Origin of the sequence: Croceicoccus gelatinilyticus, from assembly GCF_018398395.1 — a bacterium.
GTDB classification, from domain to species: Bacteria; Pseudomonadota; Alphaproteobacteria; order Sphingomonadales; family Sphingomonadaceae; genus Croceicoccus; species Croceicoccus gelatinilyticus.
The window spans coordinates 1-54,078 of record NZ_JAHCBF010000010.1 but is presented as its reverse complement, the minus strand read 5'-3'; the positions used below and the strand labels follow the sequence as shown (position 1 = coordinate 54,078).

Sequence of the window (54,078 nt, the reverse complement as noted above, 5' to 3'; positions counted from 1 at the left end):
CCTCAATATGCCGATTATCGTTTCATCGCAGCGCCGCATCAGTGACGACATCATGATCCTACTTGGCAGCCTCGATCTCATCGACCTGCTTTACGGACATCGCGACCACTGGCGCACGCCGCTGAAGGTCGACGACATGGACGATGATCTTTCTGTCCGCGGGCAGGAAATCCGGCAGCACCTGCGCGTTGTGGGTGCCAGGAGGCATCTCATCATCGACGATACCCCGGTCCTTGCCGGCCAGACCCACCTGGACATCGATCCGGCGCTGGGAATTGCCTTCGACGACAGGGCGCGCGGCCTCGCGCTTATGAACAAGGCCGCCTGAATCATTTGCCGCTTTCGCACGGCCATCCTACAATTTGAATTTGCAGATTTTGCGAGAACAGGGAGCAGACGTTATGCAGAGCGTGGAAGAAATGGTGCTGAGCGAACTCGAGACGCTCGGTTGCCCGGTCGCTGTGCGCGACCTCGATACCGCCATCAATGATCTGCCGATCGATAGCCTCGACCAGATCAACCTGGTTGCCGCATTCGAGGACGAATACGACATCCTCATCAGCAATGCAGACACGTCGAACTGCGGGACCATTCGCGATCTCGTGACCCTGGTCGAGCAGCGGATTGCCGCTCGCCAGCCCAAAGCTGCCTGAACGCACGACAAGGATACCTTCGATGAACAATCTCACCCGCGTGCCTGCGCGCGTCGTTACCACGATCCTGCGCACTGCCGAAGATGGCTCGACCTACACGATCGCGCGCGCATCGACCCCGGTCGCCGACGGCGAGACGAGTTCGCAGGTCGCGCGCAGCATGCGCCATTCGACCATTCGCGATCTCCAGCGTGCGAGCGGCTTCAGCGCCAATGAAGGTTTGCTGGACGGCCTCGGCAAGCACATCGAGGACGAAACCCGTTTCAACATCTCGGAACTGGAAGCAGGGCGCCCCAATGCCCAGGTCGCAGCCACACCGGCAGGGCAGGCCGTCCCCGGCATGCGCTTCAGCTGGCCGAATGAAGGCGAGACCGCGACTTTCTACATCGAAGTGAAGGTCCTGAGCCGAGCCGACACGCTCAAAACCGATGCGCTCCTGCAGGGAATGGGCTTCGAGAAGAGCGCCGCCTGAATCAGGTGGCGCTTTCCTGCGGTATATTCTCGCATCCCGAGATCAGCGAAGTGACGCCCGGCTCGGAGAAATCCATGTCGATGACTGGCGTGCCCGAAACGAGCGACGGCTGAAATCTGATTCTGCGAATATCCTCTGGTACAGCCGACAGCTTGAACTGGTTCGTGTAGTCCGGATTGAGATTTGTAACAGGGTGGGCTTCCTCATCATTCAGCCTGACCGATCCCCTTACGTACATGCCGACTGGCCCGTGCCCGGCCTTAAATTCGACGCCTTCACCATCTTCGCCGAATGAAAGTATCTCAATCTCGACGAATGCTTCCCCGTTGTACCGGTGCTTGCACTGCACAATAACGTTGAATTGAAACTGGTCAGCATAGAAGGTCTGCTCAGCGGTGGTGACGACCTCATCAGTCATAAGGTCTTCCTGAGTGAAGATCTGCCAGTTCTCGACAGGGAATTGATCGTAGGGATTGGCGTCGTCTTCGCCTTCGAGAAGAACCTCGTCATCTTCGCCGGGCTCTTCAGCCTCAATCTGAACCTCAGAAGATGCGTCCGAACACGCACCGAGCAGCGAAGCAGCGACAGCAGCCGCCAGAACAGTCCTTTTCATCATACCCCCATGTCATCAGCTCGCAGCCCCCGATGCGCATCGCGATGCTGATGCACCCTAAGCCACTGCCCTGAAAGGTCAATCATGCCTCAGCTCAACCGCCCCGACATCGATTTTACGGCTCTTTGCAGTCGGTTCGAAATGGCGGTAATCGAGCATTTGGGCGAGCCTCACATGCCAATCTCGTCCGTGGCCGATTTCCAGACGGGCAAGGACCCGGTCGATCCGCGCCTGGATCTCCTTACCGGTGTTGCTGTCATGGTTTTCCACGATGGCTCGAAAATTCGGTTCGAAGTCGAGTGGGGCATTGTCCCTTTCAATCGCGCCGACTTCGAGCGTGACCTGAAGAAGTGCATCGCAAATATCGCGCCGGCCGCCGGCATCGTGAAGCAGGAACGCGACAAGGTGCACATCGTCGAATCCGTGATCGCGGCAATGATGTTGGAAACGCGGACAATCGGAGAATTCAAGCGCCTGTTCCAATCGGTGGTCGAGGACAGGACTGGAGTTCGGATCACGCCGCTGTCCTATCAATCCCTTCCTAGCGAGGAGACGATCACCCAAGGCTTCGGTCGCTTCAAGGTCCGCCTTAAGAAGGCTCAACTGCGCTTTGACAACTTCTGGTTTCGGGAAGTGTTTCTTCGACCCACGGCCATCCTGATCGACATCGATGTGCCTGAAACCATGGTGACGACGCTCATCGGGAGGCCGCTCAAGGAGGCTGTCGATCTGCCGGCTTTCCGAGACACGAACCTCAAGGTCAAAGCTATCGCGCCTCACGACAGATTGCGTACGATCGTCGAGCTCGACGCTCCGAAAGTCCCATACTCCGTGGCCGTCGCGCTAGCAGTCAGAATTTCTGAGAACAGCTTGGCGCCCAGCACCACTTAGGCAGAGCCCCCGTTTCTCTGGACAGCTTGCCACCACTTCAAGACACCGCCCTGAAAGGTCAATCATGCCAGAGATTACCTATCCTGACATCGATCGTGCGGCGCTTTGCCAACGCTTTGAGGCTGCCGTCATCGCCGAGCTGGGTGACCCCCAGTTGCCGATATCGTCGTTTGCAGAATTCGAGACGGGCGACGATCACGCGCCAGACGGCAAGCGCTTCGAATATGCCTGCGGGATCACCGCAGTCGTCTTCCATGATGGGTCGAAGATCCGCTTCGAGATCGAATGGGGTAATGTCCCGTTCAATCGGCAGATCTTTGATCGCGCCGTGAAGAAGTGCGTCGCAAATATCCCGGCTGCCGCACGATACGTCACCGCGGAACGGGCCAAGATCTACATGCTCGAATCCGTCGTCGCCGCAATTATGCTGGAGGCGAGGGCAATCGGAGAGTTCAAGCGGATCTTCCAGACCGTGCTGGGAGACAAGACCGGCGTCCGCATTACACCCTTGTCCCACAGTCCACTTTTCACCGACCGTCCCATCGAGCGCAAGTTCGGCCAGTTGATGGTGCGCATTCGCAAGGTCGAGCTACGCCATGACACCTACCGGTTCCGGGAAGTATTTCTCCGGCCAAACGGAATGTCGATCGACATGGCGTTGCCCGAGACCGTGACGTCGACATTTGCGGGCCGACCCTTGTCAGAAGCGGTCGATCTGCCCGCGTTCCGCGACACCAACGTCAAGATCAAGGCGGCCTCGCCTCACGATGCAGGAATGACGGCCATCGATCTCGACGCGCCAAGGGTCGATTATGCCGAGGCAATCGCGCTGGCGGTCAAGATCTCGCAGAACAGTCTCAAGGGAGCAGAGCCCCGTCTCTACGGGTGAGGGTGTAAGCCACCGAAGGATGGAAAATGCGCAAGATGATCAAGACCGCTATCGCAGCCCTGATTGCGGCCGCGGCGTTGTCGCCCGTTCCTGCAGCCGCCGACGGCCTCGACCGGACGATCATGGAAATCGGCCGCGCGACAGGCGTCGTGCCTTACGGCTGCCGCTATGGATCCACAGTCGACCAGGTAAGCTGTTACACGCACCGCGCCGAGAACCGCATTCGCAAGATCGAGACCGATCGGGCCGACAACGACCGTCGCCGCATGGAACGCGTCCGCCAGGTCGTGAGCGCGCGCAAGTCGCTTGATATCGCCTGCCAGGAAGGTGATCGCTGGTCGTGCAACCGGGCATCCACCCTGCGCCGGCAGGTGCCAGAACGCTCGCTTCGCATCATGCAGGCCCTTGCCGCCTCGTGCCGTGCCGGCGACCGGCCGAGCTGTGACCGACTTCGCAACTGAAAGACCTGATTTTATGCCCCTCCTCCTGAACGATCCCTCGCTTCCAGAGGGATACGACGTCGCTCCCGGCTACAAGACGCCGGTCGCGCCGTGGCCGGAGGAGGTGCAGGTCGATTCGCTTTGCGTGATGTCGATCATGGCCATGAGCCTCCATGAGCGATGGCTTCTGGTCGAACAGGTCCGGCAGGCCATGACCGACTACCGGCCTGCGCCGAAACGCAGCGTCCAGGTGCTCAAGTTCAACGGGAACACCGAGGCTACATTCCTTCTCGGCGCGATTTTCTCGTTGAGGCACCACGTCGACCGCCAGCACAAGGACGGTATCCTTGTCCTGAAGCTCAGGCTGCTACGACAACAGGGCGCCAACCCGCTCTACCGGATCGAGGAAGACCAGATCTCACAGCAGGTAGGCGCCGGTGATATCATCGAAGCCCCCAAGGCGAGGCTGCATCGCCGCCGACTGCCGCTTCATGAAGACATCGTTGTCGATCCTCTGGTGACCAACCTCTATCCGGCACTGGATCCCAAAGAGCTTTCGCAGCTTGCAACGCGGGTCTTTCATCAAAAGGCCGAGTACGAATTCGCGCCGCGGACCGGCCCCTGGCTTGGCGTTGCAACCTACGCGAACAAGACAGAGCGGCGCATGGTGCCCGCAGGGCAGCTCAGCGACCATATCTACTTCCAGAACGGCTGGCTCATGCTCAAGCTCAAGAACATGCCGGAAACAGTCGCGAGCACCATCGCCAAGGGGCAGCCGGCCAAGAGCCTGTTTTCTTTTTCTCTAGAGCGGCAAGGACAACAGATCGACGCATTCGAAAACCTCGTCATCAGCGAGCTCATTCGCGGCTCAACGATCTATGGGCCCCATGTCATGGTGCGCTTTTCGCGGGCCTAAGCCCTTAAGCCACCTTGCAAAGTGCCCTTGCGGCAAAATCCTGTAGGGCGGTTAACCCAATGTTAGACCGCCATCCTACAAGTGCCATCTTACGGCTGCCCATGCCGGGCGCCGCTGGAGTACAAAGATGCAACGGGTCGCACCCCCCTCCGACCTTGGCGGCATGATTCACATTGCAGACCGCCCTTATACGAGGTCGTATATCCGCACGAAGCCAGACTGGCTGTTCGTGTTCGAAGATCTTCTCGACAACAACGGCAGCGCTTACAGCGCAGACATCGTCCAACGCGAGATCCGCGGTGAACCCAACACGGTCGGGATCGTCACCAAACGCATGCGCGGGACGGCGCCGTTCTGCTACATGACGGACGAGGATGCCCGCCCGTCGAGCCAGGCCTATCTGCGCCTTCTCAACGACTTCGCGCGGATCGAAAACAATTTGCGCATGGGAAAGAACGTTGTCTTTCCGACAGCGACCATGGGCCTCGACGTCGGAGATCTGTTGAACAAGGCTCCTGCCTACTGGGGCCTGCTCGAGCAACTGCGCCTCAAGCTTTTCCGCCGCTATCGCCTCAACGGCGTAAACCGCGCAATCGCGTCGTGATCCACGTCGTGGACCACCGCTTTCCAAGCGACCTGGTGAACAATCAGGTTGAAGGGAAAAGCCATGGTCTACGACGTCGACGACCTCAGCACCGCTGCGTACCGCATCATGGCCGCAGCCGACGACCGACCTCTTACAGCACCGATTATCCAGAGCCGGGACTTCCCGGCCATGCAGGAGCTTCTGGGCGAGGGTCTCGCACAAGATCTCATGCCATGCTCCGGTGGATACCAGGCATCGCTGACCGAAGAAGGGACGCTTGCGCTCTACGAGGGCATTCGCGCCGATCTTCCCGCCCTGCCGGACGCAATCATCGTTTCCCCTGTCTTCTCGCAAGGAGCCTCTGATGCAGATCTTTCTCGATCAAACCTACCTGCCGCTGGAAATCGAGCAGGGCTGGACGGTGGTTCGAAGCCGCGACGAAGCGCTCGAACAGCTTCGCGTTAACGGCAGGGCACTAACCGCGATCTCCCTGGGTGATGGCTTTGCCAGCGATCAAGCGATCCTCGACATCATCACCGGACAGACCGCCGTCGAGATGCGCTCCCTTCGGGAAATCCGCTTTCACTGCGCGGACATGGCGACTTGTGACGAACTGGTCGAAATGTGCGAACGCCAGCGCGACGGCGAGCATATCGCGCTCGAGACACGCATCGCGAGTTTCAGCTCTTCGCTGCTCATCTACCCTGCAGAAAAATTTGCAGCTTGATGTAGGCGTCTTTCAACGATCCATCCTATAATGTCGGCACAGGCGTCCTGTGCCCGGATGTCTGCCGGCCAACCAGGCACAGCGGTTGGTCGGACCCTGTAGACCCCAAAGAGAGGCGGGGAGGCTCACGAGCTTCCTCGCCTCTTTACGACAAGGACGAATTTCCCGGACCGAGTGGGTTCGAGGAAAAAGGAGAATGGAAGTGCAGCCCAAGGTTCTGGCAATCGCCGGACGGCTCTCGTCCCCCTTCGAGAACGAACGCGCCAACGCCGCTTCGTTGATCGAGAAATTCACCGGCCAGTCGATCGAGGCCATGATCTCGTCGAAAGCACGCAACATCCGCCATGCCGGCGCCCGCAACTCGGTCCTGACGCTCGTTTCGAGCCGCAGCGGAGACGATCTCATTCAAGAGGTAAGCCGCCAACTCGATACCAGCGGGCTTACCTGGAGCGATCTTTTCAGCGCCCGTTCCGATGCGATCGGCTTCGACCAGATCTTCTCGGAAATGATGGGCGGGGCCGGCAGCATCTTCTCCGGTTCGAACGCTCGTGCGCCGTCACCGCCTCGCAAGCGCCGCGTCATGCGCAGCGGTCTGCCTCTCAGTGCAACCGTCATTCCTACCCTTCAGCGCACCGGCACCGCACGGACGGGCCAGCAATACGCTGTCTTTTATCTTGAGGGCGATCTCTTCGGCGAGGACGTCAAGTTCGTCGGAGACTTCGTTGCCTTCGGTGATGCGTGGGTCAGCGAACTTCTTTCATGCGAAGCAAGCGAACGCCCTGTCCTGGTTGAGTTTCTGGATGACGGAAATCCCGGGAAAATGGTGAAGATCAGAAAGCCGAGGCTCTAAAATGAAGATCGAGAAGAACATCCTGGCCGCCCTCGCTGGCGCGGCGGTCACCCAGATCGGAAACGGCAACTGGAAGATCGACGGAGCAAACGATCCCACGGCCGAAGTAGATACGCTGGTGCGCAACCTGATCGATGGAACTCCGGACGCCGCAGCAGCTCAACACGCGGCTCTTACCATCTCCGAATGCTTCATGGCAGAATGCCCGGACATCGACGTTGACGCAGACTGGAAGAAGGAACTCTTCAACTTGTGCGTCGATGTCGACGTAACGTCTCGGATCGACGTCGAAGGCCTCGCTGCCTGACGATAACACCGAGCAGGTCTTGACCAGATGTTCCCCCAATGTTCCTAGCGGGCAATGGGGAGCATCAAGACCGATTCCATCAACCAGTTCGCAAGGCGCGGCTATCTCGTGCGTGTCACGTGCGCGGCATGCGGCCACCAGCAACTGAAGCACCCCGTCGAGATGATGCAGGCTCTTCACAGCCGCAAGATCTCCCTTCGCGTCGAAGTCGTCGAGCGACACCTCAAATGCTCCGAATGCGGGGCGAGGGCAGCCCGGATCGAACCTTCGATGCCATAGCACGCCGACCAAGGAAGAATTTCATGCTCCATCTTATGCGCCCCCTCGACAGGGGCACGTATCCCGCTGGAGCAGGCCAATATGCTCCGCGCTACCTCGAAGCGTGGTTGCGCCACTTTCCGGTCGCAACGCCTTCACAGCGTGACAAGGAAGACTGGGTCGAGAATGCGTGCTTCATCGACGCGTTCGAGCGCGTTGGCGTTGATTTTGAAATTCTCGGCGAGTGCCGCGGCATCATGCTGACCGCAACCGAAGACAGCCTCGCATCCGGCACAGGGCAGGGCGCTTTCTTCCATTCGGGTGTCTCGCGGGCCGATACGGTGGACAGCGACTACCGCTTTCCCCTCCAGGGCAAGGAGCACCTCAAGGCGATCTCCCGTCATGCTTTGGCCGACAGCTTTGCCGCTGCGTCAGGTCGCAAGATGATCCTCGTGCCGCCGAGCGCATCGGCAATCAACGAAGCGGTGCGCCAGATCGTCCCTGCTGAAGGCCAGGTCTTCATCAAGACGCTCAAGAAGGGGATGGCCCGCATCTTCAACATCAGGGCCGACATGAGCCCGATGGACGCAATCGTCGCCCAAGACGAGGACATCGCATGGACGCTCGTGCAGTTTGACGGCGTCCAGAGCCCCTATTTTTCCATCCAGGGCGTGATCGAACCGACTTTCGAGTACCGGATGTTCATTGTCGACGGATCACCGGTCACAGGCGCAGGCTGCGTCGAAAGCTTTACGCCGCTCGACAACGCCGCGCGCTTCGATCCGAAGATGGAAGAGATCCGCAACGACGGACTGGTCAATCACGAATATCGCCTGGTCGAGCAATACCTCGCCTTTGCCTTGCGGCTGGCCCGCAAGCTCACGCCCGAACTGGCCGGCGCCCCGGCCTATGGGCTCGACCTGTGCGTTGACCGCATCAGCGGCAATATTGTCCCCATCGAGGTGAACCCACCGCTGAACCTTGGCCGCTATGCATCGGATGTAGAAGCCTGGGTCAAGGCGATCGACAACCAGCCCGCCTGAGCGGCAATCCTAAAAATTTGGAAACCCATGGCATCTATCCTAAAATGCCATGGGCATCTGCAATCGTTTGGCGCTCCCTTGCGCCCAATTGATCTTCTCGGACTACAGGACGGACACCATGGCAGCTATCGCAGTCGTCGACGACGACGACATCTTCAAGGCCGTCGTCGAAAGCGCACTCACATCGGCGGGCCATACCGTCACGAGCCATGACAATGGCGCCGACGCCCTCGAGCACCTGAAGGCCGAGCCGTGCAACCTGCTCATCACTGACGGAATGATGCCAGTCATGAGCGGCGTCGAACTGGTCCGCCGCCTGCAGGAAGATGAGGGCAAGACTGCCCTTCCGGTCATCGTCTCGAGCGCGCGCGAAGACATCCGGTTGCAGATGCGCGAACGGGGCCTCACCGTCGCCGATTACCTCAACAAGCCGTTCGATCTCGAACGCCTGCTCGCCACGGTCGATCGCCTGACAGGATCGCAAGCCGGTGTTTGATCTGCTGCTCATGGCAGCGGCCCTGGCGAGCGGACCGGCAACCGGCCTTGGTGAGCCAAGCCCTCGCCAGCTCGCGATTGCCGGTCGCCATTCGGAAGCTATCGCGGCGATCGACAAGGAGATTGCGGAGCATCCCGCCGATCTCGACCTCCAGCTCGAACGTGCCCGCTTTCTCTACTGGGCCGAGCGGCACGAGCAGGCACGCGACGCACTGTCCCTCATCGCTGCTTCATCGCCGGATTATCCGGGCCTTGCCGATCTTTCCGACCAGGTCGATCGTGCTCTCACCGGCGGCCAGCACGCCACTTCTGCCGGCGGCCTATCTCTTTCAGCTTCCACGGCCGATGTCTCGATTTCAGGCCGCAAAGCCACCTGGAATACCGTTGCGGCTACCGCCTACTGGTCAGAACCCCGCTACACCGTGTCGATCTCTGCAGAACGCGAGAAGCGCGCCGTCGCAGACACGAGGCTGAAGGCAGACCTTTCCGGCGTTGTCGGTGCAGTTCGTTGGCGGCTGGGCGGAACATCGACGCCTGACGCCGACTTCCGAGAGAGGTGGAGCGTGCATGCAGGCGCGGGACGTCTCGTTGGCCGCCATGAGGTCGGGATCGACCTGCGACATGCCTCATACGCATCGAACGAGATCGACATCATCCAGCCTTATGCAACGCTACGTGCGCCGTCGGCCCGCATCAGCGTAAAGATCGAGGCCGTTCTCGCCCGGGACGAGAACGGCCTCAACGAAGGCATGGCTCTACGCGCCGATTACCTGCCAGAGAGCCGAACCGGTGCCTTTGTCTCATTCGCCAGCTACCCCGAGGCCGAACGCGCAGTCGTCAGGATGACGAAGCTCGCCGCTATTGGTGGCAGGCTGCCTGTCGCCCGCCGCGTCGACATGCACGTCTCGATCGAGCGTGAAGAACGGGCGAGCACCTACAAGCGGACAGCAGGAACGCTGGCAATCATCTATCGCTTCGGACGCTAGGTCATGACGCCAACACTGATCGTCGTAGCTTCCACCGTCCTCATGCTTCTCTCCATGATCGTTCTCATCGTCGACCGAGCCGTGGACGAACGCCAGGACAAGGCTCGCAAGCAGCAGGTCGCCCAGGCAACCCGCGAGCTCGTCGCCTTTGCGCACGGTGGCGGCTTCGAGAAGAACCTGCCTGTCGGTATCTATCTCACGGCCGCCTCGCGCCTCGCCGACATCATCAAGGGCGCAGCTTACCAGCGAATGATAACCCTGCTGGACAGGCAGGGCTGGCTCCACGTTTATACCGAGAGGGCATTCGTGATGAGCAATCGCCGTCGCTATGCGGCAATCAAGATGCTCGAGAGCTTCAATTGCCCCCTGACGATCCTCACTCTCCAGCGCGTCATGGCCAACGACAGGCTGCCCGAATACCGGAAGATGGCCGCGCTAGCACTTCTTCGTTTCGGCGGTCTTCCCTCGATCGATTCAACGATCAAGTTTCTCGATCTGACAAATGGCCCTACCGGCATAACCGAGCTTGCCGTGCTACGGGAACTAGCGAGGCAGGATGGCCCCTACCTTGAAGCGATCTCGCGCGAACATCCCCGCGCGTTCCGGATCGCGGTCATTTCCTGCCTCGGTGCATCCAATGAGCACGCGATCTTCGAAAAGCTGAGCAGGTGGGCGTTCTCCGGCGACGCGGAAATTGCAGAAGCCATCGCCACTTCGCTCGAGTGGTCGACGAACAGCTCTGCAAACGAGATCCTGCTGGATCTGCTCGAGCACCACGAACCCCGCGTGCGATACAGGGCGCTGGTATCGCTTTGGTACCGAGGACACGAGTTCGGCGAAAAGCACCGCAGAATGCTGACGGCCACTGCCGATCCCTATGTCGGCTCGGTGGCCGACTTTGCGTGGCCCCGACCCAGGTCTATCGAAATTGAAAAGGAGGCGATGCTGGCATGACCATGACAACGCATCCTGTGTTCATCGCGCTGATGGCAGTCCTTGTGATTGTCGTCATCCGCAACCTCATCGCCGTTGCACATCTCCTGATCTCGATCTGGGTATTCTACACCCGTCCGCGCCCGACCGTATCCCGGCAGGCCATCTGGGCACGTCGCGCTGCCCATTCCCCGCCGATCACGATCATTGCCCCGGCCTTCAACGAGTCTCTCTCCGTTGTCGATTCAGCCAGCTCGCTACTGGCCATCGAATATCCCGACCACCAGGTCATCATCGTGAACGATGGTTCGAGCGACGATACTCTCGAGCGCCTCATTGCTGCCTTCCAGCTCTACGAGGTCGAACGCCGTCCGGTCGCTCATTTGCACCGGACCGAGGTGAGGGGGGTCTACGCCTCGCGCAAGCATCGCAACCTCACCGTCATCGACAAGATGAACGGCCGGAAGGCCGATGCCGTAAACGCGGGCCTGAGCTACGCCCTGACGCCTCTCGTTTGCATCATCGATGCAGATACCATTGTCGAGCCTGACGGCCTCCTGCGCGCTGCCAAGCCCTTCGTCACCGATGACGGAAGCCTGCTTGCCGTAGGTGGGACGATCCGTGCCGTGAACGGCTGCCGCGTCGAGAATGGCTATGTGCAGGCCGTGGGCACTCCCAAGAGCTGGCTCGCCTGTTTCCAGATCCTCGAATACACGCGCGCCTTCCTCTCGGTCCGCGTTGCGGCCGCACACATGAAATCGCTGCTGCTGATCTCGGGCGCCTTCGGCGTATTCCGGCGCGACGCATTGATGGAGATCGGCGGACTTCGCCATGACACCGTGGGTGAAGACCTCGAGGTCATCGTCAGGCTCCACCGCCATTTCTGCGGCTCCGGTCGGCCATACAAGATCGACTTTATCCCGGAGATCGTCGTCTGGACCGACGTGCCGCAGACCATCAAGGGCCTGCGCAACCAGAGGGCGCGCTGGCAGCAGGGCGCCCTTGAGACGCTGGCGCATCACCGGTCGATGATCGGAAACCCGCGCTACAGGCAAATCGGCCTGTGGGCTCTGCCCATTGCGTATCTCGAGGACGTGATCGGTCCCTTTGCCGAATTGCTCGGCTGGATCCTGATGCCGATCGGGTTTGCCTTGGGCATCATCCCTGCAGGCCTTGCCGTCGCTTTCATATTTCAGACGATCGTCATCGGACTTGGCCTCAGCATCGGCGCGCTCGTGCTCGACAACAAGACCCGCCAGCGCAAGCCGCCTACCGCCAAGTTCGCCAAGATCATGTTCGCTGCCCTTATAGAGGGCATCGGATACCGCCAGCTGAGCCTCCTCTTCAGGCTCGATGGCATCCGGCGTTATCTCAGGAAGGAAAAAGCCTGGGCAGCGGCTGGCCGAAGCGCGCTGCTTAGAAGCTGAGACCTAAGACCCGATCTATCTCTCGACGCCGTGGCTAACGCCGCGGCGTTTTGCATTGGAGGCACATAATGTCCGACACCAACCAGTCCTTCACGCTCGACCCGGTATCCGAGAAATTCATCGAGGCAGGCTATTCGCCCAACGAGTTCATCCTCGACATGAACGGGTGCCTGTCCTCGCCCCCTCAGACCGAGAAGCCATGGAACCTGCCGTGCCGTCTCATGAACTTTCCCGTGATCTACGGACCGGTCGTTGTCCTTGACGGTGAGCCGATCGGCCGCGTCGTCAGCGCCAGCCACCCGCTGATCCTCGATCATCCGTTCGTCAAAGAGGTTTTCGAACTCCTCGAGACCGAACCGACGTATGTCCAAGGCAGCCAAGTCAAATACCAGAACAAGCTGATGACCTGGTATCATGCGGTGGATCTCGTCTCCGCCGGCAGGCTCGACGACCTTCTGGATACCCTCCAGTTCACCACGACCAAGGACGTCGTGAGCGCCTTGGCTTACGGCCTGCGCTATGGAGCAGAGAAGGGCGGGCATGTTACAACCCTCCAGGCCCGGCAGGCGCTTGAGCGCCTCGGAATCGAGGAAATTCCGGCAGATGCACCCGCCGTTGCCCAGTACCTAGAAACCGGCCCAGTTAACCCTGAAAGCATCAACTTCCCGGGCCAGCGCGATGAAGACTTTGAAGCATGGACGCTGATCCACGGGATCGAGCGCGGCTATTTCGGCTACAAGAGCCGCTTCCTGCGCTGGAATGCGAAGGCGAAGACCGCCCAGCTCTCCATGCTTTGACGGTCAGGCAGACTTTGAAATGAGGCCGAGCGCCTCTGCGATCTCGGAAAAGTCAGTCCGGATCATCGCGAGTGCATCGGGATTGAACCGAATTGCACTGGCCAGCAGGCTCTGCCTCGCCCGGCCATAAAGATCGCGCATGGCATTGGCGACGACGTCATTGCCGGAAATACCCATCTCCAAGGCTATGACGCTCGACACCGCGCGAGAGATCGAGCGGCTGCGCAATTCCGGGTTCTCGGCTTCATGCGCGTAGATGGCCGTCCCGATCGAGGCGATCAGCTGTTCAAAGCAGATAGCCGTCAGCTCATGGGGCGAAGCCCCATTGACGCGCGCATCGAATTCTACCTGTCGGTAGGCCTCGGCAGGATGGAGCCTGCGGGACAACATCAGTCGTCAGACTTGTTCCAGGCTGCGATCTGGTTCTGCAGAAACGATAGCGTCGACTGGTAGGACGAGATCCGCGTGTTCGTGGAGGCAAACTGCGTTACCAGACGGGCCCGCGTCACTTCCTGGTCCTCCAAGAGATCTTCACGCTGCTCCGATGCCTGCTTCAGGTCGTTATTGTAGCGCGATATCGAGCCGGCAAGACTTCCCGGGTTGCCCGTCGAAGCCGCATTGCGGTTGATCGTGTCGAACGTCCCGTAGACGCCATAGATGCCGGTGGTGAACATGGCTGTAACGCCATCCGGATCGCGCTCCATGGTTTTGGCCAGTCGATCGGGATCGAACTCGAACGTGCCATAGCGCGTGACGCTGATGCCGAGATCGGCCAGCGTGCGAGCATCGCCTTCAGCCGCATTTGGCATGACGATGCGGTTTGTAAGGCCGGCAAACGTCTGCCGCAGCGCACGGGCACCGCTATCGCGGGCCAGTTCGCCCGCGACTGGATCAGTTGCAGCGTTCAGCTCGGCAGCGATCTCGTTCATGGCCGAGGTCAGGTCCTGCACCGCGCCGCGAATTGCCGACGACGGATCCGCAAAACGGACCGTCGTCGGCGCTCCCACGTTCGTCCCCGTCAATTCCAAGTTCACACCAGGAATCGCTTCGACCACCGTGTTCGACGTTGACGTGCGGGAGAGACCATCAATTTGGAATGTTGCGTCCTTGCTCTCCTGAAGGAGCGAGCTTGTGCCCGCACCCGGCTGCCAGGCGAGCGACGACAGGCCCGGATTGGCGCCGTCCTCTACGACATCGATAACGAAGCCATTCTGGGCGCCTTCTGCACCCTTGATCATCAGGCGAGGGCCATCGACGGTGTTGGAGACATACGCGGTAAGACCAGCACCAGATGCCGAAATGGCCTGTGCCGTCTGGGTAAGCGTCATGCCGGGAGTAATCTCGATATCGACCGAGGCGTGACCGGTATCTTCGGTGAAGACCCCGCCTGCCACCTCGCCGTACCGGATCGTCATAGTGCCGGCGCCCACGACATCAGTAGCGGCGCCATAAGCTGCCGAGGCCAGCATCTGGCCTTGTGCGAGCTGCTCCACTTCAAGCGAATACGAGCCAGTCGGCTGTACGGTGTTCGAAAGCGTGCCCGTTGCGACACTCGCATTTCCAATGCTCGGCTCTGCCGAGAGGTCGCCCATGCGAACCCTGTCACCAAGCGAGGTCGACAGGCTCAGCAACATTGCCTTGAGGTTCGAGGCCGACGAGATCCGCGTCTCGAGGGACTGGCTCTTGTTTTCGAGCCGCTGCAGCCGGGAGGCATACTGGGCAACAGCCAGATCACTGGCGAGAGCCGACATGTCGATGCCGCTGCCAGCGCCCAGGGCGCTGATGATGCTGCTGGCTGCGGAAGTTGAGCTGGTCGTAGTCATGCCTGTCCTAACGGATGATCTTTTGATTTTTTAAGGGTGCCGAATGCTGGGAGTGCCATCGGCGTCAAAATGAAGCTCGACGGGCACCTCGATCTTCGGCTTCTGCGGCGTTTCGCCGCGTTTCAGCTGCAACACGAACGCCAGCAGCGCGGCGACCGATGCGTAGAGTTCGTGCCGGATGACCTGCCGCTCCTGCGTCGTGAAAAAGAGCGCGCGGGCCAGCTGCGGAAATTCAAGCACTGGCAGATCGTATTCGCCGGCAAGGTCCCTGATCGCGAGGGCCTTATCGTCCCGCCCCTTGGCAACGAGGATGGGAGCATCTGCCTTCGCGGGGTCGTAGCAAAGCGCCACCGAGAAATGGGTCGGGTTGGTGACTACGAACTGGGCTTCTTTCATTGCAGGCGCCAAGGCGCCAGCAGCCATCTTCCTCTGCCTGTCCCTGATGGCGCCCTTTTGCTCAGGCGAACCTTCCGATTCCTTGGTCTCGTCACGCACTTCCTGCAACGACATCATCAGGCGCTTGTTCCGGCGGAACATCTGAACCGGCACATCGATCAGCGCGATGAGAAAAAGTCCCGCCCCGAGCGAGAAGATGAGCGAGATCAGGGAATCCCATGCAAAGGCCAGCTGCTCCGACAGGTTACCCCGCCCGAGCGACGCGAACCCGTGATAGTGACTGCTGCCCCAGGCCCACGCGATCACGCCCAGCAAGAGGACCTTGCCCAAGCCCTTGATCATCTCGATCAGGCCATTGGGTCCGAACATCCTCTTGATGCCGTTGAGCGGATTGAGCCGCGACCCCTTGAAGGTGAGGTTCTTGTTGACCCACACCCCGGTCCCGAAGCCCATCTGGGAAATGATCGACGAAGTGATCACCGCCACACCCAGTACCATCACCGGCGGCAGGATGGAGGCAAGAAGCGCCATCATCGCTCCTGAAGGGTCGAAGTTGACGAGATCAGCGCGCTCCCATGTAAGGCCAACGCTCAGCGCCGTGCGCAGGCTCTCGAGCAGCCAACTGCCCGCCCATAGGAGCCAGGCACCACCGACCATCATGGCCGATGCCGTTGCCAATTCCTTCGAGCGCAAGACGTCGCCGTTATTGGCCGCGTCCTTCTTGCGCTTCTCGGTTGGCGCGAAATTCTTTTCGCCGGCAGCCTGCTCCTGGCTCATCGGATCACCAGCGCTTCGGAAGCCGAAATTGCAGCCATCGATAAGTCCCCCAGCTGCTCGTGAAGGACGGGCAGGCTGGCGATCAGCGCGACAAGGCCTGCCAGCACGCCTGCAGGCAGGCCAAGAGCGAAAAGATTGAGCGAAGGCGCCGACCGGCTGAGCACGCCCGTCACGACCTGCGTAAGAAGCAGGACGAAGGTCACAGGCAAGGCAATGACCACGGCCGTCACGAACATCGTCGTTGCAAAGCTGAGCAGGATCTCAAGCCGCTCCGGACCGAACCACGTCCCGCCGGGCGGGAAGGTCATGTAGCTCTCGACCAGAAGCCTGATCCAGAGCAGGTGCGCACCAAGCGCGAGGAAGATGAGCGTCATGACGACGGTGAAATACTGGCCGAGGGCAGGCGACTGCGACCCGCTGCCCGGATCGACGGCCGTGGCCATCGACATACCCATCGTCCCAGAAATCACTTCGGCAGCCAGCACCGGAGCTGCGAACGCCATCTGGAGAAGAAACCCCATCGACAGGCCGATGAGGACTTCTCCTGCCACGATGACCATTCCTTCGACCGAAAGCAGGTCCTGCGGAGCCTGTACGGCCGGGAACCAGACGCACAGGAATATGCCCAAGGCCCCGGCCGCAATGACGCGCACCTGAGGCGGAACGCTGCTGGCACCGAAAATCGGAGCTGCAAGCATGGCAGCGCCAAGGCGCGTCATCACGAACATCCAGCGCCAGAATTCCGCCTCGATGCCGCCAAGACCGAAGTCCAGCGAGATCATGACGAAATCTGCGCGATCTCGGTGAAGATCTCTTGGGCAAACTCCATCACGAGCCCCATCATCGCTCCGCCGAACAAGACGAGGACGAGAGCAGTCACCGCAAGCTTCGGGACAAAGGTGAGCGTTTGCTCGTTGACCGAGGTTGCCGCCTGGACAAGGCCGATGATGAGACCGACAGCCAGCGATGCGATCAGGACAGGAGCGGCCACGAGAGCTGTCGTCCAGAGCATCCGGTCTGCCAGCGCGAGGAGGGGAAGGACTTCGCTTTCCATTACGCCCTCTACGCGAAGCTTTGCGCAAGCGAGCCCATCAGCATTGCCCATCCGTCCACCAGGACGAACAGCAGCAGCTTGAAGGGCAGGGACACGATCATCGGGCTCATCATCATCATGCCAAGGCTCATGAGGACCGACGAGACCACGAGATCGATCACGAGGAACGGCAGGAAGAGCATGAAGCCGATCTGGAACGCCGTCTTCAGTTCGCTCGTAACGAAGGCCGGGAGAAGGATCGAGAACGGTACTTCTTCGCGCGTCTCGAACGCCGGAGCATTCGCGATGTCGGCAAACATGAGGAGATCACGCTCTCTCGTCTGCCGGATCATGAACGCATGGAATTCGTCACCTGCATTCGCGATGGCCTGCTCGGCAGGAATCTGGTCCTGCGCATAAGGGGCAATTGCCGTCTCGTTCACGCGGTCCAGCGTCGGCGCCATCACGAAAAGCGACAGGAACAGCGAGAGGCCGACGAGCACCTGGTTCGGGGGCGACTGCTGAAGCCCCAGCGCCTGACGGAGGATCGCCAGCACGATAAGAATGCGGGTGAAGCTCGTCATCATCAGGATGAGGCTCGGCAGGATCGTGAGTAGCCCCATGACCAGCAGAAGCTGGAGGGACAGGCTAAGCGAGCCATCGTTACCCGATTCAAGCGTCCCGAATGCACGATCAAGTGCGCCAGGAATGGCTTCCTGAGCAAATGCCGGTAGCGGCAGCGTTGCCGCAGTTACGGCAACAGCGATACAGGCCCGGCGGATCACTTCGCGCCCCGCATGTTCTCGAGAACCGATTTGAAGCTAGGCTTGGCAGGCTGCACAGCCGCATCCTCGTCATCCGACGCCTCGCGCTCGGTCGTATCGACCTCACGGGCAGGGGCTTCCGCCAGTCGGGTCAGCCCATGACGGGATGCGGACACGAGAATCTCGCGGCCATGAAACTCGATCACCGCGAGTTTCAGGGTCGGCGAGAGCATGGTCGTCTCAATGATCCGGGCCGACTTGCCCTGACCATTGCCGCCCACGCCGTTCTGCAGCTTCTTGGCGACCCTGATAGTCGCCCATGCCAGACCGCAGATCACGGGGATCATGATAGCCAGCTTCAGGAGGTACTCGATCATCGCGATCAGGCTCCAGGAGCTTCCACTGCTTCTGCAGTGGCCTTATGGCGAGCCTGCTGGCCTTCCATTTCCATGATGCGAATAGCGAAGCGGCCATTTTCCGTGATCACTTCGCCGCGCGCGATCCTGCGCCCATTGACCGAAATATCGATCAGCTCGTCTGTCAGGCGCTCGAGGGGAACGACGCTTTCTTCGCGCAGATCCATGACATCCTGCAGCGGCATTGTCGTAGCGCCCAGTTCGGCCGAAAGCCGAACGTCCACGTCTTTGAGAAAATTCATCGGGTCAGTCATCGATTGGTACCTTGAGAGAGAAAAATCAGAATGCGCGGGTGATCTGCAGGGCAACCCGATCGTCGAGTTCGCCAACGGTGCCGAAGGCAATCACCTTGTCTCCCACGCTGAGGGGAACCTGCCTTGCGAGCGCGACCGGAATGACGTCGCCTTCCTTCAGTCCCTGAAGCCGGCTGAGCGGCACGCGCATGTCGACAATGGTGGCCTTGAGCTTGAGCGGGATGTCGCAGAAGGGCTTGTCTGCCGGTGTCAGATCGGCCGACTTGCCGGGCGCAGGCAGGCGAGGCGTCGCATCGTTCAGAAGATCCACGACCTGCTGACGCATTGCGATCCGGACGGACCAGGGATGATTGTCACCGCACGCGATCTTGACTGCGAGGACATAGACGATGTCTTCCTCGTTGAAGGCGCGCAGCACCCCAAGATCGTCGCTGCGGCGGCCCTTCGCGAACTGGTTGAGGCTGTCATCGGGCGCCACCTTGCCGATCGACGACATCATGACGTCCTCGATGCGTCCGAGCATCGTCTGGACTGACCCGGGCATGGTGGCCGGCAACTCGCCCGAGACCTTCCCGTCGCCGCCGAAGACACGGTCCAGCAATTCATAGGCCGACCGCGCCTCGATCGAGATCATGAGGTCATCGGAATGAAGGCCGGCTGAGATCACGACGTGCGACATCGGCGCATCAAAATCTCCAAGCACGTCATCCGGGTCGCCCTTTGTGACAGGCTCTGCCTGCACAACGTATCGAACCTCGTCGCAGACCGGCGCGAACAACTGCGGAAGGATCACCGACAACCGGCGACCAACCAGAGTGAGGCACGACAAGCGTTCCGGTTCCTTGGAGCGCGTTCCGATCAGTTCGCTGCAGTGCTTGGCGACGGGACGCGCGCCAGCAAGTGAGAAGGACTGGTCCATCGTCTTACTGCACGATGAAAGTGCGGAAGTAGACCTGGTCGACGCCGCCGAACCCTTCCTGCTCGACCAACTCTTCATTGATCGCGTCGGTCAGACGCTTGCGAAGAGCCTTCTTGCCTTCGACCGAGAACATGTCGTCCTCGGACGTATTGGCCAGCTGCGTCAGGATTGCGGACCTGATGGCAAGCTCATGCTGCTTCAGCCACAGGAGAACGCGGCCGTCACGGCGCGTCGAGGCCGCAAGGCTGAGCTGAACCAGCGCATTGGATTCCTTGAGGTTCGAGGTGAAGTCGTCAGCGAAGCTGTAATACGACGTGCGGTATTCGCTGCCGCCGCCGCCAAACACTTCGCTCGCCATCTCGCCGCCTTCGGGGCTGTAAGGATCAGCCTCGCCCTTGCGGATGAGCTTGGGCATGTTGTTCACTTCGGCATGCGCATCGGCGACGCCCATCTGCATCGCCGCAAAGGCGCCGGCACCGCCGACACCGAGCAGCGCAACTGCTCCGAGCAACAGGATCAGCTTGTTTGCGCCCTTGGACTTCTTCTCGGTTTTATCCGACTTGCTCATGTCTCGTCATTCTTTCTCGATTGGATGGATGGGGTAGGGAAGCTCAGGCGAAGCGGCCGCCCTTACTCTCGTGATTGGTTGCGGCAGCATCGGCATCCGCGTCGTTCGACGAGAGCGGCCCCCTCGAATTGATGATTTCCTCGCGAGAGGGTCCGCGGCCAGTTGCCTGGCCCTGCGAACCGCTTGCCTGCGAATTGGACTGGAAGGACTGGTCCTGCGCCCCGGAATGGTGACGAGCCTGTTCATCCCCGCGCGAAGTCTGGGCCTGCGGCTCCGCCATTGCGCGAACAGCCGAATGAGCAGCCGGGGCAAAGCCGGCGTCAGCGCTCGAGATCTGCGCCATCAGCCCGCGATCCTCACGGCTCAGGCGAACGGCGAGAACACCAAATTCTGCGTGCTGCACCGTCGTCTTGACCGGCTGGCCACTTTCCTCGTGAGCGCGAGAGATCGCCTGCACGAGTTCACCGATGCGCTCGACACTCGTCATGCCTGCGCCTTCAGCCGGGACATGCCCTGCAGGGGCCGCTGCCACAGGGGCGCGGTTCTCAGCCGGAGCGATCACTGTAAGCTGAAGATGCATTTCCGACTGGGTGCCCGTGATAGGACGCATCTGGGCAGCAGTCGCAGTGTCGGACGCACGGTTCTCATACGAACCATCAACCACCCGCGACGACTTCGTACCGGTCTCGCGCACACCTTCCTTCGTACGATCAGCCGCAATCAATGCGGAAGCCTCCGACCCGGTCGGGTTAGCCAGGCTCTTGGCCTCGCCAGCCACCCGCTTTGCTTCGATGACAGGCGTAGCAGGCACGGCCTCGGGCTTTACCTGGGAGAAATCCTTGAGCTGTTCGGCCACCGGGACCGTAACCGACATCTCGACCACTGCAGGCCGTGCTCGGCCTTGCGTCATGCCTTCCTTCGCGACCACCGCGCTCAGGGCGCGTTCGACCACCGAAGCGATCTCGCCATCGCTTAGAGCCTCGTTGCCGGCAGGAAAGCTGATCGATGCCCCGTTCGGCTTGAGCCTCACGGCAACACCTTCGGGCAGCTCGAGCGGAACCGGATCAGTGCCAATGGGGAGAAGGGCGGGCTCCAGTTTCTGGGGTCCGGCCTTGATGGGCGCGGCGGCAGCGATGGAGGTGGGCGGCAAAAGTTTGCCGCTCTCGGCAAGAACCGCCCAGAGATCACGCGTTTTCGCCGGAATTGCAGGGTTGGCGGCGGCAACAGGCGGCAAGACGGGCGGCAAATTCTTGCCGCTTGCCGTAACTGGGGCTGCCGCCACATCCTTTGTTGTCACGACTACGTCGGTCAGCTGCATCGGGGCAACCGCAATGCTGAGAGCCTCAAACAGCTCGGAAAACTCGCCGCCTTCGGGGGTTTCCGCGCTATCGGCGCCCACAATACCGGATTTGGACGATGCGATGCCGCCAGCGGCTGGGGCTGTGGTCGTAGAGGTCTGCAGAAGGTTCATCGGGCAACTCGCGCAATTCGGAATGTCGCCCTGTCAGTTTCAAGAACCGTGCCAGTTCTTGCGCCGCGGCGGTGCCGGCTCGGCTTTTTCCTTGCGAAGCCCGCGAACGACTTCATCGATCTTGTCTGTCACGACTGATTGCCGCTTCTCGGCCGATACAAGGTCGGCCTGCCGCGCATCGGCGACACTGCGAGCAGTGACGATATCGTCTTCTGTCTGCTGGGTGAGCCGGTGCATCCCGCCAAGGAAGCTCCCGAGGACCCGCAGATCACCACCCTGGACGCAAAGACCTTGCGGGTCATAGCTACCAGCAATCGTGCGCGTGCGATCACGTAGCGAGAGGAGCTGGCCAAGCGTACCCTCAGCAGCAGCCGCTTGGGTCGCGGCGACGTGCTTGGAAATCGAACGTACCCGTTCAATCCGTTTCAGGCGCTCCAGCTTCCTCTTGTCGGCCTTCATGCTTACGCTCCGAGGAGACCAGTAAGCTGCTCGATGCTCTCAGACATAGTGACCCGCTCGTCCACGGATTGGCCGAGGAAGGCCGATATCGAAGGCTGCATGGCCATGGCCAGGTCGAGTTGCTGGTCTGCTCCTGCACGGTACGCCCCCATCAGGACCAGATCCCGATTGGCCTCGTAGCTTGCGCAAAGAGCTCGCAGCTTTCTCGCGTTCGCGTTGTGCTCCTTGGTGGCAACGTCCGACATGACGCGACTGAGCGAGGCGCCAATGTCAATCGCAGGATACTGCCCGCGCTGGGCAAGGTCTCTCGACAGGACGATGTGGCCATCGAGGATTGCGCGAGCCGTATCGACGACAGGATCGTTCTCGTCATCACCATCGGCAAGGACCGTATAGATCCCCGTGATCGAGCCACCGCTTTCCGCGCTATTGCCGGCGCGTTCCACCAGCTTGTTGAGCACGGCAAGCGCGGACGGCGGATAGCCACGCGCAGAGCCCGGCTCGCCAAACAGTAAGCCGATTTCACGAGCGGCGTGCGCTACGCGGGTCAGGCTGTCCATCACCAGAAGCACCCTCTTGCCCTGCCACCGGAAATATTCGGCCAGCGAAATCGCAAGCTGGGCGCCGCGCAGTCGAAGATTGGGCGCATGGTCGGCGGGAACTGCAACGGTAATTGCATTCGCACCTCGCCCCGACTGCATATGCCGCTCGACGAAGCCGGAGACTTCGCGTGCACGCTCGCCAATAAGGGCAAAAATGACGATATCGGCTTTCGCCCCATGCGCGATCATGTCGATCAGGACCGACTTGCCGACGCCTGATCCGGCCATAATGCCGACACGCTGCCCGACCCCAAGCGTCGTAACGGCGTTGATCGGCCTGACGCCGCAATCGAACGGTATCGTCACAGTGCTGCGATCGAGCGCACCGGTTCGAACTCCGCCCGACGGCCAATAGGCATCGCAGCGAATTGCGGGACCGCCATCGATTGGCAGGCCCGCCCCATCTACGGAGCGGCCAAGAAAGCTCTCGCCGACCGGAAGCATGCCAGGCCGCCCTTCGGGATAGACCCGCGATCCAGGGCAAAGGAGGGCACTGTCGCCAAGCAGCATCATCAAGGTGCGGCCATTGCGAAAACCGATCACCTCAGCCGACAGAACGTGTCCGTTGTCCTGCGCGATCCGGCAGATGCAACCCACCGGAACCGAAAGACCGGTCACCTCGAGCAGTCCGTTGTCGCAAGCTGCAACAAACCCGAACCGGACAGGACCGGGGGAGACGTTCAGGGAATTGGTATCAGAGCCGGGCAGGACTGCTTTCAGCACGAGCGAATGGCTTCCTCGATGGCCTTGCGCCAAGTGTCAGGGCCATCCTCGATGCCGCCCTCGGGCGTCTCGATCCGGAGCGAGCCACGGGAAAGCGCATCGTCGGCTTCCACAAGGAGTTCGCTCTTCAGCCTCTCGGCAATGAAGGGAATATCCGCCGGATTGACCTTGAGGACGCGACGTTCGGCGTGACCGATCATCTCTATCGCCTTATCGATCCTCTTTTCGAGGAGGTCCGTATCCATGGCAGCCGGAGCCAAAGTCTCGCAGCACAGGGCGACGGCGGCTTCCCGCAACTTGTCGGCCATCTCCAGCGCCAGACGTTCTTCGATCCGGGCAAAATTCTCACCCAGTACGCCCCTGGCGGCGAGTTCGTCCTCGAGGTGCTTGCTGGACAGGCTCGCTGCATCCTTGTGGCCGTCAGCAAGGCCGCGCTGGTAGGCGCGATCTTCTGCGGCTCTGCGCTCAGCCTCAGCAAGCTCGGATTGATCTGGACCCTCGGGCCGAGCGCCATAGACCGGATTGGCCCGAAAGCCGGAGCTACCGCCGAGCAGGGCTGCGAAGCCGCTACGCGAGCGCGTCACCTCAAGCATATTCGTCATCGCTCGTACCGGTCTCCAGCGTGCCATCATCGACCATGCGGCGCGCAATAATGACGATCTGGCGGCGTGCTTCCTCGACCTCCGAGAGACGCACGCGCTGACGCTCTTCCATCTCGTCGCGCAAGCCTTCGGCCGCACGATCAGACATTGCAGCGAAGAACACAGCCAGTTCCTCGTCGGTCAGTGCCTTCAATGCGACAACAAGCATTTCGCTTTCGATATCGCGAAGCAGGATGCCCATGTTGCGCACATCCAGCTTGAGGATGTCGCGGAAGGTGAACATCTCGTCACGGATCTGCTGTGCCAGTTCGGGGCTGTAAGTCTCGACCGACGGCATAACGAGGCTTTCGGTATCGCGATCGGCGTTGTTGATTAGCTCTGCTGCCTCGCGCGGTCCACCAGCAGTCAGCACGGACTGGCCATGATGTTCGGTAATGCGGCGTTCGAGCACCTCTTCAAGGATCACCAACGCATCATCACGAACCTTACCAAGCGATGCGATGCGGCGAACCACTTCGCCCTGCAGTTCGCGTGGCAACTGAGTCAGGACCATCGCTCCTACCTGCCGGTCGAGGAATGCGATCAATACAGCGATCGCCTGCGGGTTTTCGTCCTTGATAAGGGGCACGAGCGATGCCGGATTGAGCCAGCGGATAAGCTGGAGCGGGGATGTCCGCTCCTTGTCGGGCCGAATACGCTGCATGATGTTCTCGGCTTTCACCTCGCCATGGGCGACGGTCATGAGCCTTCGAACCTTGCCTTCGTTATCGTGCGTCGAAATCGGTGACTTTTCGATCCGCTCGATGAAATTGATAAGCGCCTCATCGAGATCGGGGCCCCCAACTTCCTGAAGGGCACACATGCTCTTTCCGAGCTTCTCAAGCTCATCCGGCTCCAGCTTGGCCAGCATCGAGACAGCTTGGCCTTCGTCGAGGATCATGACCATCAAGGCAGCGCGAAGCGCAGGGTCCGTGATAGACGCCGCCATTGCCTCGTTCATCAGCTTGCCTCCGGCTGCGGTTTGGTCGAACTATCGCCCAGCATTTCGCGCAAGGCCGCGAGCGCATCCGCCGGCTTCTCTTCAATCAGCTCGCGAGCTAGCGCGACCTTCTTGTTGAGGTCATCGCGCTTTGAGGCTTCCTCCATCAGGAGCAAAGCCTTGCTTTCAGCTTCCGTTTTGGGGCCCTCGACAACCGGCGCAGCCTTGCCTTCGATGTGAATGACCTCGTCCTTGCCATTATCCTCGGACTTTTTGCGCAGGCTCTTCAGCAGCGGACGGAGACCGAACAGGACGATCAGCAATGCGACGAGAAAGCCGCCACCAATGCGAAGGAGGCGCGCAAACCACGGCTCTTCATAGAATGCTGTCACGACCGGCTCGACCGGCTCGAAAGAACGGGCAATCACCGTGACCTGGTCGCCGCGATCGACGTTCACACCTACAGCCGAACTGATAAGGGCCTTGATGCTCTCGAGTTCCTGAGCCGACGCGCCTTTCAGGGCAGCATCGCTCACTGCGACCGCGACCGAGAGGCGCTTAAGATCGCCCGGCGTCGTGTTCGCGACCGAAACCTCACGTCCCAGTTCATACGTGCGGCTGGCACTGCTTTCATTTGCGCCTTCGCCGCCCTGCCGCGTCTCGCCGCCTTCGGGCGCGCGTTCTTCGGCATTCGCGGCCGGCGGAGGCGTATTGGAAACAGCGCCCGGGATGCCTTGCGCATTGCCCGAATTGGTCGACTGGCTCTTCACGACGTTCTCGGTGCGCAGAGCGCCATCCTTGTCGTAGCTCTCGCTCGCCCGAGTGACCTCGTCCATGTCCAGCTCTGCCTGGATCTCGGTCGTGAAATTACCGGCGCCAAACATCGGCGTCAGGAGATGCGACAACTGCCCGCGAAGCTTTTCTTCGATGCGCGCCTGAAGGTCGAGCCTATCATCCTGCTTCTGGACCGGATCGGACAGTAGGCGGCCTTGTTGGTCAGCGACACGAACGGCGTCGACCGACATTCCGGGGACCGACGCTGCAACCAGGTTCACGACCGCACGGACTTGCGAATCCGAAAGCTGGTGTCCGCGCGCAAGACGCACCATGACCGAAGCAGACGGCGGGGTGTTCTCACGAACGAATGCCGAACGCTCGGCTTCGGCCAGATGAACGCGCACGGATTCGACACCATCGATCTCACCAATGGTCATCTGGAGCTCGCGCTCACGCGCAATGCGCAGCCGCTCGCCTTCCATTGTCTTGGATGCACCAAGCGGAAGGGAATCGAGCATGTCGAGGCCGCTCTCCGGTGCGCCGATGGATGTATCCGTCGCAGCCAGCATGCGGGCCTTGTAGAAATCTTCCTCGTCGACCGTCAGGACGCCGGTCGCATTATCGATATTCCAGTTGATGCCCTGGCTATCGAGCAACTGGGTCACAGAGGCCCGATCTGCATCGTTGATGTCGGAATAGAGCATTCTCTGGGGAGAAGGAGAAAGCTGCGCCCATGCGAGCGCAGCCAGACCCACCGTCGCCAATGCGACGAAGGCTGGCATGAGCTTTTTTACCGGCTCTTGCGCAGTGAAAGACCGAATACGCGTCAGCACGGGGCCGCCGTCCCGATCAAAGAGCGGGGCGGCTACTGACAGGCCGCTTCGGGGAGCCGCTGCGGGAGGGAGGACTTCAGCCATTTATCAGACCCCCATCCTCATGATTTCCTGATACGCATTCAGGAGCTTGTTCCGGGTCTGGAGTGTCGCTTCGAACGCAATGCCACTTTCCTGTCGCGCAAGCATTACCTTGGCGACGTCGGTGATTTCACCGCGCTGATAGGCATCGGTCACAGCCTCGGACCTGTGCTGGGTCTCATTGACCGACGACATCAGGCCGCGGAGCGTATCCTCAAAGCCTTGGGCCGGACCTGCCGCCTTGCGAACCTGGTCGGCGCCTTCAGGCGAATGGATCTGCTGGAGGGCAGGGGACTGCGCGATGATCTGGTTGCGCAAATTGAGAATATCCTGGACGCTCGACGGCGTCCCTACGTTGCCTACTGGCGACACTGAGCGTCTCCGCTGCTATAAATATCGACGTCCACCCCGGAATCGCGAAGATCCTTGAGGCGGTAGCGCAATGTGCGCTCCGACATGTTGAGGTCTCTGGCAGTCTGGGACCGATTGCCGTCATTGCTGGCCAGCGCGCTGATGATGGCCTGCTTCTCGATCTCCTTCTTTGCAGAGGACAGATCGAGCTGACGGTCGCCCGACTGCTTGAATGGTATGACCTGGCCCGTGGTCTGGCGTTCTGACGAACGCTCCACACGAGCTGGAGCGCGATGATGCATGATGTGCTCGGCGGTAATCGTCATGCTGCCATTCGAAAGAATGAGAGCGCGGCGCAGAACGTTTTCGAGCTCGCGCACGTTGCCCGGCCAATCATGGTTTTGAAGCTCTCGGATCGCGTCAGCAGCAAGAACCGGAACTTCACCGATCTCGGGCGAATGACGCAGGATCATCGCCTGGGCGAGCAGGGCAATATCCCGCGGCCGATCGGCAAGAGGCTCCAGCGTCAGCGGGAAAACGTTCAGGCGGTAGTAGAGGTCTTCACGAAAGCGGCCTTCGGCCACTTCCAGCGGCAGATCGCGATTGCCTGCTGCAATGATCCGAACGTCGACCTTCACGGGCTTTGTCGAGCCGATCGGAACGACTTCCTGCTCCTGAAGGGCGCGCAGAAGCTTCGCCTGCAGCGGGAGCGGCATTTCGGAAACCTCGTCGAGCAGCAGCGTGCCGCCGTCTGCAGCGCGGATGAAGCCCTCGCTGGCAGCATTGGCTCCTGTAAATGCCCCCTTCTGGTGACCGAAAAGCATGGCCTCGAGCATCGTTTCAGGCATGGCAGCACAGTTCACCGCGATGAACGGCTTGTCTGCGCGTCCGCTGCGCGAATGAATGAAGCGGCTCAGCACTTCCTTCCCGGTGCCAGTCGGCCCATTGATCAGGACCTGAATGTCCTTGCTGGCAAGGCGCTGGGCGAGGGCGAAGACCGCAAGGCTGTCGGGATCGCCAGCAATCGGATCGTTCGGACCGGTCAGCGCACACATCGCAGTTGCGAGGGCAACTTCGCTGTTGGGATCCGAATAACGGACCAGGGTCTGTTTGCCGCCAATGCGAACAAGAGCATCGGCGTCGCCGCTTTCGAGCTCAACGCAATGGCACTTGGGCGGAGGAGATGCGTCTTCGCCAGCGCAGCGAACGAAAACGTTCTGGCCATCCAGCGTGATCGAGATAATCGAGGAAATTCGCTGAATTAGCGCGCCATGATTGGCCAGCGCAGCCTGGGTAAAGTGAACCGGTAACAAAGGTTCCCCCCTTTGAATGAGTGTCCGGTTCTGGTTTTAGGATGCACCTGCAGCAAAACAAAGACCCATCCTCAAACTTTCGTATCATTGGGGAGCTTTCCGCTTCCCATCCGAAAAATTTTTTTGAGGGCGCCCCTTAAAGCTGGCTGAAAGCGGCCGCTTTAGCTCCTGGCAGCTGAGCATCCTTATGCGCTTGGCCTGACCTCAAAGATCATACCAGGAGTTTCTCGAATGTCCGTTATCAACACCAACATCGGCGCACTCAAGGCATCGAACGCCAGCATCAGCGCCAACCGCCAGCTCGGCACTGCCATGGAACGCCTCTCGACCGGCAAGCGCATCAACAGCGCCAAGGACGACGCAGCCGGCCTCGCGATCGCCACGAGCATGACTTCGCAGATCCGCGGCATGAACCAGGGCATCCGCAACGCCAACGACGGCATCTCGATGGCCCAGACCGCTGAAGGTGCGCTCAACGAAGTCACCAACATGCTGCAGCGCCAGCGCGAACTGACCGTACAGGCCTCGAACGGCTCGTACTCGGGCGGTGACCTGACCAACATCCAGGCCGAGATGACCGCGCTGACGACCCAGATCGGCGACGTCCTCGCAAACACGCAGTTCAACGGCCAGAACCTGTTCGACGCAACCGCAGGCGCAGCTGCCGACGGCAACGTCAGCATCCAGGCCGGCGCAAACGCAACCGACGTCGTCGTTCTCGACCTCACGACCGACCTCACTGCTGATGCGACGATCACCGCCGCTGCAGCCGTCAACGTGACCGCACTTGCCGGCGACGGCAGCGAGCTTGCAACCTTCGACGCAGCGATCGCAACGATCTCGACGACCCGTGCGAACATGGGTGCTACCCAGAACCGTCTCGAAAGCGTCGTGAACAACCTCGGCGTCAACGCGACCAACCTGTCGGACGCACGTTCGCGCATCGAAGACACCGACTACTCGGCTGAATCGACCGCTCTCGCCAAGGGCCAGATCCTGTCGCAGGCTTCGACCGCGATGCTGTCGCAGGCGAACCAGTCGGCACAGGGCGTCCTGTCGCTGCTGCGCTAAGAATGAGGGGGCCGTTCCCTCACTCCCCCCGAGAGAACGGTTGTCCAAGGCCCGGCGGTTCATTCCGCCGGGCCTTTTCTTTTGCGTACAATGGTTATCTGGAACCAAGGCCCGAGCCTGAACCGGTCAGGCTACGAGCTTGAATGAATCGAGACCGCTGATCCTCGTGATGCGCCTGCCGATGAGATCTTCGGCCAGAAATACCAAGCGCTCCAAGTCAGCTGGTTTCGTCACATACTCATCCGCACCCTCGTAGAAGGCAATCCGTTGGTCCTGCTCGCCATTGACGAGCGTGAGCATCATGACAGGAACCATCGAAAGGTCAGGGTCGAGCCTCATCTCCTGCAGGACCTCGATACCGGACTTCTTCGGCATTCGCTGATCGAGGATGGCGAGGTGAGGGGCCCTGAAGTGCATGGCGGCCAAGGCCGCCTCACCGTCGCAGAGCCATCCGACAGCATGGCCAGCGTCAAACAGGCGGTCCTTGACGATCTCTCCGAGGATAGGATCGTCCTCGGCGAGGATGATGCGCCCCACTATCAGGCTTCCACGGCCGAAATTGATTCGCCAAACATCTCAACGGCACGCCGCTTGGCTTCGAGGTAATCGCCCGTGCGGATGATGCTCTCGCACGTCCTGCAATTCTCACCGAAATCGCTCTCACCGAAATAGCCAGCAGTACCTGCCAACTGGTGAAGGTCCGTTTCCAGATCCGACGGGGGCACAAGCTGCTCTCCGTGGACCCATCGTCCCAGCGCGTCGATTGCGCGATCCTTCTGGGCTTTGAACTGGACCTTGAGGTGATCTGGCATGGGTTGGCCACCTGTGGATGTCGCCTTTTTCTCCGAAGGCTTGTCGAAACGGGCGAGAGTATCGAGCAGGCGGTCAAAGGAGAGCGGCTTTGCAAGATGGCCCTGCATGCCAGCTTCGAGGCAAGCCTCGACATCTTCGGCAAAGGAGTTCGCCGTCAGCGCGAAAACAGGCAGCTGTGCCTTCGTGAAGCCCTTCTGGCGCAGCATCCGGGTCGCTTCGAGCCCGTCCATGACCGGCATCCGGACATCCATGAATACTAGGCCGAACGGCTTGCCCTCGTCACGAGCGGTTTCCGCCATATCTATAGCGACCTGCCCGTTCGAGGCGTACTCAGCCTCAAGGCCAAGCTTTTCAAGCATCATCCTGACCAATCGCACATTGATCTCGTTGTCCTCCGCCACGAGGATGCGCACGTCACGCGCACCAACCAGATCTTCGTTCGGGATCGGCGCGGCCTTGGGGACAACGGTCTCATGGACAGAGCAGTGCTCGAAGGGAATCCGGATAAAGAAGGTCGAGCCGCATCCTTGTGTCGACTGGACGTTGATCGATCCGCCGAATTTCTCGATCAGGTTCTTCGTGATCGCCAGCCCCAGTCCTGTGCCGCCGAAGCGGTTGGTCACGCCCGCGCTGCCCTGGTCGAAATAGTCGAAGATCGCTTCGAGCTTGTCTTCAGGTATGCCGATACCAGTGTCACTTACGCGCACCACGAGGCGATCACAGCCATCTTCTGCCTCATGGTTCACACTAACCGAAACATGGCCGTCTTCGGTGAACTTGATCGCGTTGCCAACGATGTTGCTGATGATCTGGCGGAACCTCAAGGGATCGCTCTTGATGCAGTGAGGCACCATCGAACCAATCGACGCCGAAAGAGCAATGCCCTTCGTTTCAGCCAGCGAACGCAAGCCCTCGACACAAACCTCGACATGATTGCGCACGTCGATAGGTTCGTAGGCCAGCTCGAGCTTGCCTGCTTCCATCTTCGAAATATCGAGAATGTCGTTCAGGAGCTGTTGCATCGTCGAACCCGACTGCACGATCATCTGCACCTGCTTGTGCTGCTCATGGGTGAGGTCCTCCTTCGAGAGCATCTCGGCAAAGCCCAATACACCGTTCATCGGCGTGCGGATCTCGTGGCTCATGTTCGCAAGGAACTGGCTCTTCGAGATCGCAGCACGGTCGGCATCGCGCTTCGCTTCGACCAACTCGGCCTCGCTCTGCTTGCGATCGGTGATATCGAGGCAAACGCCGATAAAGCCCACGACTTCACCGTTGTTCCGAATCTCCGGTCGGGAAAGTGCAGCGCCCCATTTGACGGTGCCGTCCTCATGCAAAAACCGGAACTCGACCTCGAAAGGCGAGCTAGTTTCAACGGCACGGCTCCATAGTGCGCCAACGCGCTCTGCATCGTCAGGATGGAGGCATTTGGTCCACCCCATGCCCATCGCACAAAAGCCGTTGATACCTGCCAACCTCTCCCACGCACGATTGACGTAGGTACACTCACCGCTCGCACTTGTGCGGAAGATGCCTGCGGGCGACATTTCCGTCAGATTCTCGAAGAGGCGCTTGGCCTCTGAAAGCTTCTTTTGTGCGCTGATCTCCGCCGAGATGTCGATGACCGCCCCCAGGATGCCTTCCTCTTCGCCGTTGTCGTTATAGACCTTCTGCGTCCTGATCTTCAGCGTACGGCCGACTGCATCCTTTACGATCTCTTCGCCGCGCTCCATCTCGCTCAGGATCTTCCATTCAGGCGTGTTGAGAAGGGAACCTGCGCCTTCCATCTTGGACCAGAAGACATCGTTACCAAAACGGATCGAAGCGTCGCTATGCGTGCTGAAGATGCCAACGGGTGACAGCTTGGCGATCTTGTGGAAGCGATCTTCCGCTGCCCGCTTCGCGCGCAGCAACGCCGCGACCGGCAGACCCATGGCGAAACTGCTAGCCAGGAAGAGCTGAAGAACGATCAGCTTCTCCTGAAGATCTCCCTTCACCAGGCTGATCGGCCCGTGCCCGAGCGAAGTCGCAACGGTGGCTACAAGGGCGAGGTTCAAGATTGCGATCGCGTTACCGACCGCCCCGAGACGGAAGGCGTAGAGGAGCACCAGCGGTGCATCGAGGAAAAGAAGCGGAAAGCTGCTCTGCCAGAACGTGTAGAGGCTGACTGACGAACCGAACCCGATTACCAGAATGGCTTCGCCGAGTTTGTGACGAGTAAGACGATCACGCTGACGAAAGGCGTCGGCTAGGATCACAAGGGCTGGGGTGATAACCAGCAGGCCAAGCACGTCAGCTCTCAGCCACTTCCACAGGACATCCGACATTTCGGCGCCAGACAGGAAATGCAGGGCAATGCTTGCGACGATTGCGGCGCTGGCAGCTCCGGCAAGAGCCGCAATGACGAAGGACCAGAGCTCCTCAAATCGCATGAAGCTAGGTCGCTCGGTCCCGAAGGCCATGAGCACCCGCAAAGCCACCATGACTTCGATCGTGTTACATATCGCAAGACCGGCAGCGACAGGGAGGGCGTCGCCTACGAAAAGGTTCACCGCGATGTTCGCCGCAAATGCCCCGGCAAAAAGCAGCGGCCACGTATGCTTGCCGCTCTTGAACATCGCGAAGAGGAGGACGGCATTGGGCAGCCAGACCGCAGCAATCCTTCCGGTGTCCCTCGTCAGCGTAATGCCAAGGTAGGCCAAAGCGCCGAAGCAAACCGAAACCAACGCAACGAGCGCAAGCCTGCGCACCAGCGGAAGTTCAAACTGCATTGATGTCCGTCCTCAAAGTCCAAGCAAACGCCCGGCTCTCGACGCTTCCAATCGAAGAGAGCAGGGCGCTTGTAAATTGTAGGATGCAAATTACCCGCATCCAAATTTTGAGGATAGTCTTTCGGTCAGTCCAGGACGGTGATCGAGATACGCCGGTTGCGAGGGTCCTTCGGATTGTTCGCAATCAGTGGCTCGCGATCGGCCACGCCTTCGATCCGCGTGAAGCGACCCTTGCCGATACCCCCACGCAGAAGCTCCAGTCGCGTTGCTTCTGCGCGACCTGCCGAGAGAGACCAGTTATTGCCTTGCACGCCTTCGCGCCAAGGCAGGGCATCGGTATGACCGCGCAGGGTCATAAGCGTGTCCTGCTTTGCTGCGGCTTCAGCAATGGCAGCGAGCAGTTCGCGGGCATCAGGCGTCAGGACAGTGGTGCCGAGCTGGAACATCGACCAGTCCGCATCGTCGACAAGGTCCATGCGCACGCCTTCGGTCGTATCGACGAGGCGAACCTGGCGGGAAAGTTCACGCAGGCGCGGCGTCGAGCGAAGCATCTTCTCGACAGCCTCTCGCGTTGCCTTGGACCGCCGCTGGGCATCGGCCCGCAGTTCGCCGCCACTCGCATCGCGGGGAAGGGACAGCGAGACGTTGCCGGTGCGATCAGGCGGATTCGAAAGCTTGGTAGTCTCGGAGAGCGACGAGCCGCCCAGAAGGCCATCACTACCAGCAGACTTGTCGCGCATCTGCACGATCGTCGGCGTGAAGTAGTCAGCCAGACCGGCCTTCTGCGCCTCAGTGGTCGAGTTCAACAGCCACAGCAGCAGGAAGAAAGCCATCATGGCCGTCACGAAGTCGGCATAGGCCACCTTCCACGCGCCGCCATGGTGACCACCTTCCACGATGGTCACCTTCTTGACGATGATCGGGCGGCTGTTGCGCAGGTCGTCGCTGGAGCTGGCCACGGTTACTGGCCGCCCTTCAGCGCATCGAGCATTTCGTACATGCCCGGACGGTTGGAATGACCGAGACCCGACCGCGCACTTTCGATCACGAGAGGCTGCGGCCAGCCATGAAGCGAGGCGATCACGACCTGCTTCACGGCATGAAAGATCTGCTGGTCCTGATCGTTTACCTGTTTCAGTCGGCCAGCAATGGGGCCGACGATGCCATAGGCCAGCAGAACACCAAGAAACGTGCCGACAAGCGCCGATCCGATCATGCCGCCCAAGATCGCCGGCGGCTCATCGATCGAGCCCATGGTTTTCACGACGCCAAGCACCGCGGCAACAATGCCGAGCGCAGGAAGGGCATCGGCCAGGTTCTGCAGAGCGTGCTGGGGCTCGTGGAGTTCATGGAAATGAGTCTTCATCGCATTGTCCATCACCTCCTCGACCGCATGCGGCTCAATAGAGCCGGACGAGACGACCTGAAGGGCGATTGCGTCGCACAGCAGGTCGATCAGCGGCTGATTGGCCAGCAGTCGCGGATACTCGCTGAAAATGGGCGAAGAGTGAGGGTCGTTCACATGGTTCTCAACCGCCTTGGGGCCTTCTTGCCTGAACATCTTCATGAGCTTGTTGCTCAAGATGATCATGTCCATGTGGTCCTGTTTATTATGGCGAGGCCCCTTGAAGGCGCGCATCAAGCCCGAACCGATCGCCTTGATCTCATGCATCGAGTTGCCCGCGATGATCGCGCCAAGGGCAGCGCCGCCGATGATAAGCATTTCGTGAGGAACGGCGTGCATGACCGGCCCAAGGGCCCCACCCGTGAGCGCGAAACCGCCGAACACCATGACCAGAAGAACGACGATACCAATTGCTGCGTACATGGCGTGAATTCGCTTTCTAAGAGATCAGCAGATGCGATCAGCGCAGCTGATCAAAGAGGGAGAGGCTCGAAAGCTTCGTAAATGCAGCCTGGCTGCCTTGAAGGACGACCATGGCTTCCTGCAGACGGGTCATTGTCTCACCGATATCGGCGCCGCCAGTTGCATTCTCTTCCGCCGCACGAAGCTCGCCGAGGTTGGTGCTCCTGTCAGCGACAAAGTCGAGCCAGACAAGGCGCGAACCCAGAACCGTCTGGTTCGTCGAGACATTGTCGATGGCAGCAGTAATGCCGCCCAGCGCATCCCTTGCCGATTGGGCAGGGTCAGCCGAGCCGCCGCCCAGTGCGATCGCGAGATCCTTGGCAACCGTCAGGAGGTCAGTGGGGGTTCCGCCAACGGTGACATTGAAGATTTCCGGGCCGGTAATCGAGCGGGTCACTGCCTGACCGCCGCCGAGGTCAATCTCACCGGAGACCGCAGTCCCGATGTAGGTGGCATAACCGCCGCCACCGACCTGGTACGCATCACCCGTAACTTCGCCGCCGAACAGCGCGTGTCCGCCAATATCCTTGGAATTGGCCAAGGAAACGAGCTGGGTGTGGATCGCATCGACCTCCAGACCGATTGCCTTACGTTGCACGTCACTCAGCGCATCGTTCGCCGCCTGCACGGAAAGCTCGCGAAGCTTGATGGCGAGGTCGCCAATAGAGCGCACCGCTTCGTCAGCAAGCTGGAGGTCGGTCACGGCCCGATCCTTCTTCGCAATGTCGACTTCCGCCAACTTGCCATCGCGGGCGAGTGTACGAAGCCGCGATGCAGCGACCGGGTCATCAGAAGAACGCTCGAGGCGTTCGCCCGATGCCAGCTGGCCCTGATATTTCTCCATCTCGACGCGCAATTTCGTCATGTCGATGCGCGAGCGTTCATAGAACGCGGTAGTGCTGATGCCGGTCATTGTCAGATCACCTGATGCCAAGGATAGAGTTGAAGGTGTCGCTAGCGACCTGCATGACGCGGCCGGAAGCCTGGAAGGCTTGCTGAAAGCGCACAAGGTTCACCGCTTCTTCGTCGAGATCGACGCCGGCCTGCGCGCGGAACGATATCTCGGCGTTGTCAGCAATCGTCACGAGGGTGTCGCGGGTGACGGTCCGGCCGCTCACCGCCGCGGAGACGTCGAAGAGAAGGCTGTCCATGTCAGCAGCCACGCCATTCGAGGTGAGGGCGGCATTAAGGGCGGCCAGCTGGCTGGTGTCGCGGCTATTGGCCGGCGAACCAGCAGGTGCCGTCGTAATCATCCGTCCGTCCTGGAACAGGAGGCTCATGTCAGCTGCGCCGGTCCCGCCAAACAGCGGGCTGCCTGCGGTGCCATCGAGAGCTGCGCCGCCGGCCTGCGAATTGTTGAAGATCGTCGATATCTCGACTGCAAGATCATCAAGCCTGCCCTGAACGACCGAGGCCATGTCCAGCGACTGTGCATGGCCGGCGAGCGACCCGGCTCCCGGAACGACCGCCGTGCCCCCTACTGCAAACGAAAGCGTTCCATCAGCAGCCGTCGTCATCGTGAACGGGCTCGACGTGAAGCCGGAAAGCAGAAGCGGACCACTGCTGTCACCAATCCGGATCTCGACATTCTGATCGGTTCCGATGGACGTGTGGATGCCGACTTTCTGCGAAAGCTCACCGAGCAGCGTATCGCGGCGGTCGAGAAGCGACGCCTGGTCGCCGGAGCCAACCGGTGAACGCGACAGCTTCAGATTGATACGTCCAAGTTCGGCGGCAAGCGTGTTGACCTGGTCAACATCGGTCTTCGCTGCGAACAGGGTGCCTTCACTCGACGCCTTCAGGGCGTTGTCGGCAAGGTTGAAGCTGGACGCCATGGCACGCGCCGCTTCGACGACCCCTGCACGCAAAGCCGGATCGACAGGGTCGCTCTCGAGCCGCTTGAGCGAGGCTTCGAAGCCGACGATGCCGTCGTAAAGACCGCTCTCTTCAAGCGCGACTTCAATGTTCTTCAGGCCTTCAAGCTCTGCATTGGCACGCGCAACGTCAGCACCTGTGCGGCGTACTTCCGACTGGCGATATGCATCTGCATTGCGGATGACACCGCCCAGCGAGACACCCGACAGGGTCAGCTTGCCGGCAGCGGTCACGCCATTGGACGAGCCGATCTCTTCAAGGCGCACAGTCCGGCGGACATACCCCTCGGTCGATGCGTTCGCGATATTGTGAGCAGCCACGTCCAGCGCCATGCGCGCCGTGCGTGTGCCGCTACGAGCAATCGAAATAAGATCGGAAGCCATCCCAGGCTTACTCCTGTCCAGTCGTGCGCGAGAGCTGCGCCTCGAGCATCTTCGAAATGCCGAGCGTGCCGCGTTCAGCGGCGACGTCGGCAAAAGTTTCATCACGCATCTGCATGAAGGTGTCGGTCGCCTCGCTGCCGAGCAGGTCGCTCTTGAAAGCGCTGTTGCGCGAGGTGGAAAGGATCTGGCGCAGGAAGATCGCTTCAAAGCCTTCGCAGGCCTTTGCCAGATCGGACTGATCGCCCGGCTTCCTCTCCTGCGTCAGCGCAAGACCGGCTGGTTTAACCGGACCGATCACAGGATCACCATTTCGGCTTTGAGAGCGCCAGCCTGTTTGAGCGCCTCGAGGATCGCGACAAGGTCAGAAGCCCCGACGCCCAACAGGTTCAGTGCATCCACGATCTCGGACAGGGAAGCGCCGGGCTCGAAGAGAGCCACCTGACCCGAACCCTGCGTCACCTCGATCGCACTATTCGGCTCAAGCGCCGTCACGCCATTGCTGAACGGCGCAGGCTGTACGACCATCGGGTCTTCGCTAATGCGGACGGTAAGCGTGCCATGGCTGATCGCAGCGGGCGACAGGCGAACCGCGCTGTTGATCACCACGGTGCCGGTGCGCGAGTTCACGATGACCTTTGCAGGGGTCTCGGCAGGTTCAACCTCGATCATCTCGATTGCAGCCATGAGGCTGGCACGACGATCCGCGCCCATCGGGAGGCGCAGGGCCACCGTGACGCCATCCTCGATCGAGGCCGTTCCCGGCAGCATCCGGTTGATTGCATCGCGAACGCGGCTCGCCGTCAGGAAGTCCGCGCTGGCGAGATTGTAGCGCACGATTTCACCGCTCTCGAAGCCCGTCTGGACCGAGCGCTCGACGCTACCGCCATCTGCGATGCGTCCGACGGTCGGCACGTTCACCGTCACCTTCGACCCATCGGCAGCAGAGACACCGAGGCCGCCAACGGCAAGATTGCCCTGTGCCATCGCGTAGATCTGGCCATCTGCGCCGTAGAGGGGCGTCATGATCAGTGCACCACCACGAAGCGACTTGGCCTTGCCCATCGTCGAGACGGTGACATCGATGCGCTGGCCGGGCTTTGCAAATGCCGGAAGGTCGGCAGTAACGATCACTGCCGCGGCATTTTTCAGCGCGGGCTGGACGCCAGGCGGAAGCTGCAGGCCCATGCGGCCCGACACGCCCTTCATGGCCTGCGTCACATATTCAAGGTTGTCGTCGCCGGTACCCGGCAAGCCGACGACGATGCCGTATCCGGTGAGCTGGTTGGAACGAACACCCTGAAACTGGCCAAGGTCACGAACGCGCTCGGCGTGCGCAAGAGCGGGCATGAACCCGATGGCAAGGACGGCGAGGCAAAGGAAAATACGGCGCATCACGAGCTCCGTTAGAAGGGGCTGATCACGGAGAAGAAGCGCGAGAGCCAGCCAGGACGGCTAGCCCGCTGAAGTGCGCCTTTTCCGGAATATTCGACATAGGCATCCGCTACCCTGCTCGAGACGACGGTATTCTCACCGTCGACATCGGCCAGTCGGATGAGACCGCTAAAGCGGACCCATTCTGTTCCCTGGCTGAGCAGCATCTGCTTTTCCCCTTGGACCCGCGCCGTCCCATTGGGACGGACTTCGGTGATCGTGACACTGATCGCAGCAGCCAGCGAACTGGTCTGACCTGCGCTTCCTCGTCCTGAAAACGACCCTCCGCCCGCAGCATTAAGGGCATCAGGGGAAAGAAATGCGAATGGGCCCGTGAGGGGAGGCGCCAGACCGATGGAACCTTCACGATCGCTGTTCGAACGCACCGACTTTGACGTCACCGTGCTCTCCACGAGCAGGATCGTCACAAGGTCGCCGACGCGGTGAGCGCGGTTGCCTTCGTAAAGACCGGTATAGCCGGTCGAAGGCTGGAAGATGCTTCCATCTGCTACCGGCGGGGCCGGCGGCATCGGGTATGCAGGCTCGTAGCTCTCTTCCTGCGCATAGAGGGCAGGAGCCCAACCGCAGGTAGCGAGAACCGAAGCCATCGCGATAAGAGTCTGGCGCCTCATGATCACAGGACCTGGTTCGCGTTGCTGAGCATTTCATCGACCGATGAGATCATCTTCGAGCTGATCTCGTAAGCACGCTGGGTCTCGATCATGTCGACCAGTTCCTGAACGACATTGACGTTGGAGCCTTCCAGCATGCCCTGCTGGACGTTGCCCCGGCCGTTCTCGCCAGCGACGCCAAGGATCACGGGTCCGCTGCCGGCCGTTTCCTCGAGGAAGTTGCCCGAGATCGGACGCAAGCCTCCGGGATTGGCGAAGCTGGCAATAACCAGCTGACCCAGTTCGACCGGTTCCGCATCGCCATCAACCATCGCCGACACCGTACCGTCGGTGGCCACGGAGATCGTCGTGACACCCTCGGGAAGATTGATCGCAGGCTGCACAGGGTAGCCCTGCGTAGTGACGAGCTGGCCATCGGCCGAACGCGTGAAATTGCCCGCGCGGGTATAGCCCATTTCGCCGTTCGGCATTTCGATCTGGAAGTAGCCGTCACCATCGAGCGCAAGGTCGAGGGCATTGCCGGTCTGGTTGAGCGTTCCCTGCGTCACGATCCGGCTGGTCGACTGGACCTGTACGCCCGTGCCCAGATTCAGGCCCTCGGCATATTCGGTCTGGTTCGAGCTCGCCTGACCGGCAACCCGAGCCGCCTGGTAGGCGAGCGTCGAAAAGTTGGTCCGGTCGCGCTTGAAGCCGGTCGTGCCGACGTTGGCGAGGTTGTTCGAAATGACCTGCATACGCGCGTCCTGCGCCTCGAGGCCGGTTCGTGCGACGTGTAGTGCTGAGCTAGGCATGTGAAATGTCCCTTGGGATTATCAGTCAAGTCGCATCAGACGCGCACCGCTCTCGTCGAGATCGCGGTTGGTCGAAACGATGTTGGTTCGGATTTCGAAAAGGCGCTGGGCCTCGATCATGTCGACCATCACCTGCGAGGTGGAGACGTTCGATTGCTCGATCGCGCCCGGAATGATCTTGGCTTCAAGGTCTTCCGGCAGGATGCCGCCGCCACGAACACGGAACTGGCCATCCAGCCCCTTGGCAATGTCCGTACCTGCAAAGCTGGCAAGCTTCAGGCGGCCAATACGCTCAGGCGGGGCATCGGGGGCAGCGGGATCGATGACGAGGATTGCACCGTCAGGCCCAATCCTCACATCCCCGCCAACCGGCACGGTGACAGGCCCGCCATCTCCGATGACGGGGAGGCCGTCCCCGGTCTGGAGCACACCTGCCGAAGTGATCGAGAGATCACCACGGCGAGTATAGGCCTCGCTACCATCGAGAGCCTGCACGGCGAGGACGGTGTCGCCCTGCATGGCTATGTCGAGAGGCCCGCCAGTGGCGATGATATCGCCATCGGTCATGTTCGCGCCGCGTACCTCGGTGCGGTTCATGGCGCGAACTTCGACAGGATCGCCTTTCACGGTGATGGCCCGTGAATCGAAGAGTTCTGCTTTGAACCCTGCAGTCTGGGCGTTGGCGAGGTTGCTCGCGATCGCCCGCTGGCGGATCATCGAGGCCTGCATGCCCGAGACTGCGGAATAGATCGAACGATCCATTATCAGGTACGCAGATTGATCACGGTCGAGATGATCTGGCTCGACGTATCAATCGCCTTCGAATTCGCCTGGAATGCCTGCTGGGTAGTGATCAGGCCGACGAGCTCTTCAGAAAGATCGACGTTCGAGCGTTCGATGGCGCCAGCCATGATGCCGCCATTCTTGCCCGTATTCGGGAGGCCATAAGCGGGAGCGCCGGAGACGCCGGTCGCGGACCAGTTCGCCGAACCTTCCTGAAGCAGTCCCTGCGGAGCCGCGAAGCTCGCCAGCGCGACATTGCCGATGCTGAAGCTCGTGCCATCGACGTACGACGCAATCATCGAGCCATCGACTTCGACGGTGACACCGGCAAATTCGCTGCCAGCGCCATTCGTGATCGGGATGACCGCATCAATCGGCGCATCCACCGCCGGATTAGCGCCCGGCGCGAAGATCTGCAGGACGTTGCCCTTGCCATCCTGCACATTGCCGGCAGCATCCAGTTCGAAGCCGCCGTTGCGGGTATAAAGCGTCTCGCCTGCTGCCAGCGAGGACGTCGTGAAGAAGCCATCGCCAGTAATGGCAAGATCAAGCGATGCGCCGGTCTGCTCGATCGAACCGCCATCGAAGCTCTGACGGACGCCATCTACAGCCACGCCGATGCCAATCTGCATGCGCGGATCAGAAGCGGCCGACGTAGCCATCAGGTCGGAGAAAACAGCGCTCGACTTCTTGAAGCCGTTGGTCTGGGAGTTCGCGATGTTGTGGGCCGTGACGCCAAGGCCGGCCTGTGCGGCCTTCATGCCGCTGAGCGAAGTGTTGATCGACATTACTGGTTACTCCTGGATCTGGTTGGAAGCGTCCGCGTCCATGCGGTCGAGAATCTGGCCGAGCGTGCCGCTCATTTCGTTGATGCCGGCGAGCTGCGAGAAGGAAGCCATCTGAGCGAGCATCGCGGTCTGATCGACCGGCTCGAACGGGTCCTGATGCTGCATCTGGACAGTCATCAGCTTCATGAAGTCAGCCTGGTCGAGCGAGCCGAGGCCGCCCGATTTGGGCGTGCTGGCCGCTGCCGGAGCAGTGACGTTGGAGATATTCGAAACCATTATTTCAGCCTCATCGTGTCGAGCATCAGTTGCTTCTGGGTGGAGAGGGCCTCGATGATATTTTCCGACTGGCGCGATGCTTCGAGCATCTCGACCATTTCGGCATTCTCATCGACGGGGGAGATCCAGACATTGCCCTCAGCATCGGCGAGGGGATGGCCGGGATCGTAGCGCTGGGTAGCAGCGGCGTTCTCGCGGACCACCGAAGCCACGCGGACCGTTGACTGACCCGTGGCGCGATCAAGATCCTGCGCGAATACAGGGCGCAAGGGGCGATAGGCCTCGCCTTCCGAAGCTGCGACCGAACCTGCGTTGGCGAGGTTCGAAGCCGCGGCGTTGATACGAACCGACTGGGCCGACAGGCTGCGCTGGGCGAGGCTGAATGCGTTGAGAGGACGATCAGCCATGATCACTCACCCCTGATCGCGCGCGTGACCGTTTCTACGCGGCCGCGGATCAGGTCGAGCGTGGCGGCATAGCCCACCGCATTTTCCGAGAACGCAATCTGCTCGTTCTGAAGCTCGACTGTATTGCCGTCGAGCGACGACATGACCGGCACACGAAACAGCGTGGCCGCATCAGCGGCACGATCGACGTCCGATCCAGCCTGCGTGCGGGCAAGGGCTGCATGAAAATCGATGTCTTGCGCCTTGAAGCCGGGAGTGCCGGCATTGGCAATATTGGACGCAAGAACGCCCATGCGTTGGGACCGCAGCTGAAGCGCCGCCCCGTGTATTCCAAACAAGTCACCTGGCATCAGGATCACCTTTCGTAGAATGCATTCCCATCCTACAAAGCAAGCAACGTGCCAGATTCCGGACGCCTCATCGAAATCTTGAGGAATCCGCCAAGCTCGAAATCACGGGGGATGCCACCGGCAAGTCGACCGGCAAAAAATTGCCGCCCCACCGGCAAATTGCCGCCGGACCCTAAAATTTCTCCGTTTCAACCGTCCTCTGCATGAGAGGAGCCTAAAACCAATGAACCTTTTAAGTCTGATCGATCCGATGTCCGGTCTTGTCGTCGTGGGCGGTACCGCGCTCGCGACGCTTCTGCGGGTCGGAGCCAGCGACTGCAAAGTCACCTGGCGCGTCCTTCGCCACCTAGGTTCGAGCGAATTCGATGAAGACCACCTGCGCTCCGATCTCGCCCGCATGGTCGTGGACCTGCAGACGGACGGTATCTGGCGCACTGAGCCATACTACTTCCGTGACGATGCAAGCCGTATCGCCGGTGAAGCCATGATCAAGGCGAGGTCGCTTGCCGTCTTCTACGACAAGGTCGCTAAGGCCAAGGCAATCCGTCTCGCCAATGCGCGCAAGGCTTACAAGACACTGACCCTTGCGGCAGAGACGGCCCCGGCCTTCGGCCTTGCGGGCACCTTGCTCGCCCTCAGCCAGATGCCAGCGGAGGGCAACATCGGCATGGGCGCCGTACTTGCAGCCGCTGTTCTCACGACGCTCTACGGCGTGCTCCTCGCCCACCTCATGCTGACGCCTCTTGCCGAGGCCATTCGGCGTTCCAGCGAGCGGGAGGAAGAGGCGCGAGATCAGCATATGCGCTGGACCGAGGCCCAGCTAGAGAACACCGTGATCCGCCTCCCAGACGAGACCGGTTTCGACGATAGCCTGCTCATCAATCCGGACTTCGTGGCAGCATGAGCGGCCATAGCCCGACCGGCTGGGCCATCATGCTGGCCGATCTGGCCCTCATCCTGTTCATCGTCAGCGCAAATCAGGCTGGAAGCCCTGCCGTCCCGGTGGAGGTAGATGCTCCCTCGGTGCCTCAGGCTATTTTCGAAGCATCGGACGATGCCCCGCCGTTTGCCGATTGGCTGAAGGATCAGGAACTCGGGCAAGGGGCGATCATGGAGATCACGATCGATTACAATCACGGACGCTTCGACGAGGCCTATGGTTCCGCCAGGGATCTCCTCAAAGAGGCGGATGCGGCTGGCCTCAGGCCGCGTGTTGTTTTCGCCGAAGGCGAACCGTCAACCCGCGTCGTTATGACCTACGGCGATAACTAGCTGGTAGCCATTCCCGACGTATGACAGTGAAGACAGGTCCTTGGGGGGAAACATGAAAAAGCTGCTTATTCTAGTCGGCGTATTCGTCGTCGTCGGCATTGTGCCAATCTTTTTGAAGCCGGTTCCGATGGTGGATGTTGCCATTGCCGAGGGCATAGGCCGCACACTTCTGGTGGGCCTCCTGTCCTGCGTCGGATTGCTCTACAAGCGCAACAAGACACTCGGCTTCGGTATCGCGGCAGCCATTTTCTCGGCACTCGTACTTTATGCAGGCATCACGCAAGGAACGCTCTGATGCAGGATGAGCCAAAGCCACATCAGCTTTCGCCAGAACCTGCCCAGCAATGGAAGAATGCGGCCAAGCAGCTTCCCATCCTTGCGGTCTTCTTCATCTTTGCTGGCTGGCTGTTTTGGCCCGACGGTGAAGACACTGAGGATGCCCCTCAGTGCACGCTTGAGGAAATGGCACCTGCTGTCGACATGATGTGGGCATCCATGCGCGAGGACATGCAGTCCGAGAGCCGCTGGGTCGAGGGCTGCAATACCTACGCGGACTGGCTCGCAGGAAATAGCCAAAGCACCAGCGCCTGGCTCCGCAGACTGCCTTCGCCAGAAGGATGCGCGCCCATGCCGGGCTTTCAGCGTCGCGACTATCTCAATGAGCTGACCGAGGCCTACCGGCCCACGGCCCGAGATCTATGTGGCCCCGGGCTTGAGGCGAGGGTAGAGATGAGCATCTACAAAGAGCGCTTCGTGGGGCTGTTGAGCGATACAAGGGCAGGAGAAGCCGCCGACGTGATCGGGGACCGGCTTGCTCTCTTCGCGCCAGATCCGGAGTTTCGGGCCTGCCTTGAGAATTCAGGCTTCCAGTACGACCCAGTCGTTCAAAAGCAGCGCTTCACCCGCGTCGTTGCCGCATGTGAAGTCATGCTAGGAATTAAACCCAAGAGGCCGACAAACCGATGGACGATCCCGTCTGTTGACGACCCGGCACAAGGGCCGACCTGACTGGCACACGAATTGCATTGATCATGGTTCAACGTTTCACAGGAAGAACCATGATTGCAGCTCTGATGCTACTGGCCTCTGCCACCGGCCTACAGGACCTCGACGACCTAGATCGGAAGATTGCTGCCTTTACAGGCGCTCAGATCGGAGAGCCGGGAGGACCAGTCCAGACCGTCGACAAGCGACTGCGCCTGAAAGACTGCGCATCGGAACCCGAGCTTAGCTGGCGCGACGAGAATGAGCAGACGCTTGTCGTTCGATGCCCGCAGGCAGGCGGCTGGCGCCTGTATGTCCCGGTCCGCGCCAATGACGCGCCAGGAAGCGCGGGCGTTGCCCCAACCGCTGTGCATCGCGGCGATGCAGTATCCATCGCCATTTCGGGGCAGGGCTTCTCAATCTCCCGCCCAGGGGAGGCAATGGAAGACGGCGCCGTCGGAGACTGGATCAAGGTGCGTCCCGCAACTACCGGCCGACAGCGCGCCGATATCATGCGGGCGCGCATCACGAAGCCCGGTGTCGTGACCCTCGCAACGAACTGAAATCACGGGAAACTGCGAAAAAGTACGCGCAGACCCTTAATTTAGACCCGCCCTGTCCGTTATCCCCTGCGAACCCTCAAAGGAACGAGCAGATGCCCTCTCTTGAACTTGGACCGATCCGCATCACAACGGCGACCGAACGCCGTGTCGGAACGAGTGCGCGCGAAATGCCCAAGGGGCACGACGCTGCTGCCGCGAAAGACCTGGAGGCTCCTGTCTCCGGCGATCTCAGCGCTGGCGAAGCGCCTGTCGACGCTGATCGCGTCGCACAGATCAAGAAGGCTCTCGAGAACGGCACTTACCCCATTCTCCCTCATCGCATTGCCGATGAGATGATCGCGGCCGGGCATATCCTGAGGATGAAGAAGTGATGTCCAATAACGAGCTGCGCAAAGAGCTGCGGCAAATTCTTGCCGTTCTCGACGCAGAGCGGCAAGCAATTGCCGCCCTCGACCTCGACGCGATCACGATCGCAGCAAACGACAAACTTGCGCTTTGTCGTTCGATCGACGGGTTAGGCCCGATCGAGCTGGACGATGAATGCAAGGCGCTGCTCATGACGGCGCGCGACTGCAACGAGACGAACAAGCAGATGCGCAACCTCGTTGCCGCAAACATCTCGAACCGCATCGACATGCTCACAGGTTCGCCGCGTCTTTATGGCGCGAAACGCTACGCTGACATGAGTAGCTGACACTGGCACGGTAATTGCACGGACAGTCCCGATTGATTTCACGGGACTGTCCAATGAGCGGAACACCAATTTCACCTGTCAGCCAGCCTGCAACCGTGCGGGCCGATATTGCCAGGGCTGCAGAGCGAACCGGCGAGGATTTCAATTTCCTCCTCGCGCAGGCACGCATCGAATCCTCTCTTAATCCCAACGCCAAGGCCGGCACTTCGAGTGCGGCTGGCCTTTATCAGTTCACCAAGTCGACTTGGCTTGGCACCTTGGAGCGTCATGGCTCCAAGCATGGCTTCGGCTGGGCCAGCGCGGCTATCTCCAATGGCCGTATTACCGACCCGCGCATGAGCGAGCGTATCCTGTCGCTGCGGTATGATCCCGCCGCGTCCTCGCTGATGGCCGGAGAGCTGGCCGGCGACAACAGGGACGACATGACCCGGATGCTGGGTCGCCAGCCCGTCGCCTCAGAACTCTATCTCGGCCATTTCCTCGGCAGCGGCGACGCATCGCGCTTCCTCTCGGCCCTGGAACGCGATCCGGCCGCTTCTGCATCTGACCTCTTCCCGAGTGCTGCCTCTGCAAACCGAGCGATCTTCTTCGACGGGCAGGGCAGGGACCGATCGCTTCGCGAGGTCATGAACCTCGTCGACCAGAAGGTCGCTTCGGCCATGCAGGCAGGAGGCGACTTCGATCCGGCTATCGACCCGATCTCGATCATCGCCGCTCGAACCGCTCCTGTCTCTGCGATCCCGACGCCCATGGCGCCGGCGATGCCGGTGGCCAACCATAAGCCGCGGACAATGTCGGCCAGCCTCGACCAGATGTTCGGGGGAGCAGGCCGCGATAGCGCGCCGCCTGCCATCAAGGCCGCTTACGCCCGCTTCGAGAAGTTCGGCCTGTGAGCGCTCGTAGCAAGTTCGACGCCAGCGCCATTGCGCTGCCCGGCGGTATCATCGCGCTGATGCTGCTGATGATCGTCCCGGTACCGGCGATCCTTCTCGACATATCCTTCGTTCTCAATATCGCGCTGTCGGTTGCGATCCTGATGGCCGCCATGAACGCGCAGAAGGTTCTCGACTTCTCGTCGTTCCCGTCGGTGCTCCTGTTCGCCACGCTTTTGCGCCTTGCGCTAAACGTTGCCTCTACCCGCGTTGTCCTGGTCCATGGCCACGAAGGCGGCTCTGCTGCCGGCCATATCATCGAGGCCTTCGGCGCCTTCCTGATCGGCGGCAATTTCGCTGTTGGCATTTTCGTCTTCCTGATCCTCATGATCATCAACCTGATCGTGGTGACCAAGGGCGCAGGGCGCGTGTCGGAAGTCTCCGCACGCTTCACGCTCGATGCCCTCCCGGGCAAGCAGATGGCAATCGACGCCGATCTGGCCGCAGGCATCCTGAAGGCGGACGAGGCCAAGGCCCGCCGCCGCGAGGTCGCGACCGAGGCCGAATTCTACGGCTCGATGGACGGTGCTTCCAAGTTCGTGAAGGGCGACGCGATTGCCGCGCTCCTCATTCTTGCCGTCAACATCATCGCTGGCCTGTGCCTCGGCATGATTACACACGGCCTATCGGCCGGGCAGGCAGCGGAAACCTATATCCAGCTCGCGATCGGCGATGCGCTTGTTGCGCAGGTCCCCTCGCTCCTGCTCTCTATCGCGGCCGCAGTCATCGTCACGCGCGTCTCCGACACGCGCGATCTCGCGGGCCAGATCGGCGGGCAATTCGCCGACCCGCGCAGCTGGCTGCCGGTAGCATTCGTGCTCGCCGCAATCGGGATGATCCCGGCCATGCCGCAGAGCATCTTCTTTCCGGCTGCCGCTGCGGCTTTCTTCCTCGCCCACAAGCTCAAGCGAAATGCCGCGCGTCCGGCCGCCGATCCTGAACCTGCAGTCCAGGCCGACCCGAACAAGATCGAACTAAGCGATGTCTCCGACCACACGTTGGTGACGCTCGAATTCGGTTATGGCCTCGTGTCGCTCGTCGACGAGAAGAAGGGCTCGCCGCTGATCTCGCGCATTACGGGCGTGCGGAAGCAGCTTTCCCGCAATTTCGGCTTCATCGTTCCCCAGTTCCGCATCCGCGATGCTCTGGAGATGCCGCCCTATGACTACCGCGTCATGCTTGGCGGCGTGATGGTCGGCGGCGCAACCATCCAGCCCGAAAGGCTGCTCGCCATCGATACCGGCGAAGCGACGCCCAACGCAAAGCTATCGGGCGATGCAGCCGTCGACCCCAGCTTTGGATGTCCTGCCATCTGGGTGGAGAAGGCCAATCGCGACCTCGCAACCGCCAACGGATATCTCGTCGTTGATCCGGGCACCGTCATCGCCACCCATCTCAACGAGCTGCTTGGCGAGCGTGCGCACGACCTGCTGGGGCCGGACGAAGTCCAGTCGCTGATCGATGCCACCAAGCTGCACTCGGAAAGCCTGGTCGAAACCTTCCACCCGCAGCCGCTCTCGCTTGCCGCCGTCACCCGCGTCATGCGGACGCTTCTCGAAGACGGCATTCCCATCACGCACCCGATGCCGATCTTCTCGAGCCTCTCGCGTGCCGTCCAGTCGACGCAGGATCACGAGCAAATCGTCGACAAGGTCCGCAACGATCTTGGTGCGACCATCGTGGGCCGCATCTGCCCGCCCAATCGCAACCTTCCGGTCCTCACCCTCGACGGCAATCTCGAAACGGCCATCCTGCAGGGCCTGAAGGACCCTGTGACCGGCTGGCCCGTCATCGAACCGGAACTGGCGAACACGATTTCGCGCCGGATTCGCCAGATCATCGATAGCCGCGGTCCGGGCGCGACGCCTCCCGCGCTCATCGTTCAGCCGCAATCCCGTCGGGCAGTCGCGGCGCTTGTCCGCCAGCGCTCTCCTGAATGCGTCGTCATCTCGATCGGCGAATTGCCGATCAGCCAGCCTATCGAGGTCGTGGAGACCATCGGCGCACAGCCCGCCAATGATGCTCTCCAGGGCACGGCACCCAAGGAGCTCGCAGCATGAGGCATGATGCAGCCGCTTTCTCGCGGGCCAAGGGTGCTTATGCCCGCTCGGCCTACGAAGGCACCCAGTCCGACATGATCCGCCGCTACCTCCCCATGGTGAAGCGCCTTGCGTGGCACACCTATGGCGGGGGCGTAAGCAGCATCGAGGTGGACGACCTCATCCAGGCGGGGCTCGTCGCGCTCACAGAATGTGTCCAGCGCCATCAGGGGCAGGGCGAACACGCCTTCTCGGCCTATGCCAAGACGCGCGTTCGCGGAGCCATGATCGATCTCATCCGCAAGGATGCTCCGACGACAAGGGCCGCTACTCGCAAGCGTCGCGAGATCGCAGGCGAGCAAAACAAGCTGGCAGCCATGCTTGGCCGGCAGCCCAGTGAAGCAGAGATCGCCGAAGCGCTCGGTATCGATATTGCCGAATACTCGGCTATGCTCGCCTCCAGTGCGCCTGCCCGGTTTGAGCCCATCGACGATGCCTACAACGACAACCAGTTGGCATTTGCCGATGACTCCCCGGATGCCCACGCGGTGCTCGAGGACTCCGAAGTTCACGAAAATCTCGCAGCCGCCATCGGGGCATTGCCCCAGCGGCTTCAGCTGATCACCCAGCTCTACTTCGTCGACGAGCTGAACCTGTCAGAGATCGCGCAGGTCCTCGAGGTCAGCGTCCCGCGTGTGCACCAGCTCAAGGCGCAAGCTCTTGATGCGCTGCGGGAGGCTTTGGGGCCTGACATTTCCGTCCTCTGATCCCGATCGGGGAGAGGAAGCATGCCCTCAAACCTGGAAGGAAAAGGCTTGCCGCCGAAAGGCGTGCATGTAGGTAACCCCATATGACCAAGGCATTTCTTACCCTGCTTCTGGCAGGCATCGCTGCTCCCGCACAGGCAGCTACCGACCAGTACAACCTCTTCTGCCAAGGGACCTTGATCTCGACGATCGAGGACCATGAACAAAGCTCTCAGCGCACCTGGACCTTCCGCATCGATGAGCGGTCAGGCCACTGGTGCAGCGACGATGATGGATGCGGAATTGCGCGCCCTCTGGATCGCCGCGGCGGCCGCATCTGGCTCGCAGAAGAGATCGACGAAGACCATTCATGGTATCTCGCCATCACCGACCAGATGCGCATGATGCAGCTTCGCGTCTCTGCGCCCATCGATTATCTCGGGCGCGTCATGGCGGATTGCCATCGCATGAAGTTCACCGGTATTCCTGATGACGCATTCGGCGGCCATGAGCCGATGGACGACAACTGATCCGGGGGGAATACGTTGAAGAAGCATCTGATATCCGCGCTGGCCGCAGCATGCTTGTTTGTGCCTCACATTTCAGCTGCCAAGGCGACGATCTTCGTCAACCCGGGCGATGGCGCCAACTTCTGGGCCACCGACTTCAGCATCCTGCCCACCAAGACCCGCGATGGCGGGGTAGATGCAACCGATATCGACAATTTCCTCAACGCCAACAGGGGTATGCGTTCCAAGTCAAAGACCTGCTTCTTCGAATTCGTGAAGGAGGATGAGATCGTATCCCCTGACAGGGCCACGGATGCGCAGATCAAGAAGACCCTCGCCGAGTTTCCCGGAAGCTTCGACCAGACATGGCAGCCTGTGCCAGGCAGGACGCTTAGGGCGCGAATTGCGGTCCTTGAAGATTGCGACATGGACTTCGCCTACATGGCGGTCGTCGTCACCGACGAGCAAGGCAAAGTTATCGACCTTGATGCCATGAACTGGAAATTCCTCAGGCTATCGAAGGGGACAGACGGGTCTCTTGCAGTGTTCGGCTGCTACAATTGCGGAGAGCTGGTGGAAGCGCATTACGACGCCGGCCGCGACCGCATCTATTACGAGTGGGCAGGTCATTAAGCCCAAGGTCCATTTCATCCCGGGGTTTGCCTGATCGCTCCTGTCGTCACTGGCATGGAGTTGGGAAAATGATGGACCTTGGGCTTAACGACACTCGCACCTCGCGCAGCAATGACCTCGCTGCCGTTCTGAACACGATCTTCGCGCGTCCGGACTTCGTCGTGACCGGCATCGGGTCACGCGAAACGCCGGACGACGTGCTGGCGCTCATGACGCGTATCGGCACGGCGTGCGAGGCGCGCGGCGGTAAGCTTCGCTCGGGCGGGGCTGGCGGCGCGGATCTCGCATTCGAGGCCGGCTGGCGCGATGCGGCGAACTGCGAGATCTTCCACCCGTGGCGCGGCTTCAAGCCGAAGATCGGCGGCTTGTCCCTCGACCTTGACCGCATCCTCGGCCGTAAGCGCCCCACCAGCGGGCCCGGCGCTCCCATCATCCTTTCCGGTCCGCTCTTCGAGACGGCGAAAGAGATGGCCTCGCACTACCACCCCGCCTGGCATCGCTGTTCGGACGGCGCCAAGGCCCTGCATTCGCGTAACATGCCGCAGGTGCTTGGGCCGCAGCTCGACCGGCCGACTGACGTCGTCATCTGCTGGACGGTCGACGGCGGCCCCACCGGCGGCACGGGCCAGGCGCTTCGCGTCGCGATGGACCGGGGCATCACTATCGTGAACCTGCAGCGCCCGGATCATCGCGCGGCCCTTATCGCCGCCCTGGGCCTGTAAGGCCGCTTGCCTTGAGGCCGGAGCGATAACCGCTCCGGCCTCTGTGCATTTCAGCGCAAGTCGCTTGCATTATCTGGCCATCCTCAAATAGCAGGACGGCTCTTCAATTCCCCCACTTGAAGGAAGACCAATGTTTCTCAATGGCAAGGACTGCCAGCCTGATGGCACGCGCATCGAATGCGAGCGCAAATTCCTCGTCATGGAAGAGATCGCACTGGCACGGTGCCAAGGGCACGAACCTGTACAGATCGAGCAGATCTATCTCGATGGGACCGGTGACTGGGCCATACGCTCGAGGCGTACCGAGAAGGATGGGGCGGTCAGCTACACGACCACGATGAAGCGAGCCATCGCGAAAGGCTCGTCCATCGAGATCGAAGAGCAAGGCACGGCCGAAACCCACAAGCAGTTCCTGCTGTCGGCAGGAATGGTTCTCGAGAAGACCCGCTACAAGCTTCCCTTGGGCGGAAGCCATGTCATCGAAATCGACTTCTTCAAGAACCTGCTCGACGGCATGGCGCTGGTAGAGATCGAACTTGGCTCTCTCGACGACGAAGTGCATTTGCCAGCATGGCTGGCCTACGAGGTGACCGGCGACGGGTCTTACTCGAACAAGGCCCTCTTCGATGTCCTGAAGGGCCGGCGACCCCATCCCGAGCCTGTCATCGGCGTCATCTGACGCACCAGGCGCTCATCCAAACCTGAATAGTCTCAAGCCAGCGCCTCCGGCGCTGCCCGTTACTTCGCAAAGATGGCGAAGGCACCGGTTCCATTGTGTGGAGAAAAACGATGAATGATCGCGCTTCCGATCACCGCAAGGATATCGAAGAGCATCTCGCCCGGGCACGCGGTCCCTTTACGATCGAAGAGATCGAGGCAGGCTTCGACGCCGTAAAGAACGCCGAGCACTGGAAAGGTCCTATCGACGCGATCATCGACGAAGACCAGAAGGACCTTATCGGCAGGGCGATCCCGTGGTTCACCGGCACCCCGGCCGAATTTTTCCAAACCGACCAGGCCGGAAAGCTACGCGTCGTCGCAGCCGGGTACTGGAACGGGCCCTGCAACTGATATCGCCATGAGCAAGCTGCAGATCCCATCGCAATCCCTCGTCGCTGTCGCCGGAGATGCTCCGGCCGAGATCGTCGAGGAGATCCGGAACCTCCTGAGCGCAGAACCCATCTTCTGGGACATCAATAATCCCACAGTCGCAAAAGCAGGCCTCATCGCCGAACTGCGCGAGAAGGGCAGGGCGATTGCCTTGCTGCCTCGCTACCACGATGCTGCCCTTCGTGACCTTGCCAGGATCGCCAAGGGGCGAGGCTCGGTGCCTGTCGCCATCATCGACGAGCCTGGGCAGGCCCAACTCCATTTCGATAACGTGGGCGGATTCAAGTCTGTCTTCGAAGGCGTTCCCATGCCGAATGACCGTCGAGCCGACGAAGGCCCCTTCGACATTATAGGCGATGTACACGGCTGCGCCCGTGAATTCATGACCTTGCTCGAGCGGCTGGGATACGCAGATAATGGCTGGGAAGATGCCGGCCCGGCGGATTGGCGAGCCTACATCAGACCCCATGCTGCGGGCCGAAAGGCCGTACTGCTGGGCGACCTCGTCGACCGCGGCCCACATAACTACGCCTCGCTTCTCATCGCGCGCCAACTCGTGCGCTTTGGCGGCTACTTTGCGATCGGAAACCACGACGACAAGGTAGCGCGCTGGTTGATGGGCCGCGACGTGGTCATGAAGGGTGCAATCGTCGAAACCGCGAAAGAGCTCAGCAATCTCTCGGTTGCTCACCGGACCGAACTCGGTCGCTGGATTCTGTCCAACGAGCGTCATTACATGCTCGACCAGGGAAGGCTTGTCGTCGCGCATGCTGGCCTCGCCGAGCATTTGCATGGCAGGCGCACCAAGGAAGCCGACGCCTTCGCGACCTACGGGCTCACCGATCCCGACGCACCGAATGATCCTGACGGTTACCCCGCGCGCATAGACTGGGCCCATGACTACTCCGGCGATGCCTTCGTGGTGCATGGGCACGTCGTCTATGATGATGTCCGCATCAAGAACCGGGTCATCTCGATCGACACCGGTTGCGTCTTCGGCGGGAAGCTCACTTCCCTCCAATGGCCCGAGCAGGTCATTACCTCAGTCGATGCCGAGAAAGCCTATGTAGAAGGTCGGTTCGCCTCGGCTTCGGAGGCCTTGTCCCCAAATCGATGGAAGAGGCTGCGCCAGCTTATACCAAGGCGCATTAATCACGACCCATGCGCCCATTGGCGCAGTCCGATGGACATGATGCGCCACGGCTGATCGAC

At 60.7% G+C, this 54,078-nt stretch carries 69 protein-coding genes (1 of these 69 only partly in view); 35 read left to right on the top strand and 34 right to left on the bottom strand.

All coding sequences use genetic code 11. The features are described 5' to 3' along the window. The 3 genes from KIH45_RS16595 to KIH45_RS16585 form a co-directional block, all read left to right on the top strand. A protein-coding gene (locus KIH45_RS16595) for an HAD domain-containing protein (protein ID WP_213177113.1) crosses the window boundary here: on the top strand, window positions 1-328 show its 3' portion. The gene continues 107 nt to the left of window position 1, outside the view; the window shows 328 of its 435 coding nt (coding positions 108-435); the start codon falls outside the window, past its left edge; its stop codon occupies window positions 326-328. 73 nt (window positions 329-401) lie between these two features. Continuing rightward, window positions 402-653 carry an acyl carrier protein gene (locus KIH45_RS16590; protein ID WP_213177112.1) on the top strand — a complete coding sequence of 84 codons (252 nt, stop codon included), beginning with the start codon at window positions 402-404 and terminating at the stop codon, window positions 651-653. Between the two features lie 22 nt (window positions 654-675). After that, a complete protein-coding gene (locus tag KIH45_RS16585) occupies window positions 676-1,125 on the top strand; it encodes a hypothetical protein (protein WP_213177111.1) in 450 nt (149 codons plus the stop codon). Between the two features lies 1 nt (window position 1,126). Here KIH45_RS16585 and KIH45_RS16580 read toward each other — a convergent pair whose 3' ends face one another. Continuing rightward, the gene (locus tag KIH45_RS16580) at window positions 1,127-1,741 is read right to left on the bottom strand and encodes a hypothetical protein (protein WP_213177110.1); all 615 of its coding nucleotides are present in this window, start codon (window positions 1,739-1,741) and stop codon (window positions 1,127-1,129) included. A gap of 81 nt (window positions 1,742-1,822) precedes the next feature. Between KIH45_RS16580 and KIH45_RS16575 the strand changes: the two genes are divergently transcribed. The 15 genes from KIH45_RS16575 to KIH45_RS16505 all read left to right on the top strand — a co-directional run bounded on the left by KIH45_RS16575 (window position 1,823) and on the right by KIH45_RS16505 (window position 13,283). Next, window positions 1,823-2,629: a hypothetical protein gene (locus KIH45_RS16575; RefSeq protein WP_213177109.1), complete on the top strand. Its 807-nt coding sequence runs from the start codon at window positions 1,823-1,825 to the stop codon at window positions 2,627-2,629. A 64-nt stretch (window positions 2,630-2,693) separates the two neighbouring features. Beyond that, window positions 2,694-3,518, top strand: coding sequence for a hypothetical protein (locus KIH45_RS16570; protein WP_213177108.1), 825 nt, complete (start codon window positions 2,694-2,696; stop codon window positions 3,516-3,518). Between the two features lie 26 nt (window positions 3,519-3,544). Further along, window positions 3,545-3,979 carry a hypothetical protein gene (locus KIH45_RS16565; RefSeq protein WP_213177107.1) on the top strand — a complete coding sequence of 145 codons (435 nt, stop codon included), beginning with the start codon at window positions 3,545-3,547 and terminating at the stop codon, window positions 3,977-3,979. Window positions 3,980-3,992: 13 nt separating this feature from the next. Then, window positions 3,993-4,874 carry a hypothetical protein gene (locus KIH45_RS16560; RefSeq protein ID WP_213177106.1) on the top strand — a complete coding sequence of 294 codons (882 nt, stop codon included), beginning with the start codon at window positions 3,993-3,995 and terminating at the stop codon, window positions 4,872-4,874. Window positions 4,875-5,037: 163 nt separating this feature from the next. Then, window positions 5,038-5,478 (top strand): DUF7831 domain-containing protein, encoded by a 441-nt coding sequence (locus tag KIH45_RS16555; protein WP_213177105.1) that lies wholly within the window; start codon window positions 5,038-5,040, stop codon window positions 5,476-5,478. A 346-nt stretch (window positions 5,479-5,824) separates the two neighbouring features. After that, a complete protein-coding gene (locus KIH45_RS16550) occupies window positions 5,825-6,187 on the top strand; it encodes a hypothetical protein (RefSeq protein ID WP_213177104.1) in 363 nt (120 codons plus the stop codon). Between the two features lie 277 nt (window positions 6,188-6,464). Further along, a complete protein-coding gene (locus KIH45_RS16545) occupies window positions 6,465-7,037 on the top strand; it encodes a hypothetical protein (RefSeq protein WP_213177103.1) in 573 nt (190 codons plus the stop codon). 1 nt (window position 7,038) lies between these two features. Further along, complete coding sequence (locus tag KIH45_RS16540) at window positions 7,039-7,344, top strand: hypothetical protein (protein WP_213177102.1); 306 nt, start codon at window positions 7,039-7,041, stop codon at window positions 7,342-7,344. Between the two features lie 54 nt (window positions 7,345-7,398). After that, entirely contained in the window at window positions 7,399-7,623 is a 225-nt protein-coding gene (locus KIH45_RS16535; protein ID WP_213177101.1) for a hypothetical protein, read from the top strand. A 23-nt stretch (window positions 7,624-7,646) separates the two neighbouring features. After that, window positions 7,647-8,645, top strand: a complete 999-nt coding sequence (locus KIH45_RS16530) for a hypothetical protein (protein ID WP_213177100.1) — start codon at window positions 7,647-7,649, stop codon at window positions 8,643-8,645. A 118-nt stretch (window positions 8,646-8,763) separates the two neighbouring features. Then, window positions 8,764-9,141 carry a response regulator gene (locus tag KIH45_RS16525; RefSeq protein ID WP_213177099.1) on the top strand — a complete coding sequence of 126 codons (378 nt, stop codon included), beginning with the start codon at window positions 8,764-8,766 and terminating at the stop codon, window positions 9,139-9,141. Continuing rightward, complete coding sequence (locus KIH45_RS16520) at window positions 9,134-10,126, top strand: YaiO family outer membrane beta-barrel protein (RefSeq protein WP_213177098.1); 993 nt, start codon at window positions 9,134-9,136, stop codon at window positions 10,124-10,126. The genes KIH45_RS16525 and KIH45_RS16520 overlap by 8 nt, the downstream gene beginning before the upstream one ends. A gap of 3 nt (window positions 10,127-10,129) precedes the next feature. Then, entirely contained in the window at window positions 10,130-11,080 is a 951-nt protein-coding gene (locus KIH45_RS16515; RefSeq protein WP_213177097.1) for a HEAT repeat domain-containing protein, read from the top strand. Continuing rightward, entirely contained in the window at window positions 11,077-12,486 is a 1,410-nt protein-coding gene (locus KIH45_RS16510) for a glycosyltransferase family 2 protein (protein WP_213177096.1), read from the top strand. The genes KIH45_RS16515 and KIH45_RS16510 overlap by 4 nt, the downstream gene beginning before the upstream one ends. 68 nt (window positions 12,487-12,554) lie before the next feature. After that, window positions 12,555-13,283: a hypothetical protein gene (locus KIH45_RS16505; RefSeq protein ID WP_213177095.1), complete on the top strand. Its 729-nt coding sequence runs from the start codon at window positions 12,555-12,557 to the stop codon at window positions 13,281-13,283. 3 nt (window positions 13,284-13,286) lie between these two features. Here KIH45_RS16505 and KIH45_RS16500 read toward each other — a convergent pair whose 3' ends face one another. From KIH45_RS16500 to KIH45_RS16415, 18 genes are read right to left on the bottom strand one after another with little or no spacing between them, the layout of a single operon-like run. Next, entirely contained in the window at window positions 13,287-13,673 is a 387-nt protein-coding gene (locus KIH45_RS16500; protein WP_213177094.1) for a flagellar export chaperone FliS, read from the bottom strand. Beyond that, window positions 13,673-15,106, bottom strand: coding sequence for a flagellar filament capping protein FliD (gene fliD / locus KIH45_RS16495; protein ID WP_213177093.1), 1,434 nt, complete (start codon window positions 15,104-15,106; stop codon window positions 13,673-13,675). Before fliD ends, KIH45_RS16500 begins: the two co-directional genes overlap by 1 nt. Window positions 15,107-15,136: 30 nt before the next feature. Next, window positions 15,137-16,279 (bottom strand): EscU/YscU/HrcU family type III secretion system export apparatus switch protein, encoded by a 1,143-nt coding sequence (locus KIH45_RS16490; RefSeq protein ID WP_213177092.1) that lies wholly within the window; start codon window positions 16,277-16,279, stop codon window positions 15,137-15,139. Beyond that, a complete protein-coding gene (gene fliR / locus KIH45_RS16485) occupies window positions 16,276-17,061 on the bottom strand; it encodes a flagellar biosynthetic protein FliR (protein WP_213177091.1) in 786 nt (261 codons plus the stop codon). Before fliR ends, KIH45_RS16490 begins: the two co-directional genes overlap by 4 nt. Further along, entirely contained in the window at window positions 17,058-17,333 is a 276-nt protein-coding gene (locus KIH45_RS16480) for a flagellar biosynthetic protein FliQ (protein ID WP_213177090.1), read from the bottom strand. The genes fliR and KIH45_RS16480 overlap by 4 nt, the downstream gene beginning before the upstream one ends. 8 nt (window positions 17,334-17,341) lie before the next feature. After that, entirely contained in the window at window positions 17,342-18,079 is a 738-nt protein-coding gene (gene fliP, locus KIH45_RS16475) for a flagellar type III secretion system pore protein FliP (RefSeq protein WP_213177130.1), read from the bottom strand. Window positions 18,080-18,093: 14 nt separating this feature from the next. Beyond that, window positions 18,094-18,453 (bottom strand): flagellar biosynthetic protein FliO, encoded by a 360-nt coding sequence (locus KIH45_RS16470; RefSeq protein WP_213177089.1) that lies wholly within the window; start codon window positions 18,451-18,453, stop codon window positions 18,094-18,096. Window positions 18,454-18,458: 5 nt separating this feature from the next. Beyond that, on the bottom strand, window positions 18,459-18,746 hold the full coding sequence (fliN, locus tag KIH45_RS16465; RefSeq protein WP_213177088.1) for a flagellar motor switch protein FliN: 288 nt from the start codon (window positions 18,744-18,746) through the stop codon (window positions 18,459-18,461). A gap of 25 nt (window positions 18,747-18,771) precedes the next feature. Continuing rightward, window positions 18,772-19,665 (bottom strand): FliM/FliN family flagellar motor switch protein, encoded by an 894-nt coding sequence (locus KIH45_RS16460; protein ID WP_213177087.1) that lies wholly within the window; start codon window positions 19,663-19,665, stop codon window positions 18,772-18,774. Between the two features lie 4 nt (window positions 19,666-19,669). Next, window positions 19,670-20,233, bottom strand: coding sequence for a flagellar basal body-associated FliL family protein (locus tag KIH45_RS16455; RefSeq protein WP_213177086.1), 564 nt, complete (start codon window positions 20,231-20,233; stop codon window positions 19,670-19,672). Window positions 20,234-20,276: 43 nt separating this feature from the next. Then, the gene (locus KIH45_RS16450; protein WP_213177085.1) at window positions 20,277-21,704 is read right to left on the bottom strand and encodes a hypothetical protein; all 1,428 of its coding nucleotides are present in this window, start codon (window positions 21,702-21,704) and stop codon (window positions 20,277-20,279) included. A gap of 39 nt (window positions 21,705-21,743) precedes the next feature. Next, window positions 21,744-22,163 carry a hypothetical protein gene (locus KIH45_RS16445; RefSeq protein WP_213177084.1) on the bottom strand — a complete coding sequence of 140 codons (420 nt, stop codon included), beginning with the start codon at window positions 22,161-22,163 and terminating at the stop codon, window positions 21,744-21,746. 2 nt (window positions 22,164-22,165) lie between these two features. After that, window positions 22,166-23,488 carry a FliI/YscN family ATPase gene (locus tag KIH45_RS16440; protein ID WP_213177083.1) on the bottom strand — a complete coding sequence of 441 codons (1,323 nt, stop codon included), beginning with the start codon at window positions 23,486-23,488 and terminating at the stop codon, window positions 22,166-22,168. Beyond that, window positions 23,482-24,090, bottom strand: a complete 609-nt coding sequence (locus KIH45_RS16435) for a FliH/SctL family protein (protein ID WP_213177082.1) — start codon at window positions 24,088-24,090, stop codon at window positions 23,482-23,484. Before KIH45_RS16435 ends, KIH45_RS16440 begins: the two co-directional genes overlap by 7 nt. Continuing rightward, on the bottom strand, window positions 24,074-25,090 hold the full coding sequence (locus KIH45_RS16430) for a flagellar motor switch protein FliG (protein ID WP_213177081.1): 1,017 nt from the start codon (window positions 25,088-25,090) through the stop codon (window positions 24,074-24,076). Before KIH45_RS16430 ends, KIH45_RS16435 begins: the two co-directional genes overlap by 17 nt. Beyond that, window positions 25,090-26,763: a flagellar basal-body MS-ring/collar protein FliF gene (gene fliF, locus KIH45_RS16425; RefSeq protein ID WP_213177080.1), complete on the bottom strand. Its 1,674-nt coding sequence runs from the start codon at window positions 26,761-26,763 to the stop codon at window positions 25,090-25,092. Before fliF ends, KIH45_RS16430 begins: the two co-directional genes overlap by 1 nt. Window positions 26,764-26,766: 3 nt before the next feature. Beyond that, complete coding sequence (gene fliE, locus KIH45_RS16420) at window positions 26,767-27,132, bottom strand: flagellar hook-basal body complex protein FliE (protein WP_213177079.1); 366 nt, start codon at window positions 27,130-27,132, stop codon at window positions 26,767-26,769. Beyond that, on the bottom strand, window positions 27,120-28,424 hold the full coding sequence (locus KIH45_RS16415) for a sigma-54 interaction domain-containing protein (protein WP_225900006.1): 1,305 nt from the start codon (window positions 28,422-28,424) through the stop codon (window positions 27,120-27,122). The genes fliE and KIH45_RS16415 overlap by 13 nt, the downstream gene beginning before the upstream one ends. Window positions 28,425-28,655: 231 nt before the next feature. Between KIH45_RS16415 and KIH45_RS16410 the strand changes: the two genes are divergently transcribed. Then, window positions 28,656-29,495 (top strand): flagellin N-terminal helical domain-containing protein, encoded by an 840-nt coding sequence (locus KIH45_RS16410; RefSeq protein WP_213177078.1) that lies wholly within the window; start codon window positions 28,656-28,658, stop codon window positions 29,493-29,495. Window positions 29,496-29,621: 126 nt separating this feature from the next. Here KIH45_RS16410 and KIH45_RS16405 read toward each other — a convergent pair whose 3' ends face one another. The 15 genes from KIH45_RS16405 to flgB all read right to left on the bottom strand — a co-directional run bounded on the left by KIH45_RS16405 (window position 29,622) and on the right by flgB (window position 42,662). Then, window positions 29,622-30,032, bottom strand: a complete 411-nt coding sequence (locus KIH45_RS16405) for a response regulator transcription factor (RefSeq protein WP_213177077.1) — start codon at window positions 30,030-30,032, stop codon at window positions 29,622-29,624. A 2-nt stretch (window positions 30,033-30,034) separates the two neighbouring features. Next, window positions 30,035-33,079 (bottom strand): MASE1 domain-containing protein, encoded by a 3,045-nt coding sequence (locus tag KIH45_RS16400; protein ID WP_213177076.1) that lies wholly within the window; start codon window positions 33,077-33,079, stop codon window positions 30,035-30,037. 125 nt (window positions 33,080-33,204) lie between these two features. Continuing rightward, window positions 33,205-34,038: a flagellar motor protein MotB gene (locus tag KIH45_RS16395; protein WP_213177075.1), complete on the bottom strand. Its 834-nt coding sequence runs from the start codon at window positions 34,036-34,038 to the stop codon at window positions 33,205-33,207. A gap of 2 nt (window positions 34,039-34,040) precedes the next feature. Next, window positions 34,041-34,907 carry a flagellar motor stator protein MotA gene (motA, locus tag KIH45_RS16390; protein ID WP_213177074.1) on the bottom strand — a complete coding sequence of 289 codons (867 nt, stop codon included), beginning with the start codon at window positions 34,905-34,907 and terminating at the stop codon, window positions 34,041-34,043. 37 nt (window positions 34,908-34,944) lie between these two features. Next, window positions 34,945-35,859 carry a flagellin N-terminal helical domain-containing protein gene (locus KIH45_RS16385; RefSeq protein ID WP_213177073.1) on the bottom strand — a complete coding sequence of 305 codons (915 nt, stop codon included), beginning with the start codon at window positions 35,857-35,859 and terminating at the stop codon, window positions 34,945-34,947. 7 nt (window positions 35,860-35,866) lie between these two features. Next, window positions 35,867-37,204, bottom strand: coding sequence for a flagellar hook-associated protein FlgK (gene flgK / locus KIH45_RS16380; protein WP_213177072.1), 1,338 nt, complete (start codon window positions 37,202-37,204; stop codon window positions 35,867-35,869). 7 nt (window positions 37,205-37,211) lie between these two features. Further along, window positions 37,212-37,502: a rod-binding protein gene (locus KIH45_RS19500; RefSeq protein WP_213177071.1), complete on the bottom strand. Its 291-nt coding sequence runs from the start codon at window positions 37,500-37,502 to the stop codon at window positions 37,212-37,214. Next, window positions 37,499-38,596 carry a flagellar basal body P-ring protein FlgI gene (locus KIH45_RS16370; protein ID WP_213177070.1) on the bottom strand — a complete coding sequence of 366 codons (1,098 nt, stop codon included), beginning with the start codon at window positions 38,594-38,596 and terminating at the stop codon, window positions 37,499-37,501. Before KIH45_RS16370 ends, KIH45_RS19500 begins: the two co-directional genes overlap by 4 nt. Before the next feature lie 11 nt (window positions 38,597-38,607). Beyond that, a complete protein-coding gene (locus KIH45_RS16365) occupies window positions 38,608-39,267 on the bottom strand; it encodes a flagellar basal body L-ring protein FlgH (protein WP_213177069.1) in 660 nt (219 codons plus the stop codon). Between the two features lie 2 nt (window positions 39,268-39,269). Beyond that, window positions 39,270-40,058 (bottom strand): flagellar basal-body rod protein FlgG, encoded by a 789-nt coding sequence (gene flgG, locus KIH45_RS16360; protein WP_213177068.1) that lies wholly within the window; start codon window positions 40,056-40,058, stop codon window positions 39,270-39,272. Window positions 40,059-40,079: 21 nt separating this feature from the next. Then, the gene (locus KIH45_RS16355) at window positions 40,080-40,820 is read right to left on the bottom strand and encodes a flagellar basal body rod protein FlgF (RefSeq protein ID WP_213177067.1); all 741 of its coding nucleotides are present in this window, start codon (window positions 40,818-40,820) and stop codon (window positions 40,080-40,082) included. Window positions 40,821-40,822: 2 nt separating this feature from the next. Beyond that, window positions 40,823-41,629, bottom strand: a complete 807-nt coding sequence (locus KIH45_RS16350; protein WP_213177066.1) for a flagellar hook-basal body complex protein — start codon at window positions 41,627-41,629, stop codon at window positions 40,823-40,825. 6 nt (window positions 41,630-41,635) lie between these two features. Next, on the bottom strand, window positions 41,636-41,905 hold the full coding sequence (locus KIH45_RS16345) for a flagellar hook assembly protein FlgD (protein ID WP_213177065.1): 270 nt from the start codon (window positions 41,903-41,905) through the stop codon (window positions 41,636-41,638). Then, window positions 41,905-42,312 (bottom strand): flagellar basal body rod protein FlgC, encoded by a 408-nt coding sequence (gene flgC / locus KIH45_RS16340; protein ID WP_213177064.1) that lies wholly within the window; start codon window positions 42,310-42,312, stop codon window positions 41,905-41,907. Before flgC ends, KIH45_RS16345 begins: the two co-directional genes overlap by 1 nt. A 2-nt stretch (window positions 42,313-42,314) precedes the next feature. Then, window positions 42,315-42,662: a flagellar basal body rod protein FlgB gene (flgB, locus tag KIH45_RS16335; protein WP_213177063.1), complete on the bottom strand. Its 348-nt coding sequence runs from the start codon at window positions 42,660-42,662 to the stop codon at window positions 42,315-42,317. A gap of 223 nt (window positions 42,663-42,885) precedes the next feature. Here flgB and KIH45_RS16330 point away from each other — a divergent pair, with 223 nt between their 5' ends. From KIH45_RS16330 to KIH45_RS16255, 16 genes are all read left to right on the top strand, one after another. After that, complete coding sequence (locus KIH45_RS16330; RefSeq protein WP_213177062.1) at window positions 42,886-43,566, top strand: MotA/TolQ/ExbB proton channel family protein; 681 nt, start codon at window positions 42,886-42,888, stop codon at window positions 43,564-43,566. Continuing rightward, window positions 43,563-43,934 carry a hypothetical protein gene (locus KIH45_RS16325; protein ID WP_213177061.1) on the top strand — a complete coding sequence of 124 codons (372 nt, stop codon included), beginning with the start codon at window positions 43,563-43,565 and terminating at the stop codon, window positions 43,932-43,934. Before KIH45_RS16330 ends, KIH45_RS16325 begins: the two co-directional genes overlap by 4 nt. A gap of 52 nt (window positions 43,935-43,986) precedes the next feature. Then, a complete protein-coding gene (locus KIH45_RS16320; protein WP_213177060.1) occupies window positions 43,987-44,229 on the top strand; it encodes a hypothetical protein in 243 nt (80 codons plus the stop codon). Then, entirely contained in the window at window positions 44,229-44,942 is a 714-nt protein-coding gene (locus KIH45_RS16315) for a hypothetical protein (protein WP_213177059.1), read from the top strand. Before KIH45_RS16320 ends, KIH45_RS16315 begins: the two co-directional genes overlap by 1 nt. 50 nt (window positions 44,943-44,992) lie before the next feature. Then, a complete protein-coding gene (locus tag KIH45_RS16310; RefSeq protein ID WP_213177058.1) occupies window positions 44,993-45,481 on the top strand; it encodes a flagella basal body P-ring formation protein FlgA in 489 nt (162 codons plus the stop codon). A gap of 92 nt (window positions 45,482-45,573) precedes the next feature. After that, window positions 45,574-45,852: a flagellar biosynthesis anti-sigma factor FlgM gene (locus tag KIH45_RS16305; RefSeq protein ID WP_213177057.1), complete on the top strand. Its 279-nt coding sequence runs from the start codon at window positions 45,574-45,576 to the stop codon at window positions 45,850-45,852. Next, a complete protein-coding gene (locus tag KIH45_RS16300; protein WP_213177056.1) occupies window positions 45,852-46,175 on the top strand; it encodes a flagellar protein FlgN in 324 nt (107 codons plus the stop codon). The genes KIH45_RS16305 and KIH45_RS16300 overlap by 1 nt, the downstream gene beginning before the upstream one ends. A 53-nt stretch (window positions 46,176-46,228) precedes the next feature. Further along, window positions 46,229-47,068, top strand: coding sequence for a transglycosylase SLT domain-containing protein (locus tag KIH45_RS16295; protein ID WP_225900005.1), 840 nt, complete (start codon window positions 46,229-46,231; stop codon window positions 47,066-47,068). 59 nt (window positions 47,069-47,127) lie between these two features. Continuing rightward, window positions 47,128-49,167 carry a flagellar biosynthesis protein FlhA gene (locus tag KIH45_RS16290; RefSeq protein ID WP_237688788.1) on the top strand — a complete coding sequence of 680 codons (2,040 nt, stop codon included), beginning with the start codon at window positions 47,128-47,130 and terminating at the stop codon, window positions 49,165-49,167. Then, entirely contained in the window at window positions 49,164-49,913 is a 750-nt protein-coding gene (locus KIH45_RS16285; RefSeq protein ID WP_213177054.1) for a sigma-70 family RNA polymerase sigma factor, read from the top strand. Before KIH45_RS16290 ends, KIH45_RS16285 begins: the two co-directional genes overlap by 4 nt. An 83-nt stretch (window positions 49,914-49,996) precedes the next feature. Continuing rightward, window positions 49,997-50,422, top strand: a complete 426-nt coding sequence (locus KIH45_RS16280) for a hypothetical protein (protein WP_213177053.1) — start codon at window positions 49,997-49,999, stop codon at window positions 50,420-50,422. A 60-nt stretch (window positions 50,423-50,482) separates the two neighbouring features. Continuing rightward, window positions 50,483-51,034, top strand: coding sequence for a hypothetical protein (locus KIH45_RS16275; protein WP_213177052.1), 552 nt, complete (start codon window positions 50,483-50,485; stop codon window positions 51,032-51,034). A gap of 68 nt (window positions 51,035-51,102) precedes the next feature. Beyond that, a complete protein-coding gene (locus tag KIH45_RS16270) occupies window positions 51,103-51,756 on the top strand; it encodes a hypothetical protein (RefSeq protein ID WP_225900004.1) in 654 nt (217 codons plus the stop codon). Between the two features lie 130 nt (window positions 51,757-51,886). Beyond that, window positions 51,887-52,435, top strand: coding sequence for a CYTH domain-containing protein (locus tag KIH45_RS16265; protein WP_213177051.1), 549 nt, complete (start codon window positions 51,887-51,889; stop codon window positions 52,433-52,435). A 110-nt stretch (window positions 52,436-52,545) separates the two neighbouring features. After that, window positions 52,546-52,827: a hypothetical protein gene (locus KIH45_RS16260; RefSeq protein ID WP_213177050.1), complete on the top strand. Its 282-nt coding sequence runs from the start codon at window positions 52,546-52,548 to the stop codon at window positions 52,825-52,827. Between the two features lie 7 nt (window positions 52,828-52,834). After that, complete coding sequence (locus KIH45_RS16255) at window positions 52,835-54,073, top strand: metallophosphoesterase (protein ID WP_213177049.1); 1,239 nt, start codon at window positions 52,835-52,837, stop codon at window positions 54,071-54,073. The last annotated feature ends 5 nt before the right edge of the window (window positions 54,074-54,078 follow it).

Coding starts and splice junctions, on each gene's coding strand:
- KIH45_RS16590 (WP_213177112.1), top strand. CDS start 402: ATGCAGAGCGTGGAAGAAATGGTGCTGAGCGAACTCGAGACGCTCGGT.
- KIH45_RS16585 (WP_213177111.1), top strand. CDS start 676: ATGAACAATCTCACCCGCGTGCCTGCGCGCGTCGTTACCACGATCCTG.
- KIH45_RS16580 (WP_213177110.1), bottom strand. CDS start 1,741: ATGATGAAAAGGACTGTTCTGGCGGCTGCTGTCGCTGCTTCGCTGCTC.
- KIH45_RS16575 (WP_213177109.1), top strand. CDS start 1,823: ATGCCTCAGCTCAACCGCCCCGACATCGATTTTACGGCTCTTTGCAGT.
- KIH45_RS16570 (WP_213177108.1), top strand. CDS start 2,694: ATGCCAGAGATTACCTATCCTGACATCGATCGTGCGGCGCTTTGCCAA.
- KIH45_RS16565 (WP_213177107.1), top strand. CDS start 3,545: ATGCGCAAGATGATCAAGACCGCTATCGCAGCCCTGATTGCGGCCGCG.
- KIH45_RS16560 (WP_213177106.1), top strand. CDS start 3,993: ATGCCCCTCCTCCTGAACGATCCCTCGCTTCCAGAGGGATACGACGTC.
- KIH45_RS16555 (WP_213177105.1), top strand. CDS start 5,038: ATGATTCACATTGCAGACCGCCCTTATACGAGGTCGTATATCCGCACG.
- KIH45_RS16550 (WP_213177104.1), top strand. CDS start 5,825: ATGCAGATCTTTCTCGATCAAACCTACCTGCCGCTGGAAATCGAGCAG.
- KIH45_RS16540 (WP_213177102.1), top strand. CDS start 7,039: ATGAAGATCGAGAAGAACATCCTGGCCGCCCTCGCTGGCGCGGCGGTC.
- KIH45_RS16535 (WP_213177101.1), top strand. CDS start 7,399: ATGGGGAGCATCAAGACCGATTCCATCAACCAGTTCGCAAGGCGCGGC.
- KIH45_RS16530 (WP_213177100.1), top strand. CDS start 7,647: ATGCTCCATCTTATGCGCCCCCTCGACAGGGGCACGTATCCCGCTGGA.
- KIH45_RS16525 (WP_213177099.1), top strand. CDS start 8,764: ATGGCAGCTATCGCAGTCGTCGACGACGACGACATCTTCAAGGCCGTC.
- KIH45_RS16515 (WP_213177097.1), top strand. CDS start 10,130: ATGACGCCAACACTGATCGTCGTAGCTTCCACCGTCCTCATGCTTCTC.
- KIH45_RS16510 (WP_213177096.1), top strand. CDS start 11,077: ATGACCATGACAACGCATCCTGTGTTCATCGCGCTGATGGCAGTCCTT.
- KIH45_RS16505 (WP_213177095.1), top strand. CDS start 12,555: ATGTCCGACACCAACCAGTCCTTCACGCTCGACCCGGTATCCGAGAAA.
- KIH45_RS16500 (WP_213177094.1), bottom strand. CDS start 13,673: ATGTTGTCCCGCAGGCTCCATCCTGCCGAGGCCTACCGACAGGTAGAA.
- fliD (WP_213177093.1), bottom strand. CDS start 15,106: ATGACTACGACCAGCTCAACTTCCGCAGCCAGCAGCATCATCAGCGCC.
- KIH45_RS16490 (WP_213177092.1), bottom strand. CDS start 16,279: ATGAGCCAGGAGCAGGCTGCCGGCGAAAAGAATTTCGCGCCAACCGAG.
- fliR (WP_213177091.1), bottom strand. CDS start 17,061: ATGATCTCGCTGGACTTCGGTCTTGGCGGCATCGAGGCGGAATTCTGG.
- KIH45_RS16480 (WP_213177090.1), bottom strand. CDS start 17,333: ATGGAAAGCGAAGTCCTTCCCCTCCTCGCGCTGGCAGACCGGATGCTC.
- KIH45_RS16470 (WP_213177089.1), bottom strand. CDS start 18,453: ATGATCGAGTACCTCCTGAAGCTGGCTATCATGATCCCCGTGATCTGC.
- fliN (WP_213177088.1), bottom strand. CDS start 18,746: ATGACTGACCCGATGAATTTTCTCAAAGACGTGGACGTTCGGCTTTCG.
- KIH45_RS16460 (WP_213177087.1), bottom strand. CDS start 19,665: ATGGACCAGTCCTTCTCACTTGCTGGCGCGCGTCCCGTCGCCAAGCAC.
- KIH45_RS16455 (WP_213177086.1), bottom strand. CDS start 20,233: ATGAGCAAGTCGGATAAAACCGAGAAGAAGTCCAAGGGCGCAAACAAG.
- KIH45_RS16450 (WP_213177085.1), bottom strand. CDS start 21,704: ATGAACCTTCTGCAGACCTCTACGACCACAGCCCCAGCCGCTGGCGGC.
- KIH45_RS16445 (WP_213177084.1), bottom strand. CDS start 22,163: ATGAAGGCCGACAAGAGGAAGCTGGAGCGCCTGAAACGGATTGAACGG.
- KIH45_RS16435 (WP_213177082.1), bottom strand. CDS start 24,090: ATGACGAATATGCTTGAGGTGACGCGCTCGCGTAGCGGCTTCGCAGCC.
- KIH45_RS16430 (WP_213177081.1), bottom strand. CDS start 25,090: ATGAACGAGGCAATGGCGGCGTCTATCACGGACCCTGCGCTTCGCGCT.
- fliF (WP_213177080.1), bottom strand. CDS start 26,763: ATGGCTGAAGTCCTCCCTCCCGCAGCGGCTCCCCGAAGCGGCCTGTCA.
- KIH45_RS16410 (WP_213177078.1), top strand. CDS start 28,656: ATGTCCGTTATCAACACCAACATCGGCGCACTCAAGGCATCGAACGCC.
- KIH45_RS16400 (WP_213177076.1), bottom strand. CDS start 33,079: ATGCAGTTTGAACTTCCGCTGGTGCGCAGGCTTGCGCTCGTTGCGTTG.
- motA (WP_213177074.1), bottom strand. CDS start 34,907: ATGTACGCAGCAATTGGTATCGTCGTTCTTCTGGTCATGGTGTTCGGC.
- KIH45_RS16385 (WP_213177073.1), bottom strand. CDS start 35,859: ATGACCGGCATCAGCACTACCGCGTTCTATGAACGCTCGCGCATCGAC.
- flgK (WP_213177072.1), bottom strand. CDS start 37,204: ATGGCTTCCGATCTTATTTCGATTGCTCGTAGCGGCACACGCACGGCG.
- KIH45_RS16370 (WP_213177070.1), bottom strand. CDS start 38,596: ATGCGCCGTATTTTCCTTTGCCTCGCCGTCCTTGCCATCGGGTTCATG.
- KIH45_RS16365 (WP_213177069.1), bottom strand. CDS start 39,267: ATGAGGCGCCAGACTCTTATCGCGATGGCTTCGGTTCTCGCTACCTGC.
- flgG (WP_213177068.1), bottom strand. CDS start 40,058: ATGCCTAGCTCAGCACTACACGTCGCACGAACCGGCCTCGAGGCGCAG.
- KIH45_RS16355 (WP_213177067.1), bottom strand. CDS start 40,820: ATGGATCGTTCGATCTATTCCGCAGTCTCGGGCATGCAGGCCTCGATG.
- KIH45_RS16350 (WP_213177066.1), bottom strand. CDS start 41,629: ATGTCGATCAACACTTCGCTCAGCGGCATGAAGGCCGCACAGGCCGGC.
- KIH45_RS16345 (WP_213177065.1), bottom strand. CDS start 41,905: ATGGTTTCGAATATCTCCAACGTCACTGCTCCGGCAGCGGCCAGCACG.
- flgC (WP_213177064.1), bottom strand. CDS start 42,312: ATGGCTGATCGTCCTCTCAACGCATTCAGCCTCGCCCAGCGCAGCCTG.
- flgB (WP_213177063.1), bottom strand. CDS start 42,662: ATGCCAGGTGACTTGTTTGGAATACACGGGGCGGCGCTTCAGCTGCGG.
- KIH45_RS16330 (WP_213177062.1), top strand. CDS start 42,886: ATGAACCTTTTAAGTCTGATCGATCCGATGTCCGGTCTTGTCGTCGTG.
- KIH45_RS16325 (WP_213177061.1), top strand. CDS start 43,563: ATGAGCGGCCATAGCCCGACCGGCTGGGCCATCATGCTGGCCGATCTG.
- KIH45_RS16320 (WP_213177060.1), top strand. CDS start 43,987: ATGAAAAAGCTGCTTATTCTAGTCGGCGTATTCGTCGTCGTCGGCATT.
- KIH45_RS16315 (WP_213177059.1), top strand. CDS start 44,229: ATGCAGGATGAGCCAAAGCCACATCAGCTTTCGCCAGAACCTGCCCAG.
- KIH45_RS16310 (WP_213177058.1), top strand. CDS start 44,993: ATGATTGCAGCTCTGATGCTACTGGCCTCTGCCACCGGCCTACAGGAC.
- KIH45_RS16305 (WP_213177057.1), top strand. CDS start 45,574: ATGCCCTCTCTTGAACTTGGACCGATCCGCATCACAACGGCGACCGAA.
- KIH45_RS16300 (WP_213177056.1), top strand. CDS start 45,852: ATGTCCAATAACGAGCTGCGCAAAGAGCTGCGGCAAATTCTTGCCGTT.
- KIH45_RS16295 (WP_225900005.1), top strand. CDS start 46,229: ATGAGCGGAACACCAATTTCACCTGTCAGCCAGCCTGCAACCGTGCGG.
- KIH45_RS16290 (WP_237688788.1), top strand. CDS start 47,128: ATGCTGCTGATGATCGTCCCGGTACCGGCGATCCTTCTCGACATATCC.
- KIH45_RS16285 (WP_213177054.1), top strand. CDS start 49,164: ATGAGGCATGATGCAGCCGCTTTCTCGCGGGCCAAGGGTGCTTATGCC.
- KIH45_RS16280 (WP_213177053.1), top strand. CDS start 49,997: ATGACCAAGGCATTTCTTACCCTGCTTCTGGCAGGCATCGCTGCTCCC.
- KIH45_RS16270 (WP_225900004.1), top strand. CDS start 51,103: ATGATGGACCTTGGGCTTAACGACACTCGCACCTCGCGCAGCAATGAC.
- KIH45_RS16265 (WP_213177051.1), top strand. CDS start 51,887: ATGTTTCTCAATGGCAAGGACTGCCAGCCTGATGGCACGCGCATCGAA.
- KIH45_RS16260 (WP_213177050.1), top strand. CDS start 52,546: ATGAATGATCGCGCTTCCGATCACCGCAAGGATATCGAAGAGCATCTC.
- KIH45_RS16255 (WP_213177049.1), top strand. CDS start 52,835: ATGAGCAAGCTGCAGATCCCATCGCAATCCCTCGTCGCTGTCGCCGGA.